This window comes from Candidatus Accumulibacter phosphatis (assembly GCF_000024165.1).
Lineage (GTDB): Bacteria > Pseudomonadota > Gammaproteobacteria > Burkholderiales > Rhodocyclaceae > Accumulibacter > Accumulibacter phosphatis.
In genome coordinates this window covers 1-57,671 of sequence record NC_013194.1, presented here as the reverse complement: position 1 = coordinate 57,671, position 57,671 = coordinate 1, and the positions used below count along the sequence as shown (strand labels likewise).

Annotated in this window: 49 protein-coding genes, 2 tRNA genes, 1 pseudogene and 1 riboswitch (1 of these 53 running past the window's edge); of the genes and pseudogenes, 16 read left to right on the top strand and 36 right to left on the bottom strand. The window is 62.8% G+C overall.

All coding sequences use genetic code 11. The annotated features are described in order from the left end of the window. The 4 genes in view from CAP2UW1_RS25880 to rsmB are tightly spaced (at most 2 nt apart) and all read right to left on the bottom strand, a layout consistent with a single transcriptional unit that may run on beyond the window. A protein-coding gene (locus CAP2UW1_RS25880) for a sigma-54-dependent transcriptional regulator (protein ID WP_012806881.1) crosses the window boundary here: on the bottom strand, nt 1-903 show its 5' portion. The gene continues 354 nt to the left of window position 1, outside the view; only the first 903 of its 1,257 coding nucleotides appear in the window; it begins with the start codon at nt 901-903; its stop codon lies beyond the left edge, outside the window. Between the two features lie 2 nt (nt 904-905). Continuing rightward, nucleotides 906-3,059, bottom strand: a complete 2,154-nt coding sequence (locus CAP2UW1_RS00255) for a sensor histidine kinase (RefSeq protein WP_012806880.1) — start codon at nt 3,057-3,059, stop codon at nt 906-908. Continuing rightward, nucleotides 3,056-3,691 (bottom strand): DUF4390 domain-containing protein, encoded by a 636-nt coding sequence (locus tag CAP2UW1_RS00250; RefSeq protein ID WP_049778493.1) that lies wholly within the window; start codon nt 3,689-3,691, stop codon nt 3,056-3,058. The genes CAP2UW1_RS00255 and CAP2UW1_RS00250 overlap by 4 nt, the downstream gene beginning before the upstream one ends. Next, a complete protein-coding gene (gene rsmB, locus CAP2UW1_RS00245) occupies nt 3,651-4,979 on the bottom strand; it encodes a 16S rRNA (cytosine(967)-C(5))-methyltransferase RsmB (protein ID WP_012806878.1) in 1,329 nt (442 codons plus the stop codon). Before rsmB ends, CAP2UW1_RS00250 begins: the two co-directional genes overlap by 41 nt. A 123-nt stretch (nt 4,980-5,102) precedes the next feature. Here rsmB and CAP2UW1_RS00240 point away from each other — a divergent pair, with 123 nt between their 5' ends. Together CAP2UW1_RS00240 and CAP2UW1_RS00235 are read left to right on the top strand one after the other, a co-directional pair. Next, a complete protein-coding gene (locus CAP2UW1_RS00240) occupies nt 5,103-6,011 on the top strand; it encodes a cation diffusion facilitator family transporter (protein WP_012806877.1) in 909 nt (302 codons plus the stop codon). Nucleotides 6,012-6,063: 52 nt separating this feature from the next. Beyond that, complete coding sequence (locus CAP2UW1_RS00235) at nt 6,064-6,963, top strand: S1/P1 nuclease (RefSeq protein ID WP_291911569.1); 900 nt, start codon at nt 6,064-6,066, stop codon at nt 6,961-6,963. Between the two features lie 42 nt (nt 6,964-7,005). Here CAP2UW1_RS00235 and htpX read toward each other — a convergent pair whose 3' ends face one another. The 3 genes from htpX to def all read right to left on the bottom strand — a co-directional run bounded on the left by htpX (nt 7,006) and on the right by def (nt 9,353). Then, entirely contained in the window at nt 7,006-7,854 is an 849-nt protein-coding gene (gene htpX / locus CAP2UW1_RS00230) for a zinc metalloprotease HtpX (protein WP_012806875.1), read from the bottom strand. Nucleotides 7,855-7,926: 72 nt separating this feature from the next. Then, nucleotides 7,927-8,853 carry a methionyl-tRNA formyltransferase gene (gene fmt / locus CAP2UW1_RS00225; protein WP_012806874.1) on the bottom strand — a complete coding sequence of 309 codons (927 nt, stop codon included), beginning with the start codon at nt 8,851-8,853 and terminating at the stop codon, nt 7,927-7,929. Further along, nucleotides 8,850-9,353, bottom strand: a complete 504-nt coding sequence (gene def, locus CAP2UW1_RS00220; RefSeq protein WP_012806873.1) for a peptide deformylase — start codon at nt 9,351-9,353, stop codon at nt 8,850-8,852. The genes fmt and def overlap by 4 nt, the downstream gene beginning before the upstream one ends. A 177-nt stretch (nt 9,354-9,530) precedes the next feature. Between def and CAP2UW1_RS00215 the strand changes: the two genes are divergently transcribed. The 4 genes from CAP2UW1_RS00215 to CAP2UW1_RS00200 all read left to right on the top strand — a co-directional run bounded on the left by CAP2UW1_RS00215 (nt 9,531) and on the right by CAP2UW1_RS00200 (nt 14,847). Beyond that, nucleotides 9,531-10,550 carry a LysM peptidoglycan-binding domain-containing protein gene (locus tag CAP2UW1_RS00215; protein WP_012806872.1) on the top strand — a complete coding sequence of 340 codons (1,020 nt, stop codon included), beginning with the start codon at nt 9,531-9,533 and terminating at the stop codon, nt 10,548-10,550. Nucleotides 10,551-10,552: 2 nt separating this feature from the next. Next, nucleotides 10,553-11,644 (top strand): DNA-processing protein DprA, encoded by a 1,092-nt coding sequence (gene dprA / locus CAP2UW1_RS00210; protein ID WP_012806871.1) that lies wholly within the window; start codon nt 10,553-10,555, stop codon nt 11,642-11,644. Between the two features lie 12 nt (nt 11,645-11,656). Next, complete coding sequence (locus CAP2UW1_RS00205; protein WP_012806870.1) at nt 11,657-12,106, top strand: DUF494 family protein; 450 nt, start codon at nt 11,657-11,659, stop codon at nt 12,104-12,106. A 143-nt stretch (nt 12,107-12,249) separates the two neighbouring features. Then, complete coding sequence (locus CAP2UW1_RS00200) at nt 12,250-14,847, top strand: DNA topoisomerase III (protein ID WP_012806869.1); 2,598 nt, start codon at nt 12,250-12,252, stop codon at nt 14,845-14,847. A gap of 82 nt (nt 14,848-14,929) precedes the next feature. Here the strand turns inward: CAP2UW1_RS00200 and CAP2UW1_RS00195 are convergent, their stop codons facing one another. Further along, entirely contained in the window at nt 14,930-15,841 is a 912-nt protein-coding gene (locus CAP2UW1_RS00195; protein WP_012806868.1) for a hydrogen peroxide-inducible genes activator, read from the bottom strand. A 113-nt stretch (nt 15,842-15,954) separates the two neighbouring features. Then, nucleotides 15,955-16,671: a pseudouridine synthase gene (locus tag CAP2UW1_RS00190; protein ID WP_012806867.1), complete on the bottom strand. Its 717-nt coding sequence runs from the start codon at nt 16,669-16,671 to the stop codon at nt 15,955-15,957. A 171-nt stretch (nt 16,672-16,842) separates the two neighbouring features. On the opposite strand from CAP2UW1_RS00190, the gene CAP2UW1_RS00185 reads away from it, so the two are divergent. Further along, nucleotides 16,843-17,175 carry a DUF1840 domain-containing protein gene (locus tag CAP2UW1_RS00185; RefSeq protein WP_012806866.1) on the top strand — a complete coding sequence of 111 codons (333 nt, stop codon included), beginning with the start codon at nt 16,843-16,845 and terminating at the stop codon, nt 17,173-17,175. A gap of 1 nt (nt 17,176) precedes the next feature. After that, a complete protein-coding gene (locus CAP2UW1_RS00180; RefSeq protein WP_012806865.1) occupies nt 17,177-17,986 on the top strand; it encodes an N-acetylmuramoyl-L-alanine amidase in 810 nt (269 codons plus the stop codon). On the opposite strand, the gene CAP2UW1_RS00175 is transcribed toward CAP2UW1_RS00180, so the two are convergent. The 18 genes from CAP2UW1_RS00175 to CAP2UW1_RS00090 form a co-directional block, all read right to left on the bottom strand. Continuing rightward, on the bottom strand, nt 17,963-19,114 hold the full coding sequence (locus tag CAP2UW1_RS00175) for a ComEC/Rec2 family competence protein (RefSeq protein WP_012806864.1): 1,152 nt from the start codon (nt 19,112-19,114) through the stop codon (nt 17,963-17,965). The genes CAP2UW1_RS00180 and CAP2UW1_RS00175 overlap by 24 nt on opposite strands. A 20-nt stretch (nt 19,115-19,134) precedes the next feature. Then, nucleotides 19,135-21,996: a hypothetical protein gene (locus tag CAP2UW1_RS00170; RefSeq protein ID WP_012806863.1), complete on the bottom strand. Its 2,862-nt coding sequence runs from the start codon at nt 21,994-21,996 to the stop codon at nt 19,135-19,137. Nucleotides 21,997-22,057: 61 nt separating this feature from the next. Beyond that, on the bottom strand, nt 22,058-23,974 hold the full coding sequence (thiC, locus tag CAP2UW1_RS00165; protein WP_012806862.1) for a phosphomethylpyrimidine synthase ThiC: 1,917 nt from the start codon (nt 23,972-23,974) through the stop codon (nt 22,058-22,060). A gap of 96 nt (nt 23,975-24,070) precedes the next feature. Further along, nucleotides 24,071-24,170, bottom strand: a riboswitch (TPP riboswitch). Nucleotides 24,171-24,413: 243 nt separating this feature from the next. Next, nucleotides 24,414-25,097 carry a YMGG-like glycine zipper-containing protein gene (locus tag CAP2UW1_RS23410; protein WP_012806861.1) on the bottom strand — a complete coding sequence of 228 codons (684 nt, stop codon included), beginning with the start codon at nt 25,095-25,097 and terminating at the stop codon, nt 24,414-24,416. Nucleotides 25,098-25,121: 24 nt separating this feature from the next. Further along, the gene (locus CAP2UW1_RS00155) at nt 25,122-28,115 is read right to left on the bottom strand and encodes a caspase family protein (protein WP_012806860.1); all 2,994 of its coding nucleotides are present in this window, start codon (nt 28,113-28,115) and stop codon (nt 25,122-25,124) included. 22 nt (nt 28,116-28,137) lie between these two features. Then, entirely contained in the window at nt 28,138-28,734 is a 597-nt protein-coding gene (locus CAP2UW1_RS00150) for an OmpA family protein (protein ID WP_012806859.1), read from the bottom strand. A gap of 3 nt (nt 28,735-28,737) precedes the next feature. Further along, the gene (locus tag CAP2UW1_RS23405) at nt 28,738-29,232 is read right to left on the bottom strand and encodes a FecR domain-containing protein (RefSeq protein ID WP_012806858.1); all 495 of its coding nucleotides are present in this window, start codon (nt 29,230-29,232) and stop codon (nt 28,738-28,740) included. A gap of 324 nt (nt 29,233-29,556) precedes the next feature. Further along, entirely contained in the window at nt 29,557-29,829 is a 273-nt protein-coding gene (locus CAP2UW1_RS00140; RefSeq protein WP_291911541.1) for a hypothetical protein, read from the bottom strand. 66 nt (nt 29,830-29,895) lie between these two features. Next, entirely contained in the window at nt 29,896-30,504 is a 609-nt protein-coding gene (locus CAP2UW1_RS23400; RefSeq protein ID WP_012806856.1) for an OmpA family protein, read from the bottom strand. An 8-nt stretch (nt 30,505-30,512) separates the two neighbouring features. Continuing rightward, nucleotides 30,513-30,818 (bottom strand): hypothetical protein, encoded by a 306-nt coding sequence (locus CAP2UW1_RS00130; protein WP_012806855.1) that lies wholly within the window; start codon nt 30,816-30,818, stop codon nt 30,513-30,515. Further along, nucleotides 30,805-31,116 (bottom strand): hypothetical protein, encoded by a 312-nt coding sequence (locus tag CAP2UW1_RS25150; protein ID WP_012806854.1) that lies wholly within the window; start codon nt 31,114-31,116, stop codon nt 30,805-30,807. The genes CAP2UW1_RS00130 and CAP2UW1_RS25150 overlap by 14 nt, the downstream gene beginning before the upstream one ends. Next, complete coding sequence (locus CAP2UW1_RS00120) at nt 31,113-32,039, bottom strand: hypothetical protein (protein ID WP_041567617.1); 927 nt, start codon at nt 32,037-32,039, stop codon at nt 31,113-31,115. Before CAP2UW1_RS00120 ends, CAP2UW1_RS25150 begins: the two co-directional genes overlap by 4 nt. A 21-nt stretch (nt 32,040-32,060) precedes the next feature. Beyond that, on the bottom strand, nt 32,061-32,387 hold the full coding sequence (locus CAP2UW1_RS00115; protein ID WP_012806852.1) for a hypothetical protein: 327 nt from the start codon (nt 32,385-32,387) through the stop codon (nt 32,061-32,063). Between the two features lie 38 nt (nt 32,388-32,425). Further along, a complete protein-coding gene (locus tag CAP2UW1_RS25145) occupies nt 32,426-32,701 on the bottom strand; it encodes a hypothetical protein (RefSeq protein ID WP_012806851.1) in 276 nt (91 codons plus the stop codon). Nucleotides 32,702-32,939: 238 nt separating this feature from the next. Continuing rightward, nucleotides 32,940-34,499, bottom strand: a complete 1,560-nt coding sequence (locus CAP2UW1_RS00110; RefSeq protein WP_012806850.1) for a DUF4384 domain-containing protein — start codon at nt 34,497-34,499, stop codon at nt 32,940-32,942. Between the two features lie 624 nt (nt 34,500-35,123). Next, nucleotides 35,124-35,199: transfer RNA gene (locus CAP2UW1_RS00100), tRNA-Glu, on the bottom strand. A gap of 25 nt (nt 35,200-35,224) precedes the next feature. Continuing rightward, nucleotides 35,225-35,300 (bottom strand) — tRNA-Ala (locus tag CAP2UW1_RS00095). An 81-nt stretch (nt 35,301-35,381) separates the two neighbouring features. Then, the gene (locus tag CAP2UW1_RS00090) at nt 35,382-37,679 is read right to left on the bottom strand and encodes an NADP-dependent malic enzyme (protein WP_012806849.1); all 2,298 of its coding nucleotides are present in this window, start codon (nt 37,677-37,679) and stop codon (nt 35,382-35,384) included. Nucleotides 37,680-37,927: 248 nt separating this feature from the next. On the opposite strand from CAP2UW1_RS00090, the gene fusA reads away from it, so the two are divergent. Together fusA and plsB are read left to right on the top strand one after the other, a co-directional pair. Next, nucleotides 37,928-39,976: an elongation factor G gene (fusA, locus tag CAP2UW1_RS00085; protein ID WP_012806848.1), complete on the top strand. Its 2,049-nt coding sequence runs from the start codon at nt 37,928-37,930 to the stop codon at nt 39,974-39,976. A gap of 32 nt (nt 39,977-40,008) precedes the next feature. Then, nucleotides 40,009-42,480, top strand: coding sequence for a glycerol-3-phosphate 1-O-acyltransferase PlsB (gene plsB, locus CAP2UW1_RS00080; RefSeq protein WP_012806847.1), 2,472 nt, complete (start codon nt 40,009-40,011; stop codon nt 42,478-42,480). A 53-nt stretch (nt 42,481-42,533) separates the two neighbouring features. Here plsB and CAP2UW1_RS00075 read toward each other — a convergent pair whose 3' ends face one another. After that, on the bottom strand, nt 42,534-43,217 hold the full coding sequence (locus CAP2UW1_RS00075; protein WP_012806846.1) for a transglycosylase SLT domain-containing protein: 684 nt from the start codon (nt 43,215-43,217) through the stop codon (nt 42,534-42,536). A 444-nt stretch (nt 43,218-43,661) separates the two neighbouring features. On the opposite strand from CAP2UW1_RS00075, the gene CAP2UW1_RS00070 reads away from it, so the two are divergent. The 3 genes from CAP2UW1_RS00070 to CAP2UW1_RS00060 are packed head-to-tail and all read left to right on the top strand — an operon-like array spanning nt 43,662 to nt 46,593. Then, nucleotides 43,662-44,423 (top strand): TerC family protein, encoded by a 762-nt coding sequence (locus tag CAP2UW1_RS00070; RefSeq protein WP_012806845.1) that lies wholly within the window; start codon nt 43,662-43,664, stop codon nt 44,421-44,423. After that, nucleotides 44,424-45,215, top strand: a complete 792-nt coding sequence (gene aroD / locus CAP2UW1_RS00065; RefSeq protein WP_012806844.1) for a type I 3-dehydroquinate dehydratase — start codon at nt 44,424-44,426, stop codon at nt 45,213-45,215. A 49-nt stretch (nt 45,216-45,264) separates the two neighbouring features. After that, a complete protein-coding gene (locus tag CAP2UW1_RS00060) occupies nt 45,265-46,593 on the top strand; it encodes a hemolysin family protein (RefSeq protein ID WP_012806843.1) in 1,329 nt (442 codons plus the stop codon). A 56-nt stretch (nt 46,594-46,649) separates the two neighbouring features. On the opposite strand, the gene CAP2UW1_RS00055 is transcribed toward CAP2UW1_RS00060, so the two are convergent. The 4 genes from CAP2UW1_RS00055 to CAP2UW1_RS00040 are packed head-to-tail and all read right to left on the bottom strand — an operon-like array spanning nt 46,650 to nt 49,363. Then, entirely contained in the window at nt 46,650-47,006 is a 357-nt protein-coding gene (locus CAP2UW1_RS00055; RefSeq protein WP_012806842.1) for a DUF2784 domain-containing protein, read from the bottom strand. A 7-nt stretch (nt 47,007-47,013) separates the two neighbouring features. After that, entirely contained in the window at nt 47,014-47,418 is a 405-nt protein-coding gene (locus CAP2UW1_RS00050; protein ID WP_012806841.1) for an RNA-binding S4 domain-containing protein, read from the bottom strand. 2 nt (nt 47,419-47,420) lie between these two features. After that, on the bottom strand, nt 47,421-47,987 hold the full coding sequence (locus CAP2UW1_RS00045; RefSeq protein WP_012806840.1) for a response regulator transcription factor: 567 nt from the start codon (nt 47,985-47,987) through the stop codon (nt 47,421-47,423). A gap of 5 nt (nt 47,988-47,992) precedes the next feature. Further along, nucleotides 47,993-49,363, bottom strand: coding sequence for an ATP-binding protein (locus tag CAP2UW1_RS00040; RefSeq protein WP_012806839.1), 1,371 nt, complete (start codon nt 49,361-49,363; stop codon nt 47,993-47,995). Between the two features lie 254 nt (nt 49,364-49,617). Here CAP2UW1_RS00040 and queC point away from each other — a divergent pair, with 254 nt between their 5' ends. Together queC and CAP2UW1_RS25140 are read left to right on the top strand one after the other, a co-directional pair. Further along, a complete protein-coding gene (gene queC / locus CAP2UW1_RS00035; protein ID WP_012806838.1) occupies nt 49,618-50,319 on the top strand; it encodes a 7-cyano-7-deazaguanine synthase QueC in 702 nt (233 codons plus the stop codon). Nucleotides 50,320-50,342: 23 nt separating this feature from the next. Then, nucleotides 50,343-50,471, top strand: a pseudogene (locus CAP2UW1_RS25140) (IS3 family transposase); the annotation flags it as partial. Between the two features lie 32 nt (nt 50,472-50,503). Here the strand turns inward: CAP2UW1_RS25140 and CAP2UW1_RS00030 are convergent. Then, entirely contained in the window at nt 50,504-51,208 is a 705-nt protein-coding gene (locus CAP2UW1_RS00030; RefSeq protein ID WP_199931531.1) for a BUD32 family EKC/KEOPS complex subunit, read from the bottom strand. Between the two features lie 99 nt (nt 51,209-51,307). Here CAP2UW1_RS00030 and pyrF point away from each other — a divergent pair, with 99 nt between their 5' ends. Further along, nucleotides 51,308-52,129, top strand: a complete 822-nt coding sequence (pyrF, locus tag CAP2UW1_RS00025; protein WP_012806836.1) for an orotidine-5'-phosphate decarboxylase — start codon at nt 51,308-51,310, stop codon at nt 52,127-52,129. A 12-nt stretch (nt 52,130-52,141) separates the two neighbouring features. On the opposite strand, the gene gyrB is transcribed toward pyrF, so the two are convergent. The 3 genes from gyrB to dnaA form a co-directional block, all read right to left on the bottom strand. Then, a complete protein-coding gene (gene gyrB, locus CAP2UW1_RS00020; protein WP_012806835.1) occupies nt 52,142-54,610 on the bottom strand; it encodes a DNA topoisomerase (ATP-hydrolyzing) subunit B in 2,469 nt (822 codons plus the stop codon). A gap of 62 nt (nt 54,611-54,672) precedes the next feature. Further along, on the bottom strand, nt 54,673-55,803 hold the full coding sequence (dnaN, locus tag CAP2UW1_RS00015; protein ID WP_012806834.1) for a DNA polymerase III subunit beta: 1,131 nt from the start codon (nt 55,801-55,803) through the stop codon (nt 54,673-54,675). A 208-nt stretch (nt 55,804-56,011) separates the two neighbouring features. Next, nucleotides 56,012-57,433 carry a chromosomal replication initiator protein DnaA gene (gene dnaA / locus CAP2UW1_RS00010; RefSeq protein WP_012806833.1) on the bottom strand — a complete coding sequence of 474 codons (1,422 nt, stop codon included), beginning with the start codon at nt 57,431-57,433 and terminating at the stop codon, nt 56,012-56,014. Nucleotides 57,434-57,671: the final 238 nt, after the last annotated feature.

Genomic DNA, 57,671 nt, shown 5'->3' with positions numbered 1-57,671 from the left:
CGCGCCACTGGAAAAGTGACGCAAGGGCACTTCGCCGCGTTCGGCGAGATCGGCGAGCAACAGGGTGGCGATTTCGGGGACGTCGTCCGCGTGTCCCGAAATCTGCGGCAGTGCCACCCAGACTTCGCCGAGGCGGTTGACCAGCAGCGGGTCCCAGCCAGAGTCAACGAGTGCCGACAGCGAGCGGCTCGAAGCCGCCACCAGTTGCAGATTCTGCCGCTCGAGCCGTTCGATGGCGAAAACGAGATTCATCTGCTGCAGCTTGCCGAACTGTGCCAGATCGGCGATGAAGACGATGCCGCCGCCGGCGTTCTGCAACATTTCCTGTGTCAGCGGCGTGCTCAGCGTCGACAGGTCGAGCCAGGGGGTACGGTGCGTCTGCAGGGTACGCGCGCAGATTTCCGCGATGCTCCCCGAGGCGCTCTTCAGGAGGAGCACCGACGTCTTCGCCGCCGCCTGTTCGAGGCGCCGCTTGAGGTCCTTGAGCAAGGGCGAGCGCGTGAAGGCGTCCAGCGTCAGCGGCCGCTTCTGGAGAACCGCCTCGTGCTTGAGCGCTTTCTTGACGGTGGCGAGCAGTTTCTGCAGGGCGATCGGCTTTTCGAGGAAGTCGGTCGCGCCGATGCGTGTCGCTTCGACCGCCGAGTCGATCGTGCCGTGCCCGGACATCATCACCACCGGCATCGTCAGGAGCCCGCCCGCCGACCATTCCTTGAGCAAGGAAATCCCGTCGGTATCCGGCATCCAGATGTCGAGCAAGACGAGATCCGGCCGTTTCTCGGCGCGCATGCGGCGCGCGACGGCGGCATTTTCCGCCAGCCAGACGGAGTGACCTTCGTCGGCAAGGATCTCGGACAGCAACTCGCGGATGCCCATTTCGTCGTCGACAATCAATACTTGCGCCATGCTCAGGCCTCGGAAGATAGTTTGCTGGGGTGGCGGCGAGCGCTCGGCTGGGAGACGAGCGGCAGCATGATGCTGACCTCGGCGCCGACCCGCTGGCGGTTGTTGATCCGGATGCGGCCGTGATGTTCATCGACGATCTTCTTGACGATCGCCAGGCCGAGGCCGGTACCACGCGCCTTGGTGGTGACGTAGGGTTCGCAGACCCGGGCAAGGATTTCGGGCGGGAAACCCGGCCCGTGATCGGTGACGACCATCTCGGCCATGCTGTCAGTGCATTGTGTGCTGATCCCGATGCATGGCGATTCAAGCGCTTCCTGCGCGTCTTCGGCATTGCGCAACAGATTGTGGATGATCTGCCGCAATTGCGTGACATCACCCCAGACCAGCGGTAACCGGGGGGCGAGCTTCAGCTTGATCGTCGCCCGCGAGGTTTCGTACAGGCCGAGCACTTCCGAGATCAGCGCGTTGAGGTCCACCGCGGCGAGCTCCGGTGCCGGCAGACGGGCATAGTCGCTGAAGTCATTGACCATCCGTTTCATCGCCTGCACCTGGGTGATGATCGTCTGCGTGGAGCGCGCCAGCATCTGGGCGTCGGCGCCGGCCAGCCGGTCGGCCAGTTTCATCTGCAGTCTCTCGGCGGAGAGCTGGATCGGTGTCAGAGGATTCTTGATCTCGTGAGCCAGGCGGCGCGCCACTTCACCCCAGGCGGCACTACGCTGAGCGGCAATCAGCCGGGTCACGTCGTCGAAAACAACGACGTAGCCGCCATGCGAACCGGCGGGCAGTTGCGTGCCGCGCAGGAGAAGAATCTGCGGCAGGCCGCCGGAATGATCGAGTTCGATCTGTTCCTGCCACTCGCTGCTGGCATGGGTGTCAAAGGCACTGCGGATGGCCTGGCCAAGCGTTTCCTGCCGCGGCCAGGCATCAACCGGGTGGCCGAGCAGATCGCTGAAGTCGTCGTCCAGAATCGTCAGCGCTCCTTCGTTGAAGGTACGCAGCACGAAACGGTGGTCGAAGACGAGCACGCCAGCCGAAAGATTGGCGAGAATCGATTCGAGATAGGCGCGCGCCGCTTCGAGCTCGGCGCGATGACGTTCGTTGTCGCGCCGAGCTTCATCGAGCTGGCTGGTCATCTGCTTGAACGAGCGGGTCAGAACGCCGAGCTCGTCACGACTATAGACAGCCTGACGCGGGGTGTAGTCGCCCGCCGCCACGGCTTGTGTGCCCTCGGCAAGGATAGACAGCGGCGCCGACAGGCGGCGAGCCAGCACGAAAGCCAGGGCAATGGCCGTGAACAAGGCCAGGAGTACCGTCAGCGTCAACGTCATCGCGTAGATGCGCGTCAATCCCTCACGGCCGAGCGAGAGTTCCTGATAGTCGGCATAGACCGCCTGCACGCTGTCGGCGTTCTGGGCGAGGCTGGTGGGCACCGGATCGGTAAGCTGCAGGATTCGCGTCTCGATGCCGAGGCCCGGCGGTGTTACGGCGACCAGGACACGCAGTGTCAGGTCTTTCTCGCTGTGGCTCTCGATCACCGCAAGTCGGCGCTCGGCAAGTGCCCGGCGCAATTGTTCGGGTGCCGGCTGTGCCGGCAACAGGGTGGCCAGTTCACCCGTCGCCGTCGCCACGAGCGTACCTGTCGTCGAGAAGAGTGCCGCCGATTGAACGCCGTGCTGTTCGCGCAAGCGGTTGAGTTCGAGCCGTCGCTGCGCTTCCGAGCGGTCCGCAAGTTCCAGCGCCATCGATTGTCCTTTGGCGGCCAGATCCGCCAACAGCGAATCGAGCGCACTGCGGCCTAGATTGAGGCCCGCTTCGAGGGCCTTCTCGACGCGCACGTCAAACCAGGTGTCGATACTCTTGGTGACGAACTGGACCGACACGGCGTAAATCAGTACGCCGGGCACGACGGCCATCAGGCCGAACATCAGCATCAGCCGCAGCTTGAGCCGCGAACCGAAGACTCTGGCCCGGTGTTCACCCCAGAGGATGCGCAGCTGCCAGGCAATCAGCGCCAGCAACGACAGGGCGACGATTGCATTCAGACCCAGCAGCCAGGGGTAATGACGCGCAAAGAGCGCCGTGTTGGCGCTCGCCGACGCCAACAGGAAGAGAAGAATGCCGCCAAACGAAGCGGCGGCGACGATCAGACTCTTCACTTGCTCTCACCGGTGGCAGGCGCAAGCGTGGCCGCTACGCCGAGGGAGGATACATCGCCGGGCGTAAGGTTCCAGCGAGCCCACTCGGATGTCAGATTCCAGTCACGATTGGCGAGTGCGTTCACCTGGAACGTCTTGGGCATTTGTGTGAGGTCGAGACGCATGCGTAGGGCGAGCTGATAGGTCTGGCCGGCGGCGAGCGAACCCTTGTCGAGGACCGGCCAGTTGCGCAGTCGTGTGAGGATGCGCAGCGCCTCGTCGAGCGTGGCGAAGCTCTGGTGCAAGGCGCCGCTCGACAAACGGTACTGGCGAGTCAGCGCGTGGTAGGAGAGCTGGTACGACTGACTCCGGCCGACAACCTGTTCGTCCAGCCAGTACCAGCGGGAGCGGCTGAGTTCGAAGTCGACCACGAAATAGAGCGCGACGCCCTTAGCGACGACTTCTTCGAGCCGGGCGTTCAGATTGATGGTGAAATCAGCCGACAGGACATAACCCTCGTCGCCGGCCGACAGCTGCGGGTTGCGGATGCTGATGTCGGCTGCCTGCGTGCTCGATGAGGCAATCAGAATAAACAGGCCGACAAGGAACGAACTAAGGAGCTTTCCGCAACAGCGCATAATAGAATCCGTCATGTTCCTCCCGCGGTAGAAGTCTCTCCTCCACGAGTCGCCGGGCCGTCGGCTGGCGAACCAGGAAGGCATCGATCTGTCCTTCGTTCTCTTCCGGGAATACCGAGCAGGTGGCGTAGAGCAGGCGGCCTCCCGGCTTCAGCAGCGGCCAGAGTTGGTCGAGAAGGTCAGCCTGCAGGAGAGCAAAGCGCCTGATGTCGCTCTCCCGGCGCAGGTACTTGATATCGGGATGGCGACGCACGACGCCCGAGGCAGAGCAGGGCACATCCGCGAGGATGGCATCAAAAGGCAGGCCATCCCACCAGTCGCCCGAGGCGCGGCAGTCGGCAACCCCGACCTTGGCGACGAGACCGAGGCGGCGCAGGTTGTCTTCGATGCGCCGGGTGCGCGTGGCGTCGATATCGAGTGCCAGCAGGTCGATATCGGCCGCTTCCAGCAGATGTGCGGCTTTCCCCCCAGGCGCGGCGCAGGCGTCCAGGATGCGCTCGCCGGCAACGGGCAGGAGCAGTTGGGCAGCGCGCTGCGCGCCGGCATCCTGGATAGACACCAGCCCATCGGCAAAGCCCGGCAGGGCATCGACGGTTACCGGCTTGGCCAGGAGCAGCGCGTTCGCCGCCACCTGCCTGGCAGACGATCCGGCCTCCAGCAGACGTGCCGCGTAGGCCTCGCTGGTGGCGCGACGCCGGTTGACACGCAGGGTCATCGGCGGCGGGCCGTTGCCAGCGGCGACGATCTCCTGCCAATGCTCGGGATAGGCGCGGCGCAAACGCGCCAGCCACCAGGCGGGGTGTTGTTGTACCGCCTCGTCGTCGCCGGCCATGGCGGCCGCCAGCGACTCGCGCTGGCGCAGGTAACTGCGCAGCAGTCCATTGACTAATCCCTTGAAAACGCCACCGGTCATTTCGCCGGCGGCGGCAACGGCCTGATCCACGACCATGTAGGCCGCCTCGGGACGGGTATGCAGCCGAAAGAGTGCGGCCAGCAGCAGGGCTTCGGTTTCCGTGTGCGATAGCGGTTTCGTGAGCAGGCGAGCGAGAATGAACTCGCCGCAACCGTAGCGGCGCAGCGTCCCATAGGCCACATCCTGCGCTGCGGCGCGGGCAGCCGGCGCTGCGGCGCTCAGAGGCCTCAAGGCTTGTGTCAGGCTTTGCCCGGCCCGCACGGCGGCAATCACCCGAGCCGCGAGCAGCAGGCTCAGCCCCAGGGAATCCGCCGGCAGACGCGACGGCGGCGGCCCCGGCTTGCGCCGAGGCGGGCCCTTGACGACGGCCGCAGGTTTGCGAACGCGCACGGCGCGGGTAGACGGAGAAGAAGGCGTAAGGGACGAAGGCAAGGTCGGGATTCGCTGCTATCGAGTGTGTGGCGAGTTTAGCACGATGCCCTTTCGTGGCGAGATCGTCACGGGCGGGCGATAATGCGGCGCATGACCTCTTCCTCGCTCAAACCCTTCGCATGGCTGTCCATCGGTGCCGCACTGGCGACGATCGCGCTCAAGGGGCTCGCCTGGATGATGACCGGGTCGGTTGGCCTGCTCTCCGATGCGCTCGAATCGCTGGTCAATCTGGCTGGTGGAGCAATGGCCCTGGCGATGCTGTCGATCGCCGAGCGGCCCGAGGACGAAGGGCATGCGTTCGGCCACGGCAAGGCGGAGTATTTTTCCAGCGGCTTCGAGGGGCTGTTGATTCTGTTCGCTGCGTTGGCGATCGCCTTTGCCGCGATCGAACGCCTGCTCTACCCGAAGCCACTCGAACAGCTTGGACTGGGCCTGGTGGTGTCGACGCTCGCCTCGCTGATCAATCTCGTCGTCGGCAGCGTTCTGCTGCGTGCCGGCAAACGCCACCGGTCGATCACCCTCGAGGCCGACGCGCACCATCTGCTCACCGACGTGTGGACGTCGGTGGGAGTGATCGTCGGCCTGACTGCCGTCGCGCTCACTGGTTGGCTATGGCTCGATCCGACGCTCGCCTTGCTGGTTGCCACCAACATCGTGTGGACCGGCTGGCGCCTGCTGCAGCGCTCAGCCGTTGGCCTGATGGACGGCAGCCTGCCGCCGGAGGAACACGCGCTGGTGCTCGCTATCCTCGAACGTTATCGCGCGCTGGGCATCGAGTTCCACGCGGTGCGGACGCGCGAGTCCGGTACTCGCCGCTTCATCTCGCTGCATGTCCTGGTACCCGGCAGCTGGACGATTTCCCGCGGTCACCAGCTCGTCGAAGAACTGGAGCGGGAGGTTCGTCAGACGCTTTCCCACGCCTCCGTGTTTACTCATCTCGAGCCCCTGGAAGATCCGGTCTCACAGGAAGACATCGCTCTTGACCGCTAGACCTTGCAGACGCACTTGGCGCCTTCGCTTCGGCGCGTGCCTCCTGCTACTGGTGGCAGCGCCGGCCCTGGCCTGGAACGCCGCGGGTCATCGGATCAGCGCGATGATTGCCTGGGAGTCGATGGATGCCGGGACGAAGTCCGCGGTTGGGCAACTCCTGCGCCAGCACCCGGACTACGAACGCTGGCAAGCGCGCGCCCATGGCGGCGATCCGGAGCTGACCGCCTTCCTTGAGGCCTCGACCTGGCCCGACGACATTCGCAAGGACAGGCGTTTCTACACCACCGGACGCGAGGAGCCCACGGCAACGCTACCCGGTTTTCCCGACATGGAGCGGCGACTGCACTGGCACTACGTGGATCGCCCGGTGAATCCGGGCGCCGGCACCGGGCCTGCGGCTGGCGTCATCGACCGCCAGCTGGCGGTGCTGGCGCGCATCGTTGGCGACCGGCAGGCGACAATGGCTGAGCGGGCTTACGCCCTTCCGTGGCTGATTCATCTGGTCGGCGACGCGCACCAGCCGCTGCACGCGGCGAGCCGCTACGGTCCGGATGGACAAAGCGACAATGGCGGGAATCTGGTCAGCATCGTGAACCCTTTCGCCGCACGCTACACGTCGATGAGTCTGCATCGCTACTGGGATGACTTGCCGGGCCCTCCGTGGCTGCGCGACGGTCGGCTCGCCAGCGCGGCGAGGTCGCTGGCCGCACTTCACCGGCCGCCGACCTCACCAGGAACTCCCGAGCAGTGGCTTGACGAAAGCTGGCGGCTTGCCCGCGAGCGTGTCTATCCGCCCGGGGATGACGCCGTGCCGACGATCAGCGCCACCTTCCATGAGGACGCGCTGGCGATCGCCGGTCGCCGCGTCGCCGAGGCGGGTTATCGGCTCGCCGATCTCCTGCAGCGGTTGTTGCACAGCGGGCCGCGGCGAGAGGACCGAAACGACCGCTAGCGGCCAGGATTGGTTTCACGTGGAACATCCGCCGCCGCGCCTTTAGCCGCGCCCCATCGCGCGCAGTCGCGCAACGCGCTCCGCGGTGGCCGGGTGAGTACTGAACAATCCGGCAATTCCACCACCGGAGAGCGGGTTCATGATCATCATCTGGGCTGTCTCCGGGTGCGCTTCGGCAGGAGCCATCGGGATACCGCGAGCGTAGGCATCGATCTTCGCCAGAGCGTCGGCCAGAGCGTTCGGGTCGCCGCAGATCTCGGCGCCGCCGCGGTCTGCCTCGAACTCGCGTGCCCGCGAGATGGCCATCTGGATCAGCGAAGCCGCCAGTGGCGCCAGCAGCGCCACCAGGATCCCAGCCAGCGGATTGCTCGGCCGACCCTCGGAGTCGCGCCCGCCAAAAAACACCGCGAAGTTGGCGAGCGCCGAAATCGCGCCAGCCATGGTTGCCGAGATCGTCGAAATCAGGATGTCACGATGGCGGACATGCGCCAGTTCGTGTGCCATGACGCCCCGAATCTCGCGTGCCGACAGGAGCTGAAGGATGCCGCTCGTCGCCGCTACCGCCGCGTTGTCGGGATTGCGACCAGTGGCGAAAGCATTGGGCTGCCCTTCGTCGATCAGATACACCCTGGGCATCGGCAGGCCGGCGCGCTGGGCGAGTTCCCGAACCATTCCGTAGAACTGCGGCGCCGAGCTTGCGTCGACCTCGCGCGCGTTGTACATCTTGAGCACCATCTTGTCCGAGAACCAGTAGGCGAAGACGTTCATCGCCCCGCCAAAGAGCAAGGCCAGCAACATCCCGGATTTGCCGCCGACAAACCCGCCGATGACGCCGAAGAGGGCCACGATCGCGGCCATCAGAATGGAAGTTTTCAGCCAGTTAGCGAACATCTCGGAGACCTCCATGAGCGCAGGACGAGTAGCCTGCCAGTGAGGCGCTAGATGGGGTAGCGACGAGCGATTTCAAGAACCCGACAAGGCGCAGCAAGCTCCCGGCGAGAGCGCCGTGCCGGCCAGATACTGGGCGGCCGACAGGCGTCTGCCGCCAGCCTTCTGCAACTCGCCGAGGCGCAACGCCTGCTCGCCGCAGGCGACCACGACACCGTCGCGTTCAACCCTGAGGACCATGCCCGGCCGCCCGTCGCCAGCCACCGCCTCAGCCCGCCAGACCTTGAGCGGAACGTCGTCGAGGCAGCAAGTGGAACCCGGAAAGGGGTTGAAGGCCCTCACCTGACGGGCCAGTTGCCAAGCCGGGCGGTGCCAGTCGAGACTGGCCTCCGCCTTGTCGATCTTGGCCGCGTAGGTGATGCCCACTTCCGGTTGCGGGCTGGCTGGCAACGGCAGGCGCGCCAGGACATCGACGACCAAACGGGCGCCCAGCAGTGCCAGCGTCTCGTGCAGCGAGGCAGCGGTATCGGTGTCGCTGATGGGCACGCTCGCCGACAGGAGAACGGGACCACTGTCGAGCCCGGCCTCCATCTGCATGATGGACACGCCCGTCTCCTGATCACCGGCAAGGATCGCCCGTTGGATCGGCGCAGCGCCACGCCAGCGCGGCAGCAGGGAAGCATGAATATTGATACAGCCGTGGGACGGCATGTCGAGTACGGCCTGCGGCAGGATGAGGCCATAGGCGGCGACGACCATCGCCTCGGCGCCCGCAGCGCGGATTCTCTGCTGCACAAGGGCATCTCTCAGTGTCGGCGGTTGAAATACCTCGAGCCCCGCCGCGTTGGCCAGTTCCTTGACCGGCGAGGCTCGCAGAGCCATCCCGCGCCCGGAGGGCCGATCCGGCTGCGTCAGCACCAGCACCACCTGGTGGCCAGCAGCCAGGATCTGCCGCAGGGCCAGCGCGGCGAACTCCGGCGTACCCGCGAAGACCAGCCTCATGCGGTGATTCGCGCCTGCTTGGCGAGCTTGTTCCTGATGCGCAACTGCTTCAACTGCGAAAGATGTTCCACGAAAACGCGACCCTGCAGGTGGTCTATCTCGTGCTGCAGGCAAACAGCCAACAGGCCCGTGGCGTCGACCGTCTGCTCGGCTCCGTCCAGGTCCTGGTAGCGGACAACGACGTGTTCGGCGCGCTCGACCTTGTCGTATACCCCGGGCACCGACAGGCAGCCTTCCTCGCACACCTGCAGTCCATCCTGTTGCAGAATCTCGGGGTTGATCAAGGTCAACAGCTGGTCCCTGGTTTCCGAAGCATCGACGACAATGACGCGCGCGTGCACATCCACCTGTGTCGCCGCCAAGCCGATCCCGGGAGCTTCGTACATCGTTTCGGCCATGTCACGCGCCAGACGGCGAATGCCGTCGTCAATCTTGTCGACGCGCGCGGCGACCTTTCTCAGGCGCGGGTCGGGAAAGCGGAGGATCGGTAGTAGCGACATAAAAAGCTTGATCGAAGAAATAACTGCGTGCAGAATCTAACGTAGTGTCTTGAGATACCGGCGCCCCTTGCACGACACGCTCGATGACGTCGGCAACAAGCCCGCCCAACACGGCAGACAGAAACCTGTACCGGGGGTTCCCCCCGGGTGTGCGACCGCTCGTACGAGGATAACACGATGACCCGCATTATGTTCGCGTTCATTCTGGCCATGGCCAGTGCTGCTCTCAGCAGTGTCAGCGCCCAGGAGCTGCAGCTCGCCGCCGGCGCGCCGGAGCGCCATGTCGTGCTACCGGGCGACACCCTTTGGGCCATTTCCGGGAAATTCCTCAAGGAACCTTGGCGCTGGCCGGAAATCTGGCGGATGAATCGCGAAGAGATCAGGAACCCGCATCGCATCTTTCCGGGTGATGTCATAGTTCTCGAACGCGATGCACGGGGCGATCCGCGCCTGCGTCTGCAACGCGCCCGGCTGGTACCGCAAGTCTATTCGGAAGCCATCGAGGAAAGCATCCCGGCTATTCCTCCGAACGTCATCCGGCCCTTCCTCTCAGATCCATTGATTGTCGAAGCGAACGCCCTGGACAGCGCGGCGCGCATCATCGCCACCCAGCAGGATCGCGTATTCATTGGTAACGGTGATCTGGCCTACGTGGTCAACGCCGATCCGGACAAGGTGGCGTGGCAGATCTATCGGAGCGGCAAGCCACTCAATGATCCTGAAACCAACGAGGTTCTCGGCTACGAAGCCTATTACCTGGGCACCGCGCGACAGCTCGAACCCGGCAATCCCGCCACCTTCCAGGTTATCAGCATGAAGGAGGAGATTGGTCGTGGTGATCGCCTGCTGCCGGCCATCCGTCCGCCGCTCGTCGCCTATGTCCCACACAAGCCCGACTTTTCCGTCGACGGCCGCGTGATTTCCGTCTATGGCGGCGTCGACGCCGCCGGACGCGGGTCGATTGTCTCGATCAATCGCGGCGCGGCGGACGGCATAGAGATCGGCCATGTCCTGGCTCTCCAGCGCAACCGTACGGCGGTCGCGCGCGAGGAGAACGACCGCAAGGAAACGGTCCAGATTCCCGTGCTGCGCGTCGGCCTGCTCTTCGTCTTCCGAACCTTTCAGCGCATTTCTTACGGCCTGATCGTGCAGTCCGAAGGCACTGTCGAAGTCAACGACTTCGCCCGTACTCCCTAGCCATGGATGCGGCCGAATCGTCGGCCGGCTGGCTGCGACTGACGCTGGTTCCCGGTGTTGGCGGCGAATCGCAACGCAAGCTGCTGAAGGCCTTCGGGCTGCCCGAGGCAATCTTCACAGCCGGTCGCAGCGCGCTCGGCGATGTCATCGGCGACCGGACAGCAAGGCTTCTGCTCGACACCGACAATCGTGCGGCGGTCGACCGGGCTCTCGCTTGGGCAAACGGTACCAATCAGCATCTGGTCTGCCTGGCCGACCCCGAGTATCCGCAAGCGCTGCTGCAGATACCCGACCCGCCAACGCTGTTGTACGTCCGCGGTCGCCTCTCCCTGCTCAATCAGCCTGCGCTGGCCGTCGTTGGCAGCCGGAACCCCACACCACAGGGCCGTGGCAACGCCGAGCGCTTCGCCGCGGCCTTCGCCGAAGCAGGCCTCGGCGTCGTCAGCGGTCTCGCTCTCGGAATCGATGCGGCCGCTCATCGCGGCGCGCTGAACGCGACCGGCAACACGATCGCTTTCATCGGTACCGGCATCGATCGCATCTACCCCGCGGCGAACCAACAACTCGCCTTCGACATCGCCGCCCGGGGGGCCATCGCCTCGGAGTTCCCGCTGGCCACGCCACCCGCCGCAGCCAACTTCCCGCGTCGGAACCGGTTGATTTCCGGCATCTCCCGTGGCGTGCTGGTGGTCGAGGCGACGACCGAGAGTGGCTCCCTGATTACTGCTCGCCTTGCCGCCGAGCAAGGGCGAGAAGTCTTCGCCATTCCGGGATCGATTCACTCGCCGCAGTCGCGCGGCTGTCACAGGCTGATCAAGCAGGGGGCCAAGCTGGCCGAGGCGGTAGCCGATGTTATCGAGGAAATCGGCTGGGCCAGCGCTCCTGCCGACAGACCCGCCAGCGCCACGGCAGACGCTGCGGAAGCTGGTAGCCTGCTGCTTGCCATGGGTTTTGATCCGTGCAGCCTCGACGAACTGACGCAGCGCAGTGGCTTGACGGCCGACGCGGTTTCGGTGATTCTCCTGCATCTGGAGCTGGATGGTCAGGTCGCCTGTTTGCCCGGCGGCCACTATCAACGGATTTCCCAAGCCTGAGAGCCCTTTCTGATGATCGACATCCTGGTTTACCTCTTCGCGAACTACCACGACTTCAGTGCTCGCCCCAAGACCCGAACCCTCAGACGAAGGTTGAGCGCCGTCGGCTTCAACGACGAGGCGATCGGCGTCGCACTTCGCTGGCTGGACGGCCTCAAGGGCGCACCGCTGCTCGACTGGCCCGACGGCCATCGGGCGATGCGCATCTACGTGCCCGAAGAACAGCGCAAACTCGGCGCCGATTGCCTCGGCTTCATCGCCTTCCTTGAAGCGAGCGGGTTGCTGAGCCCGGGCATGCGCGAACTGGTCGTCGAACGTGCGATGATGCTCGACGACGATCCTGTCCCCATTGGCAAGTTCAAGATCATCGTCCTGATGGTTCTGTGGAGCCGCGAACAGGACCTCGAGCCCCTGATTGTCGAGGAGCTTCTCGACGCCGGCGACGCCCACCCGCTGCACTAGCGGTCCTTGCGCACCATAGCCTGTTGCGCCGTGCTTGCTTGCCAAGCACGGCGGTGTGCTCTTATCATGGTTCGCGGGCCGGTGCCGTCTGACCATCCCGCAAACACCACATTCCCCACTCTCCCGGGCTGATTAAGGTTCCCATGAGCAAGAAACTGATCATCACCGAGAAACCTTCCGTCGCCGCCGACGTCGCGCGCGCGCTCGGCGGCTTTGTCCGGCACGACGACTACTATGAGGGTGACGAGTACGTCCTTTCCTCGGCGATTGGTCACCTGCTGGAGCTCGCCTGTCCCGAAGAGTACGAGGTCAAACGCGGCAAGTGGTCGTTCGCACACCTGCCGGTGATTCCGCCTCACTTTGCGTTGCAGCCGATTGCGAAAACCGAGTCGCGTCTCAAACTGCTCGTCCGCCTGATCAAGCGCAAGGATGTTGCCGGCCTGATCAATGCCTGTGACGCCGGGCGCGAAGGCGAGTTGATCTTCAACTACATCAACCAGCACGCCGGGAACGCGAAGCCGGTTGAACGACTCTGGCTCCAGTCGATGACCCCCCAGGCGATCCGGGAAGGTTTCTCCCGTCTGCGCAGCGGCACCGAGATGCAGGGTCTGGGCGACGCCGCAGTCTGTCGCTCCGAATCGGACTGGCTCGTCGGCATCAACGGAACACGTGCGATGACCGCCTTCAATTCAAAGACCGGCGGCTTCCATCTGACTACCGTTGGTCGCGTGCAGACGCCAACCTTGGCATTGATGGTCGACCGCGAAGACCGCATACGCAAGTTCGTGGCTCGCGCTTACTGGGAACTCGACGGTGTTTTCGCCTGCGCCGCGGGCGACTACCGTGGGCGCTGGTTCGATGAGAACTTCAAGGGCAAGGACGATGACGAACATGCGCGTGCCGACCGGCTGTGGGATGAGAGCCGCGCGCTGGCCTTGCAGAACAAATGTGCCGACCAGGACGGCGACGTTAGTGAGGAGTCCAAGGCATCGACGCAATTGTCGCCGCTGTTGTTCGACCTGACCAGTCTGCAACGCGAAGCGAACGGCCGTTTCGGCTTCTCTGCGAAGGCGACCCTCGGACTTGCCCAGGCACTGTACGAAAAGCACAAGATCCTGACCTATCCGCGTACTGACTCGCGCGCGCTTCCCGAGGACTATCGCCAGACGGTGCTCAGCACCTTATCGATGCTGACCGGCGAGGGTGTCGGAAAAGGCCACGACGAGCAGACGCTGGCTCGCTACGCGCCTTTCGCCGGCAGGATACTCGCCAGCAACTGGGTCGTGCCCAACAAGCGCATCTTCAACAACGCCAAGGTCTCCGACCACTTCGCGATCATCCCGACGCTACAAGCGCCAAAGCACCTCTCGGAACCGGAAATGAAGCTCTACGACATGGTCGTCAAGCGCTTCCTCGCCGTCTTCCATCCGGCAGCGGAGTACCTGATCACCACGCGCATCACGCGCGTCGCCGGCGAACCTTTCAAGACCGAGGGCAAGGTGCTGGTTAACCCGGGTTGGCTGGCCGTGTACGGGCGTGAAGGGCAAGAGGGCGAGGAGGGCAATCTGGTTGCGGTGCAAGCGGGCGAACGGGTGCATGCCAGCGAGATGCTGCTCAGCGCACATCAGACGCGGCCACCGGCTCGCTACTCCGAGGCCAGTTTGCTGACGGCCATGGAGGGGGCCGGCAAGGCCATGGACGATGAGGAGCTACGGGCGGCCATGGCGGGGCGCGGTCTGGGCACCCCTGCCACACGCGCCCAGATCATTGAGAACCTGCTCGCTGAGCAGTACCTGCAGCGGGAGGGTCGCGAGTTGCAACCGACGGCCAAGGCTTTCTCCCTGATGACGCTGCTCAACGGACTGGGGATTCCAGAGCTGACCGCCCCCGAACTGACCGGCGAATGGGAGTGGAAGCTCGCGCGCATGGAACGAGGCGAGCTGGCACGAACAGCGTTCATGAAGGAAATCGCAGCCATGACGCAAAGAATCGTGGACCGTGCGAAAAGCTACGATAGCGACACCATTCCCGGCGACTTCGGCGAGCTATCGACGCCTTGCCCCAAGTGCGGCGCCTTGATCAAGGAAACCTACAAGAAATTCCAGTGCCAGGCCTGTGACTTCTCCCTCTGGAAGATAGTCGCCGGCCGCCAGTTCGAGGCCAGCGAGATCGAAGAGCTGTTGACCCGTCGCCGAATCGGCCCACTCAGTGGTTTCCGCAACAAGATGGGCCGTCCCTTCAACGCCATCATCCAACTCAACGCCGACAACTCCCCGGAATTCGACTTCGGGCAAGGTAGCGCCGGCGCCGATGGTCCTGCCGAAGAGGTCGACTTCTCGCAGAGCGAAACGCTGGGCCCTTGCCCAAAATGCGGGGCCTCGGTCTTCGAGCACGGGATGGCCTATGTCTGCGAGCGATCACAAGGCAGCGCCAAGACCTGCGACTTCCGTTCAGGCAAGGTGATTCTGCAACAAACCGTGGAAGCCGAGCAAATGCAGAAGCTTCTCAGCAGCGGTCGGACTGACCTCCTCAGAAACTTTGTGTCCGCCCGCACACGTCGCAAGTTCTCGGCCTACCTCGTACGCGGTGCCGATGGCAAGGTCGGCTTCGAGTTCGAGAAACGCGAGCCCAGAACCCCGGCAAAAAAAAGCCGGGCCACGCCGACCAGCGAGCCAAGCGACGCCGCGACGCCGACCAGTGGTACGACCACCCGGAGCCGCAAGAAAGCCTCGTCGAGCTGACGCCGGTTGTCGGATCGTTGCCGCCTGTTCCACGTGGAACAGATTCCCCGCCATTGCTTCGACAAAAACTACTCTCGCCCAGTTACGCCGCCAACACGCCCGGGGGCGGCGCATCAAGAATCGCCGCCCGCAACACGTCGATCGCCTCGGGCCGCGGGAAGGTCGCCCGCCAGGCGATCACCACCTGGCGCACCGGCGCTGGCGGACTGAAGCGCCGAGACTGCAACAGCGAGTCGTCCTGCGGCCACGAAGCCGCTGCCGACGCGGGCACTACCGAGATGCCGGCACCGCTGGCCACCATGTAGCGAACCGTCTCCAGTGAGCTTCCTTCCAGAGCGCCCTCGGTACCTCCGGGCGCCGACAACTGCGGGCAGGCCTGTACCACCTGATCCCGGAAGCAGTTCCCATTGCCCAGCAGGAGAAGATTGTGGGCCGCCATCTGTTCGACATCGATCAGGCTCTGTTGCGCCAACGGATGCCCGCTCGGCATGACCACGCAGAACGGTTCCTCATAGACCACGCGCGAGACGATGCCCGGCTCGCCGAAAGGCAGCGCCACCACGATCACGTCCAGGTCGCCACGCCGCAACTGAGCTGCCAGACTGACTGTGAAGTTCTCCTGGAGGAACAGCGGCATCCTCGGTGCGCGCGCGTGCAGGGCCGGAATCAGCTGCGGCAACAGGTACGGCGCTATGGTGTAGATGACACCCAGGCGCAGCGGGCCCTGTAGCGGATCCTTGCCCTGCACCACGATCTCCTTGAGCCTGTCCGCTTCCTCGAGCACCCGCTCCGCTTGCCCCGCGATCTGCTCGCCGATCATCGTCAGGCGCACGTCAGCCGACGACCGTTCAAAGAGGACGACACCGTACCTCTGCTCGACCTTCTTGAGCGCAACCGACAACGTCGGCTGGCTGACGTGGCACCTCTCGGCCGCCCGACCGAAATGCCTTTCCCTCGCCAGGGTCACGATGTAGCGCAGTTCAGTCAGCGTCACGACTGCCCATCCCGAATTCAAAACCCTGCATCCGCGCCGGCGATCGGTGGCAGCACCGTCGATCAACACTCACTCCGCTCACCAGCAACCCTCCCTCGAAACAAACCCTTTACCTACCCCGGCAGCGAGCGCGGCGCCAGCAGTGCCAGATCCGCTGCTTCCAGCCATGTCCATCGGCCGGCGGCAAGCGTCGCCGGGAGCGCCAGGCCACCGATCGCCACCCGATGTAGCGCCTCGACCCGGTTACCGGCAGCCGCCACCATTCTCTTGACGAGATGGTACTTGCCCAGCGTCACCGTCAACCGCAGACTTCGCTCGCCCTGGCGATCACAGGCCGCCGCCATGATTGCCTGCGATTCATCGTGCAGCACCACCCCGCTCAGAAGCGCTGCTACTTGCCCATCGTCCACCGCATGCCGGGTGCTCACCTCATAGACTTTCGGCACCATCCGCCGCGGTGAAGTGCAGGCGTGAATGAATGCACCATCGTCGGTCAGAAGCAGCAGACCGGTCGTATCCGCGTCCAGCCGGCCAACCGCTTGGACACCACGCCGAACGAGAGGGATCGGCAACAGCGAAAACACGCTCGGATAGTGGATCGGCCGCCGCGAGCACTCATGGCCCGCGGGCTTGTTCAGTGCCAGATAGACGAATCGCCGGTAAGCCCACGGCTGCCCATCCACTGCAAAGCTCAGACCCTCGGGCTCGAACTGCGCCAGCGGATCGTTGCACACCCGTCCCTCAACGCTGACGCGCCCCGTGCACACCAGCCCCCGGCACTCGGCGCGACTGCCAAAGCCCTGCGATCTGAGCAAACGTTCAAGTTCCATCAACTTGCACCACCACTGCAGGGGAACTACCCAAGGAAAGTCGACCGGCATGGGCCGCCCGCCTGGCTTCGCCGGTCCCGCGAGGACCGCACTGGAAAGCGCCTATTGTTCTCCTTTGTCGGAGCGCCCACAATAGCTACTCTTACCACCCACCTCAAGGAGACGGGATCCATGCTGGTCAAATTCACTTCGAGCACGTCCGGACAGATCATGATGTTCGCCCCCGTCGCCCGTCAACTCCTCGAAATTGTCGGCAAGGACTGCAATGCGCGTGGCGTGATCACCACCGAGCAGTTACCCGACGCGATCCATCGACTACGTGAAGCCAGCGCCGACGCCAAGAATCCCGACCACGCAGAGGCTGTTTCCCCTGATGAGAACGAGGACGCGAAGGAGAGCGTCCACGTCGGCCTCGGCCAGCGGGCCTACCCCTTGATCGAGCTTCTCGAGTGGACGCGCAAGGAGGACGGATACGTCCTCTGGGAGGCTTCCGGCGACTTCTGAGTTGGCAAGAACTCAGCCGACCGCCACTTCGGCCAGCCAATGGCTGAACGTCATCAGCATCCTTACGCTTCTCTGCCTGTCGGCGGCTACGCCGAGAGCCGCTGAAGTGGCGCTTGATGTCGGCCACACCCTCAGCCAGCCCGGTGCCACCAGCGCCCGCGGCCGCCCTGAGTTCGCTTTCAACGCCGCGCTCGCCCGACGTTTGGCCGCGGAGCTGCAGGCACGAGGCCTTGCCGTCAGGCCGATCAATTTCGATGGTGCCATCGACAGTCTGGTTACCCGGCCCCTACAGGCGGCAGGCGCCGATTTCTTCCTGTCGATCCATCATGATTCGGTCCACGCCGACCTGCTCCAGGAGTGGCGATGGCAGGGGAAAGTGCAGACTTACACCGACCAGTACGCCGGATTCGCCCTGTTCGTGTCACACGACAACCCTGATCTCCACACCAGCCTGAGCTGCGCGTCGGCGATCGGCGCGCGCCTGCGACGCACCGGCTTCCTTGCCGCAACCCATCACGCCGAACCTCTCGCCGGCAAGCCTCGCCAGCCTGCCGACGCAGCCAACGCCGTCTACTACTACGACAATCTCGTGGTGCTCTACCGCACGACCCTGCCTGCGGTGCTGTTTGAAGCCGGCGTGATCAAGCACCGCGCCGAAGAGTTGGCCCTTCTGGACCCTCAGCGCCAGACACGCATGGCCGATGCTATCGCCACCGGCATCGCCGCCTGCCTGTACCCATGCGCGACCGCTCGCCGCGATTCGCCTGCTGCCGGCGGCGCGTCGGCTTCACAGTGCAATGACCATCGGTGACCCGCTGCCGTCGTTGAACACAGCCTTGTAGCCGAACTGCTCCTGGCGTTCCTGCCACACGCGGTTGTGCTCGCTCAGGTAGTTGAAGTAGAGCGTCGGCGACGGGTGCGAGGATCTGCCGATGACTCGCCCAACCGCCTCCTCGTCAGGATGACCGAACTGCTGACCATTGGTGCTGAACAGGAAGCGCGGGCTTTCGATCAGTGACATCAGTTCGTCGGTGGTGTTGGCCTTGCTACCATGATGCGCCACCTTGACAGCATCGACGCGCAGACGCGCTAGCCCACGCGCTTGCAGGAGGCGCTTCACCGACGCACATATCGCGTCCGGGTGCGCATCGGCAAGAAACAGGCAGCTTCGGGACTTGCCGCCCGGCATCTCATTCCCGGAAGCCGCCATCCCAGCGTTGCCGGCGTACTCCGCCAGGAAGGCGATGCTCGATCCATTGGCGGCCGCGTCGTCCGGCCGTGACTGTTTCTCGATCAGACTATCGAGTTGCGCCGAGCTTCCAAGCAGCCCCTTGCCCGGAAGGTACTTCTTCTGCTGGCCCAGCAAGGCCCAGGCCGCCTCGAGGTCGCCCGGATCGAGGGCATCGCCGAGATCCTTGCGCCACGCCTCCCGCATCCGCTCGAGCTTGGCAAGCGTCGGTGACAGCAGCGTCAACTTCAAGCCTCCCGGCAGCACATGCTCGGGTAAGGCACCAGCGTCGCCTACGACCACAGCCTGACCCTTGAAGGCCCCATTCCAACAACCCTCGTCGAGTCGCTTGGCAAGCAGCGCACTGAAGAACTCGCCCTGCCTGCCCCCCAACAGTCCGTGTGCCTGCTCGAGGTGGCGCCAGCCATTGAACCACACGTCCTTGACGACGAACGGCCAGGGACGCGGGTTGGCAAAAAGCTTGATCAGACCCTCGATGTGGTCGGTATCGACGTGCGACAGAACCATCAGTTCGAAACGCCGGTCGCCCTTCGGCAAACGCTCGATCCGTCCACGCAGCGCCTCGTACGCACCAACCGGCCCGCTGTCGATCAAGATCCGGCGCGTCCGCCGGACGTCGCCGTACTCGACCAGCAGGCAGTCACCGTGCAGCGCCGCCAGCATCTCGATACGCATGAATTCACCCGCCATTCGAGCACTCCTCGTCTGTTCTACAGCCGCCAGTCGGCATCGCCGAAAGCTACCACGCACAACGCCATCGGCACGCTCTCCCGCATCGCTTCGCGCTTCGCGTCGCGGATGATCTCGCCCAACCGTTGTTCGCCGCCGGCACCCAGCAGTCGCGCGACGATCTTCTCGCCGACGATGACCGCATGCCGGCCAAAGACCGTCGCTATCGTCGATACCACCGCGGCCGCTCCGGCCTGACGGAAATAGCGCACGTGGCTGGCGTAGTCCTCAGCCGTGCTGGACGTGTCGCACCCGAGCAGAAAAACCAGCGGTGCAGGCGCTCCGGGCGCGCGCACGTACTCGGCAGGCAGACGCAGCGTGGACAGGAAACTGCCACCGATTTCAAGCCGCACATCCTGCTTTCGGCCTTCGTTGTGGGGAAAAGCCAGCAACAGCCCCGGGCCACCGGCAACCTGCTGTTTCCACTCAGCCCAGTCCTCGGCCACCCCCACCTCACCACCCAATGCTCCTTTCATCGTCTCGAGCAGCGCCTGCACTTCCTCGGCGCTCACTTCCCGGCTGTAACCGAGCAGCGCGCCGGTGCGCACATCAAGACGGTTGCGCTGGGCTGTCGGCTCCGCCTGAATCACCAGTTCGGCGCCATCGGGCTTGCCGAGAACAGCGCTGTAGAAGTGTCGTTCGATCACCTTCTTCAAGCCCCAGAAGCCCATCGGGCAAACGTGACGCGCCGGTGCGCCCGCGCCCTCGCAGTTCGCCGGGCAGCGACCATCCCGGAGAGCTTGCAGATGCTGCCGGCAAACCTGCGCGTCGGCATCCGGTGGCGGCAGGTCGTAGAAGAACTCGATCGGCACGAGCGCATCACTGCGCGTACTGACCACCTGGATATGGGTGACCGCATCGCTGCCGACATCCAGCCCACCCGCCGTCAACTGTTGCAATTGGTCGAGGTACAGTTTCGAATAGACATCGGCGCCGATCCTCGCCAACTGGACGAGAAGGGCAGGGTTATCTCCCTGGTCGAGGCCTTCCTCGTGATCGGCAACCTTGCTCGCCACCGCCGAGATCAGGTCGTTGATGCTGCGCACAGGTTCTTCGATCGACGAAAGGTCCGTGGCCCAGGCGCGCTGTCCGGCGACTCCGGTCAATCGCGGCTGCTCTGCCGCCGTATGATTGAAAACGAGAGCCATGTCGAAACGACGCCTCGCCCCAAGATCGGACCAGTCCTGGCGAAGCCTGCTCTCATCTTCGAGACGGATGCCTCCGCGCAGCCCGGCCAACAGCTCCGCCCGCTCAACCACCCGTGTGCATAGCATAACGGTCTGCAGAACCCGCCCCCGGTGCAACACCGTCAGGCGCGCGGCAAAGTCCCCTGGCGCGCGCGGGGTGAATACAAACTGCGCCTCGCTGCTGTCACCGTCACGCGGCAACAGGATTTCACCGAGCAACGGGGTCGCAAACTGCTGCGGTTCGTGCAGAACCAACTGCAGGCGATGCGTAGACCGATCCCGTTCCAGCTTGTCCTCCGGAAAAGCGCTGGGTGCCGCGCTGACGCCAGCCTTGCGGGGACCAATCAGTACCCGCACTCGCACCGGTTCGCCAACTACATAACCGCGTCGCTCGGCGACAAAGCGGTCTCTGATCCGGCGAAAGCTCTTCTGCTGAACGTAGCGGGAGTTCGGTATCTGCGCCTCGGCAGCTCGCAGTTGGGCGGCAAGGTCTGACAAAGAGCCAGCACCGACCGGCACGCCGCGTACCGTCCCCAGTTCCCCTCCACCCGAGCGGCCACCGCGGGCCCTTGGCGCGAACTCCTTCTCGGCCACGCCGAGCTGCTGCGCCGATTCTGCCGCAAGGTCGAGCCTCATCTCAGGCGGCAGGCAACGCAATCGATGCGACAGCGCGTCCAGCGATCGCTCCGGCCTGGCCAGAGCGAGAAGATCCTGATTCAGCAGAGGCAACACTTTGCCCCCGAAGGCCGAGCACAAAGCAAGGTCGATCGGCTGGTTCGCCGCCAAGCCGGCAGCAAACTTACCGACACACGCAACCAACTCCCTGACTTCGCTTACCGCGCCGACGACCGCAACGCCTTCCGCGGCTAGCCTGGATACGAGACTGCGCAACAGCGGCGCCGCTTCCGCGGGTGAATCCTGAGCAAAACCGCAGACGATCACCACGCAGCAGCGCAAGCGAATGTCTCTGGTCAACACCCGCGCCAGCGCCTGACCAAGGCTCGCCCCGACAACCAGTACTTCCACCTCGGCATCGGAGCGCTCCACCGTCACGAAGCGGTATGGCGACCCGGCCGGCAGACCACCGCCCAGCGCCACCGCCAGCTCTGGCGCCAGAGGGTCGTCGACCAGTGACGCGACAGTGAAGGGCCAACGCCAATTGGTTCGACCGTCAGCAGCAAACATGTCCGCAACGAAGACGCTCGCCAGGCCAGCCCCCGGCGACGCCAGCGCTTGCGCGAAGGACAGCGTTCGCCCCGGCTGTCGCTTGCCATCATGCACTGCCAGACGCGGCCCGCCTGCCAGGCCGGGCCTTCGCCACTTCGCCACCTGAGCGAGGTAGTCGCCCCAAGCCATCAGCAGAACCGGGGCCGGCGGCCACTTCGCCAGCCCACCGCCTCGCCCCATGCGTCGCGGTGGCGCCCGCCAGTTGAGCAGACCATCTCCCGCTGCATCAAGCGCTACAAATCGTGAGCTCAGATCTCGAGTAGCCGCCACCAGGCTCGGCGTTTCACCCTCTCGTGCCCGTGCATCAACCGCTGACGCCAGCTCCCTCGCCCTACCGGAGGCAGCGAGGACACCAAGGGCGGCAAGAGCGACCACAAACTCCTCGTCGTCAAGTTCGCAACTCCACTCCGCGAGATCCTGCCGGTCCATGTTCCCCTCCCTATCCATGGCTCGCTACAGCTAGCCCAGTAGCAGCGGACCGCCCAGCCCCTCAGAGCTTGTGATAGACCTCCGCACCCGCCTTGACGAACTCGACCGCCTTCACCTCCATCCCTCTGGTCAGCGCTTCACTCGCCGTAAGCCCTTGCGCCACGGCGAAGTCCCGCACTTCCTGGGTGATCTTCATCGAGCAGAAATGCGGCCCGCACATCGAGCAGAAATGCGCCACCTTTGCCGAATCCTTGGGCAAGGTTTCGTCATGAAACTCGCGTGCTTTTTCGGGATCGAGGCCCAGGTTGAATTGGTCCTCCCAGCGAAACTCGAAACGCGCTTTCGACAAAGCATTGTCGCGAATCTGCGCACCCGAGTGACCTTTTGCCAGATCTGCCGCATGCGCCGCCAGCTTGTAGGTAATGATCCCCTCTTTCACGTCGTCCTTGTCCGGCAGACCAAGGTGCTCCTTCGGTGTCACGTAGCAGAGCATCGCTGTGCCGAACCACCCGATCATCGCAGCGCCGATACCACTGGTGATGTGGTCGTAGCCGGGAGCAATATCGGTCGTCAGCGGCCCCAGGGTGTAGAACGGTGCCTCTCTGCACGAATCGAGCTGCAGATCCATGTTCTCCTTGATCATGTGCATCGGCACGTGGCCCGGTCCCTCGATCATCACTTGAACGTCATGCCGCCAGGCGACCTCGGTCAGCTCGCCGAGCGTCTTCAACTCGCCAAGCTGGGCTTCGTCGTTGGCATCGTAGATGGAGCCGGGGCGCAAGCCGTCGCCGAGGCTGAAAGCAACGTCGTAAGCCTTCATGATCTCGCAGATCTCCTCGAAGTGCGTGTACAGGAAGCTTTCCTTGTGGTGGGCCAGGCACCACTTGGCCATGATCGAACCACCGCGCGAAACGATGCCCGTCAGACGTTTGGCCGTCAGTGGCACGTAACGCAGCAGCACGCCGGCGTGAATCGTGAAGTAGTCGACGCCTTGCTCAGCCTGCTCGATCAAGGTGTCGCGGAAAATCTCCCACGTCAGGTCTTCGGCCTTCCCGTCAACCTTCTCAAGCGCCTGATAGATGGGCACGGTCCCTATCGGCACCGGGCTGTTGCGAATGATCCACTCGCGCGTCTCATGGATGTTCTTGCCCGTTGACAGGTCCATGACCGTGTCGCCACCCCAGCGGATCGCCCAGGTCATCTTCTCGACTTCCTCCTGAATGCTCGAACCGAGGGCCGAATTCCCGATGTTGGCGTTGATCTTGGTCAGGAAGTTGCGGCCGATGATCATCGGCTCGCTTTCCGGATGGTTGATGTTGCACGGAATGATCGCCCGGCCGCGCGCAACTTCAGAACGAACGAAGTCCGGGACGACTTCCTCCGGGAGGCTGGCCCCGAAACTCTGCCCGCGATGCTGACGACAGAGAATCTCCGCCAGGCGCGCACCCTGCGGGCCGGAGGCGCGCAGCTGCTCGACATAGGTGCGCCGGTTGTTGTTCTCGCGAATGGCGACATACTCCATCTCGGGCGTGATGATGCCACGCCGGGCGTAGTGCATCTGGCTGACGTTGGCACCCGCCCTGGCCCGTTGTGGTCTCCGCTGCAGTCCGGGGAAGCGCATTTCATCGAGAGCGCGATCGGCCGCGCGGACGCGTCCAAAATCGGAACTCAGATCGGCGAGCGGCTCGCTGTCGCCTCGTTCGGCGATCCACCGCGCGCGCAGCGCCGGCAGCCCCTGCCGGATGTCAATCTTCGCCAGCGGATCCGAATACGGTCCCGAACAGTCGTAAACATAGATCGGCGGGTTCTTCTCACCCCCAAAAGCTGTGTCCGTGTCCGACTGGGAGATTTCGCGCATCGGTACCCGGATGTCCGGGCGGCTACCGGTGACGTAAACCTTGCGCGAATTGGGCAGCGGCTTGATGGCTGCTTGATCTACGTGGGCATCGGTAGCAATGAATTTGTCGTTAGCGTTCATGGTGTTTCCTTGCGAAGGGGTGTGGCAAAAGCACGGCTGACAGGGGGAGCGTGCAAGGGCCTGGTGAGGCAGGACGGAGTCGGAACACAGCACATCACCAGATGCGCTCCGCTTCCCTACGACGGCATGACCCGTACAGGTTCGAAGGGACTCTCTCAGCCAGCCGGACAGCGGCGCGGCACCCCCAACGTGCCCAATCAAGTTACTGGAAAGTCAGGCCATTAGCAAGAAAGTTGATGGGGACCGCGCCGTCCGTCTGGCGCCGCCGTATCGGTAAACGATTGTCGGCCCCGCGCCCCACCCATCGCCGCAAAGACCAAGCCATGACCCCATCCGCGCAGTCCGGCGAATCATCGCGGCGACGGGGTCGGGGTCGGTAAACGGCACTGGCCGGGCGGAAGCCGCCCGGCCAGTCCTTGCTCACCTTCCGATCACCCGCTCAATTGGCCATAGCGATCATGAAGCCATCGTCCAGGACCGAGACCTTGTACGAGTTCTCCTTGTAGGTCTGGTTGTTGGCGACAAGGCTCGTCTTGACCGTGTACTTCTTCCCCTTGGCCGACGCCGGCAGCTTGAACTTGGAGTCCGTCTGATAGCGGCCCGCGCCGTCCACGGCGGCCACACGCTCACTCTTCTCCTCGACCAGCTTGTTGTTCTCGTCGTAGATCGCGTACTTCTGGGTCACCTCCGGAGCTTTGTCGCCATAGCCGATGAGGTCCGTATTCGACGTTACCTGCACTTCCCGCTGCCCGTCCTTCTCCGGCACACCGGGCTTGACAACCGTATCGAACTTCGCCGGTTTGACGTCGTCCTTGGGAACGACCTGACCCTTCTTCTTCTTGTACTCGGCATTGACGTCGTTCGCACTGGCAATCTTCTTCGATTCGAAGTACCAGCCGATCAGGAAGCCCACCGCCGCCCCTGCTGCCGCGCCAACCAGACAACCCTTGCCGCCGTTCACGGCCGCGCCGACGGCACATCCGGCTGCCGCACCGATGAGTGCACCGGTTGCTCGGTCGTCCATCCTTGTCGAACCATCCGGATTCGTCGCGCAGGCCGTCACAAGAATTACGCTCGCCAGCGCTGCGGCGCTACGACGCAAGGTGAAACGACTGTTCGTCATGCTGTACTCCCCCTGTCAAGAAAACTATTGCCCCCTAACGGCAATCGGCTCATCAATACCGACCGTGAAGATCACCGGTCGCTGTTCCTTCTTCGTCAACTCCATCACTCGATCGGTAACGTAGCTCTGCAGAGTCGACGGCCGAATCAGGCCATCCTTCCTGAAGTCTGCGCCACCGCGAATTCCCTCGATGATGGCCTTGGTAAACGCCCCGTTGCCCCAGGCCGGGTCTTCCTGCGAGAGTTCCTTGCCGGTCGACGAGGCGAACACGATCACCCCGCGTTCCTCATTGATCTCGTTGAGGGCCTTGGTCAGGTCCGGATTCGTTGACTGCCCCGGACGGGCGTTGATCCCGGAATGGCAGGTGTCGATGAAAAATGCCGCACGACCCTTCAGGCCAAGCAGAGTACGAGAGATCTCCTCACCCGGCACCCACCGCTTCGGCGCGTTCTTTTGCTTCCACGCGTCGAACTCCTGCGTACTCTTGAACTCCGAGCGCGACGGCAGCACGTCGGGATCACCGGGAATGAAGTAGTAGGCTGACCCGACCCGGTCGCCATGACCAGCCATGAAGACCACTCCGGCATCCTTCTCGCCAACGGATTCCCTCAACCAGCGCAATCCTTCGAGGATCTTCTCCCGGCTCGCCTGCTCGTTGATCAACAAGCGCGGCTGAGCCGTCCCATAGAGCTGGCCGGCCTGACGCACCATGTGGTGATTGAAGTCACGCGCGTCCTTCTCGGCAAGATCCAGCTTCCACTCCTCCGGGTACTTGCTGACACCGATGATCAAGAGGTAGAGGGTTTCAAAACGCGTTTCCGCAACCTTGCCGGATGGCGCCGCGCTACGCCGGATATTGATCACCACCGGTTCCGACTTGCCGTACTTGTTGGCGGCGAACAGCCTGATCTGACTATCGACCGGCGGTACCGCCACCTGAACTTCCTGGGCTTCCCCGCGGGCGCTCCGCAACGCCCTGTTGTCCAGCGAGCGCACAAGTTTGTCATTGACGCGCACCTTGACTTCGCTCACGGGTGCGTCGCTCGGGCTACGCAGCACGAAACGCACAGGAACCGTGCTGGCGGAGCTCTCGATCTGGCTTTCGGTCTGCAGGTCGATCACCGGCGGCAGCACCGTCGCCACGGCGGTCTTCTCTACGGCTACCGCTGGTCGCGGTGGCAGCGAACCCGCACCCTTGCTTGCCCCGGCCGTAGCGGGCAAGGCGGGCGGTTCCGTCGCCGCCAGGGCGGCAGCAGCGGCCTGTGCCTGACGGATGGCTTCGCCCTCGTCGCCCGTTTGGATGATGCTTTGTATGATCTCCGGACGATAAAATCGGTCGCGGAAACGACCCACCGAGAAGAAATCCGACGCCTGGTTCATGGCTCTGTTCAGGTGCCAGCCCACCAGGTCTTCGCCGTCCAGCGAGGTGTCGTAGAAGCCAGCAGGCGACCAGATGATCCAACGTTTGCCATCGACATGGACAAACAAGGAAAGCTGCTCTCGGCCGTCCTGCATGCGATACCAGCGAACCGTCCCGTCCCCGAGTGCGGCCAAAACCCATCGGCCGTCGCCACTGATGTTGGTCGCCCATACCGCTGCCGGCGTTCTCTGCTCCCAAACCTGACTGCCCTCGCTATCGAAAGCGCGCAGATACCATTCCGTGCCAAGGACGAAGCGCTGCTTGTCCGGGGAAAGCGCCACGCTCCTCGAAACCTCCCCGGGACGAAGCTGCAGCTGGCGCGAACCCAGCTTCGGCGTCGTCGAATTCTTCCAGTTGCTCGGGCCACCACCCCAACCAGGCTGTCGCGGTGGCTCGACCTTCGCCTCTGACCCGGGGCGACGCAGATCACCCTTCACCAGATCGAAGACGAGGCTCTCGCCACCAGGAATGGTCGGGAACGAGACCAGCTGTGCGTCCACTGAAACCTTGAAACGGTCTCCGGCATCACGAAAGTCGCCGGTCTGCGGCCGGGCGAGAAGCCGACGATTTCCCGCAGCATCAAAGCTGGCCCACGAGGGCTCGGCGGTCGCCACGATAACTCCATCCCGAAGAGGCGCCAGTGCCGTCACGATGTTGGTGAAGCCAGCGAGTTCGCGCGCCGGGCCCCGACCAGCATCGCCAAAAGCGAAGACGGCAAAGCGCTCGTTCGCCCTGGCTGTTCCGGCACCGATCAGCACCCGCCCATCACCGGTCCAGGCAACGCGGCCGAGGTTACCTTCCTTACTCGACGGCGTTGCGTACACCGGTGTCAGCGAAGCGGCGTCGAGCACGTCGATGTGCCCGGCATCCTGGTAGCCGACGGCTATCAGGCTCCCATCCGGAGAAAACGCGACCGAGTAGGGGCGACCCGACGCCAACTGCTTGCGCGCTGTCCGGACCAGCCCTTTCTTGTCTACGCGATAGAGGCGGACGCTACCGTCGAGACTGCACGTCACCAGCCGCCCGTCAGTCGAAAAATCCGCCCCATAGATCGCCTCGTTGTACTCGGGGTCGCTACCGACGAATCCGAGGTTGCGCTGAAACACCCGCAAACCGGATTGCCGTAGACCAACCGCTACCAACTGGCTGTCCTTCGACCACGCCAACTGCGTCAGCGGAGCTTCGAGCCCGGACAGAGTGCTTTTCGCGGGCAGCCGGCCGGAAGCGCGATCAAACAGGTAAAGGGAATGCGTCTTGCCGTCGAACGCTGCGTTGCCGCCCAAGGCGATCTGCTTGCCATCTGGCGATAGCGCCGCAGCGTAGATTGCCCCCACACCTTCGGGGCCAATGGGCGGACGCAGCACGGACAGCAACTTACCGGTTGCGGCGTCCCAAAGACGGGCCGTCTTGTCCTCGGAGGCGGTCAGGACCCAGCGTCCCTGGGCATCGGTGCTCACACGCGTAACCAGGGACTGGTGGCCCCCAGTCTCTATCCGCAGGATCGGCTCGACGGACACCTGCCCCTGTGCCTCCCCACCGACAAGCTGACCGACGACCAAGCCGAACAACACCAGCGCGTGCAACACTCTGGTGATCATGCCGCGTCCCTCACCAAAAGCATCAACGGACGAGAATCTCGACCCGACGGTTGCGCGGTTCAGGCGTCTCGTCCGGCGTGTTGACCAGCGGCTCGCGTTCACCACGACCCGCCGTCTGTATCGCCTCGTCTGCGATGCCTTGTTGCAGCAGCTTCTTCCTGAACGAGTCTGCCCGCCGTAGCGCCAGGCGATCGTTATCGGCGACCATCCCCACGCGATCGGTGTGACCGACAATGACGATATCAGGGACCGGCCGCGCCTTGATCTCCGCCAGAATGGCCACGAGTTCAGTCTTCGAGGCGGCCGTCAGTTCGTCACTACCCTCGAGGAAATACAGCGTAAAGCGGACTAGCGGTGGCGGCGAAGCGTCGATCGCCGCTCCGTAGCGCTTCCTGACTTCCTGCTCGTCGGTTCTTCCCGCTTCCAGGCCGCCACCCATGGTCGACCTGGCGGTCTGGTAAGGCTGATCCAGCTTGAGTGCGTTGCCACCTTCCGCAGGTTTGATGGTAAGCGCCCCCGGGGCCTGCCCACTGCCGTCGGGAAGCAGCACATAAGTGTCGCGATGCGCGCACGCGGTGGTCATCAAAGACAGTGCGAGTGTGATTGCTAGCCTTTTCATGCCCTATTCCCCAACGCTGACAACGTAATTCTTCGCCGTTCCCGTGACCTCGGCTTTCGGAGTTACCATCCGCATGGCTTCTGGCGCCTGCTTGGCGATGTTGCCTGCCTGCACGGAGACGGTCCCTCGTTTGATGTAGGCATCGAAGGCGCCCATGTACGTCGTCGAATCGTAAGCATAGCGTTGCAGCAGCACCTCCGCATCCGGGCCAAGCGAAAGGGTCGAGTTGTCATTGAACATGATGCCGACCGAGCCGTTTCCGCCAGTCTGGATGACATCCTTCTCCTTCAACCGCGCACCGACGATACCCGGGTAGCGCTGCCCGTCGCGCTCAATGCTGACAACACCGCGGGAAACCTTGACCTGGGCGCCCCAGATGGGGGCCCCTGGCGCGCCAGGTTCGGCTGCTCGGGCCGTCCCCGTATGCAGCAAGAACAGGCAAAAAACGCCCTTGGCTACGGTGACGGGAATTGTGTTGTGCATTCCTGTTCTGAACATGACAGATTTCCACAAAGGCGTTGGTCGGAAAAGCGTATCGCGTTCAGGCGCTCAACGGGGACGTGCTAGAAGATCGTCGCTCGGCAACAACCGATCTGCGACAGCCACTGCTTGCCTTCCTCCGGTCCCTCGCACCCTATGTCCTCGGCTGTGGTGCTGCGCCTCTTGGCGGCCGAAGTGCCACCGACTCGCCGCCAAGCCGGAATCTTAGCCCTTCCCTCGCCTCTTGTGTTGTACTTGATGCCGATGCTGTCCTTCTCGGCTCACAAAACCAAAGGCTACCGCTGACGAGCATCCGTCAGCGGTAGCCTCAGGACCGGAAACTTACTTGCCGCCGATGACGCCGGCTTCGTTGGCTGCGGTGTTGCCCTTGCCGATTGCGACAGCGGCGGCGTTCTTTTGCTCAGCCTTGATCTTGGTGTTGCCTTGAACCTTCGTATCGCCCTTGATGGCGCCGGCCGTGTTCTTCGCCGTATTGTCCTTGCCGATCGCGACAGCAGCAACATTTTCCTGCTTGGCGTCGATTTCGGTCTTGCCCTTGACTTCGGTCTTCTGGGCGAAAGCAGGGGAGGCGGCAAAGGCGGCGGCGATGATCAAGGTGCTGATGGTGCGCATAAGGTTTCTCCTGGATAGAAATAATGATGACGATAACGATGTCTGCCGTCAGCCGGCGACAACCTTGAACACAACGCGACGATTCCGTGAGTCGCGCGGGTCGAGGTCCTTGAGCGGATCGGTTGAACCCTTGCCAACCGGCACCAGGCGTCTCCGTTCAACCGCTCCCTTGTCAGAAATGAACTTCACCACAGAGTTTGCACGATCACGCGATAGTGCCATGTTCCTATCGGCATTGCCCTCCGCGTCGGTATGCCCTTCGACAATGATGCAGCGATCGGGCGTCAGCGACAGAATCTTTGCTATCTCGATGAGGGTGTTACCAGACGCTGGCGTTATGTTCGCACTGCCCGGACGAAACTGGATGGGAAACTGGACAGCCGTCGCCCTCACATCCGGTGGCAGGGCTGCACAGTCCAGAGCACCGCCGGCGGCAGCCGGCGCCGCGCTGGCCGGCGCTTGCGCCGAGTCGCCATCGAAGACGATAGCCCGCGTCCGCTTCTTCTTTGGAGCCTCGGACGGCTCTGTCATCGCCCGCCGTAGTTCATCGAGACTGGACGTCTCATCGTCAGCGGCCGCGGCGGGAAGCACGGTTGCACCACCGGTCAGGGTCACGAAAGCAGCCACCAGGGCCACTCGATACAGGTTCGTTTTCATGGGCTCTCTCACTTGCACACGTTGATAACTTCTTTGGTCGTCACGACGATGTCCTTCGGCGCCCTCTGCCCGGGCTGAACCGTCCCGACGTTGACGTCGCACGTCCCGGCCTTCTTGCTTCCGATATTGACTACCCGCTTCTGCAAGGCCGGATCGTTAGGGTTACCGCCTTTTTGCCAAGCCTTCGCCATGGCATTATTAACCTTGGTCTGCGAAGACGCATTGAGGTTCTGCACGGCAGAGGCGACGCCGGTCGTCGCACAGAAGATGGCGGCGACAAGGTACTGCGCCAGTATGGGTTTACTTGCATTCATCGCTGACAATCGCTCCTATGTTTGTACACGCTTTCTTGTTCCTTCCGCTGACAACCGTTGTGACGTTCGAGGTCGAAACGTTGATGCGTGTGTTTCCCTTCTTGTCACCCTGGACAACGCCAACCCGGTTCTTGGCGACCACGTTGCTACCGACTGCGACAGCCGTCGTGTTGTTCGACGAGGCATTGATCTCGGTATTTCCCTGAATGCGCGTCGTCTTCTGCGCCAGACACGACAGGGGTATCCCTGCCCCGACAAGAAAAACAGCGCACCATCCCATCGAGAAACGTTTACTCATGGCAACTCCCCTGCCTTGACCCGCAACGGTAGCTGCACTGGCGGTCGGCCGCGTACGAATGCCTCGCGCATACCAGCCAGCGAGCTTTCGGAAACCCCAAGCCTGGCGGCCGAAAACGCTCCGGCATCCGGAGTGAATACCAGATACGCCTGCATTTCGTTGATCACAAGCTCCTCGTTTTCCACCGAGTAACGCATACCCGCGAGAAATTTCCTGAAAGCCTCTCTTTGCGACTCCGTCAGTCCGCTCGCCCAAAAACCCCTGCAGTACTTGTTATAGGCCGCGTTGGTGTGAAACTCGGCGTGCGAGAGTTCATGCAGCAGAATCGCGTAGCGGGCCTGACTCGTCAGCGCAGGCTCGTTCCCCCGCCGGTCCTGGACCTGTGGGATCGACAGGATGATCGAATGCGGCTTCTGCGCCTGGTAGAACCCGCGCCACTCCTTGATCAGGCCTTGTTGCAGGAGAAAATCGCGCAGCGCATACTCCTCTGGAAACAGCTCAACCTTGTCGCGGTCGGCGAGGTTGAAGAACTGGACAAGATCGGAAATGCGCAGATCATGACCGGCAGCAAAGTTCGCAAAGGTGCGGTGTGCATTGCCGATGTATCGTGAGAGCTCTTGCGAGGTCAGCACACGTGGATAGGCCTCCGTGTACTGCTGTTCAGTCAACTGCGTGACCCGGTTGAACGTCCGACCCAACAGTTCGAGTCCCGGCATGTCGAGAATCATCACCTCGCTGTTGGGCGTATAACGCCAGACGACAGGTACATCGGTCTTGGCGTAGAAGATCGTCTTCAGGTCGCCCTCTTTCACCTCGAAAGCACCGACGAACGCGCTTCCCAGCAAGCCCGCCGCTAGTCCAAGCACCAGCACCACGCGATTCACGAATTGAGGCAAACGCACGAGTTCCTCCAGTTCAACCAAAACACCGTTGGGCCGGCCTTGTCATCGGGTTTTCTCGGTGACGGTCACACCCTCACCCTTCTTTCCCCACCGGATGGAATAAACCTTCCTTGTCTTCTTTGAAACGTACTCCGTGACTCCCCGAGCAATCGGTACGCCGTCAATACTCAGAGCGTCGTTGATGATCACCACGCCTTCAACGTCAGCATCGGGACTGATAACGCCCTTCTCGTTAGCCACGGTGTTCCCGGACTTGGAGACGGACGACCCCGCCCCGGTCTTCACGCTGACACCAGGAAGATCGATTGACACTTGCGCAGCGGTCAGTTGCGAGAAACCAAACAAGAAAACTGCTGCAGGAAACCTCATTGGTGACTCTCCTCAAGGCTGCGCCGACGCGGCATCATCTAATCATTGCGCTGCCGGTACGCGTTGGCGCGCGCAGCGTTCCTCGACGCCGACTCTTCTGCCGGCGAGCCGTAGTAAGGGGCAGCATTCTGTCCGGAAGGGACCACGACAACGGCCGGGGTTGGCGCGTCATCGCCAAGAAAGACGCGATTCTCAGTGGCCCGCCTCTTGTTGTGCGCGGCGCTATTGGCAGCCGGTGAGCCGGTAGCGGACCAGTCATTTCCACCGACGCCGTTGTTAACCCCATTGATGATAACGACGTTCGGACTGTTCATGTCGCCGTCACCCTTCCAGCGTTCGACTGTCGCACGCTGTCGAGCGTCGCGAGCGCCCTGCGATGCGACACCGCCTCCGGGCGCCGAACCACCACTCCCTCCGACAATGATCTCAGCAACTGCAGGCTGGCTCGATACGACAAGGAAACAGCCAAGGATCGCTGCGGGGACCAGTCCCAAGAGACGGGGCAGATCCTGCGGCAAAGAAGGAAGTTGGGTCGCCATGTCATTCGCTACGCTACTGACTGACCGTGATATCAACCATGCTGACCACCGCACTTGGATTGTTCTGCTTGTACTGGCCGATAACCTCGTCCACCGATTTGACGGGCAGAGGGGATAGATCGCGCGCACCACGCAAGGATCCTGGGATCACCAACTCACGGTCTGAGCCAATACAAGCGACCCGCTCGGGTCCTGGCCGGTCGAACCTGATCTTGAAGCCGCCAGACGGTATCCTTACGCCAGCACCGGCGGGGACTGACGAATCGGAGCGAAACTGATTCGGGAATATCCGCGCGGTAGTCGCTGATACATCCTGGTAGTAGCAATACGCCGTACCCTGCGTATTCATCGACAACGTCAGGTTGAGAAAATCGCCGACACGGTACGCCGGCTTGCTCCCCCGATCGGTGTCAAGTTTCATCTTGAAGATCGGGTTGGGCGCATTCATCGGTCCAGCTGCGGGTGTCGCAACCACTTGCGTCACCGCTGGCGGCCGGCTGGCCGGGCTCACACCGGGAACATAGTTCGACTTCGGACCTCCGGCCGCCGGAAGCGCAGCAATTTGATTTTGCAGGTTGTCAAGCAGGCTGGCATAAAGATCAAAGTTTATCGTACCGTCAGCAATCAAACCACTCGCCGCCTGGTACTCGGAGATCGAAGTCTTTAGCGTCGCGTTCATTGCACCATTGAGCGGACCGTCATAACGTCCCATCCCGGCGAGCTTGCGCTGCACGAAAAGGATTCGATCATTCTCCTTGGCATTGTCGAACCACTCCCGCGCCTGCTCGCGAATCAGCGGATTGGTCAGATCCGTGTCCAGGCACTTCCAGTATGGCACTTGGGTAAACTTGCCCAGCGTTTCGATGAGACCCAGTTCGACGAGCGTCCTGGTCGCCGCGCCGACGCCTTCACTACGGCTGACGTCAATGTTGAAGCTCAAGCCGACCTTACCAATTTTGCCGCCACCCTCACCCGATATACCACCCTTCATGAGAACCAGCGTGTTCGAGGTACTCGTGATCGGAATGATCTTGCGCGTGGCGGCATCGCCGATACTCAGGTCCATGCTGATCAAGTCGTAGGCGTCATCCTTCGACACCCCGAGGTCAAGGAACGGCAGCGAAAATCCGACACCCTTGTTCTTGCGGACGCTGTTGTCGTCCATCTGAGTGATCGAGCCGCGAATGTAATAGTCAGGCATGAGGCGATTCTGATCGCCACGCGCCGCGAACAGCGCTCCCAAGTCATCGGCCCCGGAATGGAAGTCAATGAAATCAAACGCGTTACTCTTGACGGTCATCTTGGAGACGGCAGTGATCAACATCTCCTTGGTACCCGTCTTCACCTTGCCCGTTTCATCGGGGATGCCGGTTGAGGTGATGGCGATGCCTTGCTTGCCGTAGGCGTACAAGAGCTCATCCATGCAGCGCAACGACTGAGTAAAGTTGGTGATGGTCTTGATTGCTGGTGTCTTCGGCGCTGCGGCCGACTGCACCTCGGCGCCAATGTCGTTACCCCAGCCCGGGATCGGCAACAGCGACAGAGCGATCAACGACAAACCGAATTTTTTCATTCTGACCCTTCGTACCAAGTGAGCCCTACGTTCCCCGCCTCGCGATGCCGAGACGCCTCAACCCGCATCGCAAGTATAGCTCGCCGACCGAGCCCGCTTGCAAGTTGTTGCGAACGACAGCCGACCAGCCGTAAGAGCAGAGACGAATCCTGATCGCCGACAAGGTCGCCAAGCAGTTCGCTCACCAGGCTGAGTCTCTCCCAATTCGCCGTTACCCACCCGTTATCTGGCGAGACGGCATGCCCCACATGACAACTACACTAACGTCCGGCCGCAGTAGTGGTTGACCTGAGCTGCCCCGCTGTGAGAACCATGACCGGCATCTTGTACTGCGCTTCTCCACGGAAGTCGGCGACAGGAGCACCATGGCATCTTGCACGACGCTCGTCTGAATTCTCGTGAAGAATGTCGCAGTTCCGACGACGAAGGGGAGTGTGGCGAAGAAGGAAGTGGCAATCGCCGCGTCGTGACCGACCTGAGCGCACACCTGGCACGCAAGTCCACCGAACTTACGGGACACCAGCGAAAACTGTTCGGGCGAAGTTCACCCGAGTCGCTCGACGCTCACAAACTGATTGGTAGCGGCTACCAGCACGTCGTCGCGGCAAACAAAGCATAGCTGCTTGGCGTCCCCACGGGGATTCGAACCCCGGTACCTACCGTGAAAGGGTAGTGTCCTAGGCCTCTAGACGATGGGGACCCCGAACCGGTTTCTTTCGACTTGCTGGTGGAGGTACGCGGGATCGAACCGCGGACCTCTTGCATGCCATGCAAGCGCTCTCCCAGCTGAGCTATACCCCCTCGAAAGAAGCTCGGATTATAGGGTTCCCACCTATCCATGTAAACTCTGAAGCAGGAGTCTTGCCGAGGGCGCGGCAGCGCCTACTTAGTGGCCGCGTCCACCACCACCAGCGCAGTCATGTCGACGACGCGGCGAACCGTAGACGTCGGCGAGAGCACATGCACCGGGCGCGCCGCGCCGAGCAGGATCGGGCCGACAGCCATGCCATCCCCGCCGGTCATCTTCAGCAGGTGGTGGGAGATGTTGGCGGCGTCCAGATTCGGCATCACCAGCACATTGGCCTCACCGACAAGCGGCGATTCGGGGTCCGCCTGCCTGCGGATCGCCTGTGAAAGCGCACTGTCGCCATGCATTTCGCCGTCAATCGCCAACTCTGGGGCTCTTGCACGAATGATGGCCACGGCCTCGGCCATCTTGCGAGCGGAAGGCGTCTGCGACGATCCAAAGTTCGAATGCGACAGGAGCGCCACTTTCGGCTTGATCTTGAAGCGACGAACGGCATCCGCGGCCATCAGCGCTATCTCGACGAGTTGATTGGTGTCCGGGTCGGCGTTGACGTGCGTGTCGCAGAGAAAAAGGGCGCGTCCGGGCAGCAGCAGGTGGGTCATCGCCGCCATGGTGTTGCACCCCGGGGCCTTACCGATGATCTCGTCGACCTGCCGCAAATGATGCCCGAAACGGCCGGACAGACCACAGATCATCCCGTCGGCGTAACCCAGCCGGAGCAGCATCGCGGCGATGATCGTGTTGTTGTTGCGCAGGCGCGTCTTGGCGATGTCGATCGTCACACCCTGGCGCTTGCGCAACTGGTGGTAAGCCGTCCAGCATTCCTTGTAGCGACCGTCGCTATTCGGATCGACGAGTTCGAAATCCTTGCCGACACGCAGCTTCGAGCCAATCCTCTCGAGCCGCGACGCAATCACGTCAGGACGCCCGATCAGTATCGGCCGCGTCAGGCCCTCGTCGAGAATCGTCTGCGCGGCGCGCAACATCCGCTCCTCCTCACCGTCGGGATAGACGATGCGCGTCTTCCGCCCGCGCTTGGCGGCCGAGAAAACCGCGCGCATGCCAACGCCGGTGCGGTAGACGAACTCCCTGAGCTTCTCCCGATAGGCGGTCAGATCGCCGAGCGGTCGGGTTGCAATGCCTGACAGCATCGCGGCCTCGGCGACGGCGGGCGCGATGGTGGTGATCAAGCGCGGGTCGAAAGGCTTCGGAATAAGGTATTCCGGACCGAACGACAACTCCTGGCCCGGGTACGCCATGGCCACTTCATCACTCACTTCCTGGTGCGCCATCGCCGCCAGCGCCTTGACGCAGGCCATCTTCATCTGTTCGTTGATACCGGTGGCGCCGACATCGAGCGCACCGCGGAAGATGAACGGGAAGCACAGGACATTGTTGACCTGGTTGGGATAGTCCGAACGACCGGTGGCCATGATCACGTCGGGACGGACCTCGCGGGCGAGTTCCGGCATGATTTCCGGCGTCGGATTGGCGAGCGCGAAAACGATCGGCTGTTCGGCCATGGTGGCGAGCATCTCGGGCTGGAGGATGCCGGCCGCCGACAGCCCGAGGAAGACGTCGGCACCGACGAGCGCCTCCGCCAGCGTTCGGACGCCGGTTTCCCGGGCATAGCGCGCCTTGGTCGGCTCCATGTCGGCATCACGGCCGACGTAGATCACGCCCTTCGAGTCGCAAACGACGATGTTCTCGCGCCGAAAGCCCAGGTCACACCACAGGTTGAGGCAGGAAATGGCAGCCGCGCCCGCACCCGAGCAGACGACCGTCACGTCGCCGATCGGCTTGCCGGTGACCTTGAGCGCGTTCAGGATGGCGGCCGCGGAGATGATCGCCGTGCCGTGCTGGTCGTCATGAAAGACCGGGATCGACATCCGCTCCTTGAGCTTCGCCTCGATGTAGAAGCATTCCGGGGCCTTGATGTCTTCCAGATTGATGCCACCAAGCGTCGGCTCCATCGCCGCGATCATGTCGATCAGCCGATCCGGGTCGCTCTCGGCCAGTTCTATGTCGAAGACATCAATCCCGGCGAACTTCTTGAACAGACAGCCCTTGCCTTCCATCACCGGTTTCGCGGCTAGCGGGCCGATGTTGCCAAGTCCCAGCACGGCCGTACCGTTGGTGATGACGCCGACGAGATTGGCTCGCGAGCTGTAGAGGCTGACCGACCCGGGGTCATCGACGATCGCATGGCACGCGTAGGCAACGCCCGGCGAATAGGCAAGCGCGAGGTCGAGCTGGTTGCTCAGAGCCTTGGTTGGCTGGACAGAGATCTTGCCGGCAGTCGGGTAACGGTGGTACTCAAGAGCGGCCTCGCGAAGATCGGCCTGACGTTGATCGGGTTGGTCGTTTTCCATGCTGCCTCCTGACACGGTGTTCATCGACGTAAAAGCGCGTCACTCTAGCCGAGTCACGCCGTTTACACAAAACTGATGGCTTTTGGATAGCGCCCCAGGAGCCGCCCAGCCACCCGCGCGAGGCAAAAAAACGACAAGCAAGCGATTCAGCCTTGGCCGGAGTAAAATGGCGGGAGCGCGCCCAGCCACCATGCCACGTGGCTATCCCTGCCGCTGCGGCGTGCACTCGACTTCATGGGAGATGATGAATGGGCCAGACCGCCACCAGTAACCTTCGCACCGTCGCTCTCGTCGGCCACGGTGCTTCCGGCAAGACGACGCTTGCCGAAAGCCTGCTCGCCGCAGCCGGCGCCATCGCCAGCCGCGGTGCCGTCGAGAAGGGCAATACCGTTTGCGACTTTGACCCGCAGGAGAAGGAATTCGGCCACTCACTGAGTTCGGCACTGGCGAGTTTTTCGTGGCAGGGTGTGCTGGTTCATCTGATCGATACGCCCGGCTTCCCCGATTTCGCCGGTCAGGCGATCGGCGCGCTGGCTGCAGCGGACACGGCGCTGGTGGTGATCAATGCCCAGAACGGCATCGAACTATCGAGTGAGCGCATGATGAAGCTGGCCGAGGCTCGCGGCGTCTGCCGGATGATCGTGATCAACAAGATCGATGCCGACAACGTCAATCTGCCGGCGCTGGTCGGCGAGATCCGCGAACGCTTCGGTCGGGAATGCATGTTGCTGGACCTGCCGGCCAAACACGGCAGCGAAGTCGTCGAACTGCTCGGCCACGACGCCGGCGAGAGCGACTTCGAATCGGTGGCGGCGGCACACCGGGCGCTGATCGATCAGATCGTCGAGGAGGACGAGGATCTGCTGGCGCGCTACCTGGAAGAAGGTGTCGACCCGAGCCCCGATGAACTGCACGTCCCCTTCGAGAAGGCGCTGCGCGCCGGCCACCTGATTCCGATTCTCTTCGTGTCGGCCAAGACCGGCGCCGGCATCCCGCAGTTGCTCGACGTCCTGGCCAGGCTGGCGCCCAATCCGCACGAAGGCAATCCGCCGCCCTTTTATCGGGGCGAGCCCGGCGGGCCGGCAGAAGCCTTCGCGGCCGTTCCCGATCCGCACAAGCATGTACTGGCGCACGTCTTCAAGGTGGTCAGCGACCCCTTCATCGGCAAGGTCGGGGTGTTCCGCGTCCATCAGGGGACGATCAGAAAGGATTCGCAGCTCTTCGTCGGTGACGGCAAGCGCCCGTTCAAGGTCGGTCACATCTACCGCTTGCAGGGCAAGGAATACGTCGAAGTCGAGTCGCTGGCACCGGGCGACCTCGGCGCCATCGCCAAGGTAGACGAGATCGAGTTCGACTGTGTGCTGCACGATTCCCACGACGAAGATCAGATCCACCTCAAACCACTCGAGTTTCCGCAGCCGATGCAGGGCCTGGCGGTCCAGGCCCGGCGCAAGGCCGACGAACAGCGCCTGTTCGAGATCCTGCGCAAGCTCGAAGTGGAGGACCCGTGCTTCAGGCTCGAACGCCATCCGACAACCAACGAGACGGTGATCCGTGGTCTCGGCGAGATGCACCTGCGGGCGAAACTGAACCGGCTGTCGCAGCAGTACAAGCTGGAACTGGATACGAAGCCACCACAGATTGCCTATCGTGAAGCCATCACGGGTTCGGCCGAAGGACACTGCCGGCACAAGAAGCAAAGTGGCGGCGCAGGACAGTTCGGCGAAGTGGCCCTGCGCGTCGAACCCCTCGAACGCGGCGCCGGCTTCGAATTCGTCGATATCGTCAAGGGCGGCGTCATCCCGGGAGTCTTCATGGCGGCGGTCGAGAAGGGCGTTCGTCAGGCGCTGGCCGACGGCGTGGTCGCCGGATTCCCGGTCGAGGATCTGCGCGTCACCGTTCACGACGGCAAGTCGCACCCGGTCGATGGCAAGGACATCGCCTTCTTCACGGCGGCCCGCAAGGCCACCGTCGAAGCGATTCGCGGCGCCAAGCCGATCATCCTCGAACCGGTCGTCGACATCGAAATACTGGCGCCGGAGGCAATGACCGGTGACCTGACCGGCGATCTTTCCAGCAAGCGCGGCCATCTGACCGGTACGCAACCGCGTGGCCCTGGAGTAATGGCAATCACCGGCGAGGTGCCGCTGGCCGAACTCGATGGCTACCAGTCGCGTCTGAAATCGCTGACCGGCGGCCAGGGGTCATACAGCATTGCCTTCTCGCACTACGCGCAGGTACCACCGGCGACGCAGCAGCACCTGGCTTCCCAGCACAAGGTCGTCGAGGAGGAGTAAGGGCGCGTACGCCGGCGACGGAGCGGCAGGGCTTGGCCGAGTTCTTCAAGGTTTCCGACTGGTTCATCCCGCTGGCGCGCCGCCTACTGTATTTGTGGGTGCGCACCACCGTCTTTCCGGCAAGCGTTCAGGAACTTGGCCTCGACCCGGGCAAACCGGTCTGTTACGTCCTTCAGGACCGGCATCTCTCGAACCTGCTGGTTCTCTTCGAGGAGTCGAGGCAGGCCGGGTTGCCGCGCGCGGAGGCGCCGATGGCGATCGGCGGACAGCGCTTGCCGCGCTCCTTCTTCTTTCTCAACCGTGACCGCCGCCTGGCCGGCAGGGCACGCGACGGCGGCGCTCACTCCCCCTTGCTGGCGAGCCTGCTCGGCCAGGCGGTCGCCGACCCGCAAGTCGACGTGCAACTGGTGCCTGTCCTCATTCTCTGGGGACGCAGTCCGGACCAGCAGGATTCGATTCTCAAGGCGTTGTTCTCGGAAACCTGGCGACCGCCGGGCGCCTGGCGGCAGTTGCTGGCCATCCTGCTGCACGGCCGGCACGTACTGGTCCGCTACAACGCCCCGATCTCGCTGCGCGAACTGCTGCAGGGAGGGCTGGCCGAGGAGCCGGCGCTACGCAAGCTGTCGCGGGTACTGCGAGTCCATTTCCGCCGCCAGCGGCAGATGGCCATCGGGCCCGACCTCTCACACCGCAACACGCAGGTTAACGCCGTGCTCGCCGGTGAGCAGGTGCGCCTGGCGATCGCCAGCGAGGCAGCGACTCAGGGTATCTCGCCTGCCGAAGCAAGGGCGCGCGCCGCCCGCTTCGCGCTCGAGATCTCTTCCGACTATTCCTACGGTGTCGTGCGCGCGCTCGAACTGTTCCTCAACTGGTTGTGGACGCGCCTGTACGACGGTATCGAGTTGCACAATTTCGACGTCGTGAGTCGCATCGCAGCTGGCCACGAGATCGTCTACGTCCCGTGTCACCGCAGCCATATCGATTACCTGCTGCTCTCGTACATCATCCACCGCCAGGGACTCACGCCGCCACACATCGCTGCTGGCGCCAACCTCAACCTGCCGCTGGTCGGTTCGCTGTTGCGTCGTGGCGGTGCCTTCTTCCTGCGCCGCAGCTTCAAGGGAGAGCCGCTCTACGCGGCGGTTTTCCACGAATACCTGCACCTGATGCTGGCGCGCGGCTTCCCGATCGAGTACTTCATCGAAGGCGGGCGCAGCCGCAGCGGCAGGATGCTGGCGCCAAAAGCCGGCATCCTCGGCATGACAGTGCAAAGCTTCATCCGCGAGCATGTGCGGCCGCTGGTCTTCCTGCCAGTGTACATCGGTTACGAGAAGGTGATGGAGGGACGCACGTATCTCGATGAACTCGCTGGCCAGCCCAAGCAGCGCGAATCGCTATGGGGACTCTTCATGAGCGTGCGCAGCATCAAGCGAGTGTTCGGCAAGGTGCATGTCAACTTCGGCGCACCGCTGGCGCTGGCCGGCTTTCTCGATGTGCAGCAGCCGGGGTGGCGCGACGAACCCGCCGAAACGTTGTCGCACTGGTCACGCCGCGCCACGCGACACGCGGCAGCCGAACTTGCCAAGCGGATCAACGAGGCGGCCGTGCTCAACCCGGTCAATCTGGTCGCGCTCTCGCTGCTGGCCACGCCGAAGCACACCGCCGACGAGCACGCCCTGCAACGGATGATCGAACACTACCAGGCCCTCAGCAGTCTGGCGCCCTACGCGCCCACCACGATCGGCTGCGCGCTCGATCCGCAACAGGTCGTCGGCTACGCCGAGCGGCTGACGCTCGTCGAGCGTTTCCGCGATCCGCTCGGCGATCTGATTCGCGCGCCCCGGGAGCAGGCGCCACTGCTCGCCTACTTCCGCAACAACGTCCTGCACCTCTTTGCCCTGCCGGCGGTGATCGCCTGCCTGGTGAGCCATAACCGCGACCTCGACGCCGCGCGCGTCGCCCAGGCAGTGGCTGGCATCTGCTCCCTGATGCGGGCGGAACTGTTTCTGCGCTGGTCGGGCGACGAGCTTGCCGCAGCCAGCGAAGCCATCATTCGCGTGCTCCTCGCCCGCGCCCTGCTGCGTCACCCGGAAGCAGAAGGCCGGCTGGCCGCCCCCGAACCGATCAGCCAGGAGTTCGTCGAACTGCGCCTGCTCGGCGAAACCATTCGACCGCTGCTCGAACGTCACTTTCTCACCCTGGCGCTCCTCGAGCGGCATGGTTCGGGCCACCTGACTCGCCCGGCGCTGGAGGACAACTGCCATCGGCTGGCACAGCGGCTATCCCTGCTCTACGAGTTCAATACGCCCGAGTTTCCCGAGAAGGTGACCTTCGCGGCGTTCATCGGCAATCTGATCGAAGGCGAATTCCTGCACGAGACCGAGGACGGCCTACTGCACTTCGACGAGCGGCTGTTGACACCGCTGGCGCATTCGGAGCTCGTCCTCTCGGTCGAAGCCAGGCAAGCCATCCGACGGATGGCGCGCGCCGGCGTGGCGGCCTAGCCCCCCCGGCTTGGCGACGAATCGCGGCGAATCGCGACAAATGGCAACGCCGCTTAGACGCGTGCGCCCGGACCGCGCCTGGCGGCCTGCTCAAGGCGCTGCTTCTCGGCGAGCACCTTGTTCGCGTAACCCGTCTCCGGATCGTCGGGCGCGCCACCGTAGTGTTGCAGGCCAGCCGTCAGGCCGCCGCGCCAGCGGATTGCCTCTTCCAGGACATGCACGCCGACCTGGATGTTGGTCACCGGGTCGAGGAAAGGCTGCTCGCCTGCCCCTTGCGGCACTTTGTCCATGTGATAGCCCGGAATCACCTGCATCAGGCCCTTGGCGCCAAAAGCGCTTTCCGCGAACGGGTTGAAGCGCGACTCGATACCGATGATGGCGATGATCAGTAGCGGGTCGACGCGACGCTCGCGACCAACTGTCTGCGCGGCCTCGAAGACCGGAACCAGCGCTTCCGGGGCGACCCGGTAGCGACGCGAAACGAAGTCGAGAACGCGTTGCAGGTGTGGCGGCAGCGCCTCGGGAGCGGCCTTGACCGGCTCCGCCTCGGCCGCTTCGCTGACCGTTGCCACCTCGGCGGCCTGCTGCGCGTCGGTATCGCTACGGCCGCCGAAAAGAGGCTTGACCGCTCCCAGCAGGAGCATCAGGCCAACGATCATCATGCTGTGTTGAATAAAGCTCAAAGTGGCGTCCGTACGACGCCCGGTAATACTCTTTAGCGAGATAGTTGCGGACATGCTCTCTCCTTCACTTTGGTCGTCGCGCCAAGAAAAGACGGCACGACGATGGACGGTTACAGGCGGGTGCAAAGCCTCGAATACGCGGGAGGTACCTACCCTGAGGCCGGAACTCTGTGCGGTCTGGAAACCCACAGGCAGAGCGGCGAGAGTGCAGCAGAATAGCCGGGATTGGCTCGGTTGCTGCACGAGAAACTGCAGTGTATTGATTAATTTGAATTTCGTCAACCCGCCCCGACTGGCCAGGCCGCCAAGCGAAGCTCGCGGGCGCGCCGAACATGCCTTTCGCATTCTCCGGACACGCCCCGCCGGCGCACTCGGCGCCCTCCATCGCCCCGGCCCGAGCCCCTGCCTACGCGGTCGCAAATCGCCGGCGACGGTGCTCAAGGCTCCTTATAATGGCGCTTTGCCGCCCTCGGCGCGGACCCTACTCAGGATAACTGCATGGACGTCATGTCGCTGCTGGCCAGCCCTCAGGCCTGGCTGGCTTTCGCTACCCTTACCGCCCTCGAACTGGTACTCGGGATCGACAACATCATCTTCATTTCGATACTTGTCGATCGCCTGCCGCCAGCGACGCGCGAGAAGGCGCGCAAGCTTGGCCTGTTCCTGGCGATGTTCCTGCGCATCGCGCTGCTCTTGCTGTTGTCGGTAATCGTCGGCGCGACCGCGCCGCTCTTCAGCGCGTTCGGGCAGGCAATCTCGCCGCGCGATCTGATCCTGATTGGCGGCGGGGTCTTTCTGATCTGGAAGAGCACGCAGGAAATCCACCAACTGCTCGAAGGCCAAGAAGGGCACGCATCGACCGCGGTGCGCGCGACCTTCTCGGCGATCATCCTGCAGATCATCGTCATCGACATCGTCTTTTCGCTGGATTCAATCATTACCGCGGTCGGCATGGTCGACGAGGTCGCGGTGATGATCGCGGCTGTCGTCGCCTCGGTTGGCCTGATGATGCTGTTTGCCGCCGCCATCGGGCGCTTCGTTTCCGGACATCCGACGATAAAGATGCTGGCCCTCTCGTTCCTGATGGTCGTCGGTGTGGCACTGGTCGCCGAGGGCTTCGGCCACAAGGTGCCGAAGGGCTACATCTACTTTGCCATGGCCTTCTCGGTCACCGTCGAGATGCTCAACATCCGCCTGCGCCGCAAGTCGGTACCGCCAGTGCATCTGCACCAACCGTACACTCGCCGGGAGTCCGACTGAATGGGTGACTTGGGCATGAGCAAGGGCATCGACGTTCGCGGCCAACCGCTTGCCGGGGGAAAGGAGCCGCTGATCTGTACGCCGCTGGTCGCCCGCGATGAACCGTCCATTCTGCGCGAGGTGGCCGTCGTCTGCGCGAAGTGCCCCGACCTGATCGAATGGCGCGTCGATTTCTTCGCCGGCATCGCCGACAGCGCGCGCGTCGTCGCGCTGGCGAGGGAGATCAGGAAGCAGGCCGGCAGCGTGCCGATCATTTTCACGCGCCGCTCGACGCGCGAGGGCGGCGAGCCGATCGGGATAGAGGAAGAGCAGGTTCTGTCGCTCTACCGGGCCGTGTGCGAGACAGGCTGCGTCGATTTTGTAGACTACGAGATCAACAACGAGCCGCAGCATTTCCAGGCCGCACGGCAGGCTGCGCACCACTCTGGAGCCCAATTGATCGCCTCCTTTCATGACTTCCAGCAGACGCCGCCAGCCGCCGAGATCGTCGCCAAGCTGGTGACGATGGAGGAGGCTGGTGCCGACATCGCCAAGGTGGCGGTCACCCCGCGCGCCATCGACGACGTGCTGACGTTGCTCGGCGCGACACTCGCCGGCAGCCGGCAGCTCAGGCTGCCGATCATCAGCGTGTCGATGGGCCCCTACGGCTCGCTGAGCCGCCTCTTCGGCTGGACCTTCGGCTCGTCGGTGACCTTCGCGGTCGGCGACAAGGCGTCGGCTCCGGGTCAGGTAGCGATCGAGGACCTGCGCATCGTTCTCGACATCCTACGGCGCTCGCTGGCGGGAAAATGACTGCCGATCAAGCGCTGCATGTTGCCGGCGCCCCCTGGACAAGGCTTCCATGGACATCGTCTTACTTCTCTTTCTGATCCTGCTCAACGGCGTTCTCGCCATGTCGGAGATCGCCGTCGTTTCCTCGCGCCAATCGCGCCTGCAGAAGCTGGCTGACGACGGCAACCGGGGGGCGCGCTCGGCGTTGGCGCTTAGCCACGAGCCTTCGATCTTCCTGTCCACCGTCCAGGTCGGCATCACGACGGTAGGCATTCTCAACGGTGCCATCGGGGAAACCGCGCTGGCGGTACCGCTGGCCGAACGGCTGGCGGCATGGCCGCTCCTCGCGCCGCACGCGGAAGGCATCTCCCTGACGGTGGTCGTCGCCGGGTTGACCTATTTCTCGGTAGTCGTCGGCGAACTGGTACCCAAACGCCTCGGCCTGTTGTCACCGGAGCGCGTCGCCTCGGTGATCGCGCCACCGATGAACCTGCTCGCTCGGCTCGCGCGCCCACTGGTCTGGCTGTTGTCGTCGTCGTCGAACCTGTTCCTGCGCCTGCTGGGAGCGCGACGCACCCAGGAGTCTTCGGTAACCGACGACGAGATCAAGGTTCTGATGGGCCAGGGCGCCCAGTCGGGAGTGTTCCACGCCAGCGAGCAGGCCATCGTCGCCAATGTCCTGCGGCTGGACGAGCAGCGTATCAGTGCGATCATGACCCACCGCAAGGACATCTACCTGCTCGACCTGAACGAGAGTGAGGAGGAAATTCGCGAGCGCCTGGCCGAAAGCCCGTACAAACGTGTCGTCGTCTGTCGGGACGGCCCCGACCAGATCGTCGGCGTCCTGCGCACCAGCGATCTTCTCAAGGGGGCTCTCGCCGGCGAGCCTCTGTCGATCGAGCCCTTTGTGCGACCGGCTCTCTACGTGCCGGCCGGCGTAACGACGACGCAGTTGCTGGAAACCTTCCGCAGGGCTCGCCAACAATGCGCGCTGATGGTCGACGAATACGGCGAACTACAGGGCCTGGTGACACTCAGCGACGTGCTGACAGCGATAGTCGGCGACCTGCCGACCTCGGAGACGCCCGAGGAACAGGATATCGTCATCCGCGAGGATGGCTCGTGGCTGGTCGATGGCAGCGTCCCGGTTGAACGCGTCAAAGGGTTTCTCACGATCAGTGGCGACTGGCCCGGGGAGGACGAGAACGCGTTCAACACCCTGGGCGGCTTCATCATGTATGCCCTCGGACGCATACCGTCGGCGTCGGATCACTTCGAGTTGGCGGACTGGCGTTTCGAGGTGGTCGACATGGACGGCAATCGCGTAGACAAGGTCCTCATCGCCAAACGGGAACACGGTTCGGAAACAGCGGCGTCGGCACACGTTTCCGCCCGCTGATCCGGGTCAGCACGTCTGCATCGCCCTCGTCCACTTCCCGGGGACCACCATACCGGTCAGCGGCGACGAAGGAGACACCCGTACACTGCCACATTGACGACGATCACCACAGCCGCCAGGCCGTACTGGATCTCGCGCGTCAGCCCGACCGGGTAAAGGATCGGCAAGAGATAGTGGTCGATGAAGCTGCCCGCATAACCAGCCTCGCCAGCAGCCTGCCGGAAGCGGTTCTCGAGCGGCGTCAGCGGGCAGATCCAGCCACTCAGTTCTATGGCGGCGCCCCAGCAAGCGGCGGGCAGGTGCACCCATGCCAGCCTTGGCCAGCGCCGCGCCAGGACGCCGCCAAGAACGACGAACGCGATGAACAGGAAGTGCAGCACGACGATGCCGTCGGCCAGGAGGCGGTTGACCATGCTGACCTCAGAACCCTTCGTTGAAACCGCGGATCTGCCGTCTGGCCTTCTTGGTCGGCCGGCCGCGCAGGTCGCTGCCGGGCACTGGCGCGAGCAAGCGTGTTTCCCGCTGCGTGGCGCGCCGCTCGCTGCTGGCGCGCGTCTCTTCGTAAAGTTGCTGCGCTTCGACTGCCGGGCGCCGCTGTTCATTGAGGCCGCGGACGACGACGCTCCAGATGGTGTCGCCGATGGCGATCTCGAGGCTGTCGCCGCAACGCAGGTCGCGCGCGGGCTTGACGGGATGGCCAGCGAGCCTGACGTGGCCGGCGGCGATCGCCTGTGCCGCCAGCGAGCGCGTCTTGTAGAAGCGTGCCGTCCACAGCCATTTGTCGATCCGTATGTACTCAATGGCCGGGTGCCCGGAAGTCGTCATCGTCACTCTCTGCTGGGCCGTTTGCCGAGTTTTCGCTGCAGCGTCCGGCGGTGCATTTTCAGGGCCCGGGCGGTCGCCGAGACATTCCCCTGGTGCTCGCCCAGGATCCGCTGGATGTGTTCCCATTCGAGGCGGTCGATGGACAGCGGTGAGTCGGCAACCGCCATCGCCGCGTCGCCCTCGCTGCTCTTGTTGAGTGCCGCGACGATTTCGTCCGCGTCGCACGGTTTGGCGAGGTAATGGACGGCACCGAGCTTGATCGCCTCGATCGCCGTGGCGATGCTCGCGTAACCCGTCAGCATGACGATGCGCGTGTTGGGGTCGAGTTCCATCAGCTTGTCGATCAGCCGCAGACCGGATTCCCCGGGCATCTTGAGGTCGACCACCGCATATTCGGGAGCCTGCGCCTGGGCTTTCACGAGCGCCGCTTCGACACTGGCGGCGACGCTCACCGCGTAGCCGCGACGCTCGAGAGCGCGCGCGAGGACGCGTCGGAACGCGTCGTCGTCATCGACCAGCAGTAGCGTCGAACGTTCGTCGTCAGGCTGTTTCAGGTTTCGCTCAGGCATCGGCTTCAGGCTTTCAGTCGGGACATTGGCAGGGTGACGCGAGTACAGGCACCCCCACGCCGGTCGGTGCGGTTGAAGAGTTCGACCTTGCCGCCGAAGCGCTCGACGGTCGCGTTGGAAAGAAACAGGCCGATACCGATGCCGCCGGGCCGCTCCGGGGTGATGGCCTTGGTACTGAAGTACATGTCGCCAAGACGCTCCGCGGCGTCGACGTTGAGCCCCGGGCCGCAGTCGAGAATTTCGATGCGGCAGGTTTCGCCATCCCAGTTGGCGGCGAAACGGAGTGCTTCCTGGCTGGCGCCGTTGGCATCGGCGGCATTGTCGAGCAGGTTGAGGATGGCCTGTTCGAGAGTGCGGTCGGCGGCGATCAGGGGTGCCGGCTGTGTGCCTTGCAGCGCGACGCTGAGCAGGGCGTGCGGGCGGATGATCTGCCATTCGTCGAGCAGGCGATGCAGGTAGGCGTCGAGCGTCATCGAGCGCAAGCTCTCGTCGCGGCTCTGCCCGGTCGAGGCCAGGATCTGCGAAATCGTCTGCTTGCAGCGATCGACCTGTTCGCGCAGCAGCGTCAAGTCTTCCCGGATCTCGGGGTCGTTCTCATGGCTCAGTTGCAGCTCGCGGATGACGATTGCCATCGTCCCCAGCGGCGTTCCCAACTGGTGGGCAGCTCCGGCCGCGAGCGTGCCGAGTGCGAGGATCTGTTCGTTGCGCAAGGTGGCCTCGCGGGCCGCGGCCAGTTGGCGCTCGCGGTCCTTGAGGGCGGCGGCCATGCGGGTCAGGAAGAAAACGACGACGCCGACGCTGATCACGAAGTTGAGCCACATGCCGAGAACGTGCAGGGCAAAGCTGTTGCTGTGCCCCGCGTGTTCACCGCCAGCGGTGGCGCGTGCGAGCAGGGCGTCGAGTTCTGCCAGATCGCCTCGCGGTGACGGCAGCGGCAGGTTCCAGAAGATCAGCGAGGTGTACGCAGCCAGGGTGATTGCGGCCATCGCCCAGGCGTGCCGGGCCGGCAGCATCGCGGCGGCAAGCGTTGGCGGCAGCAGGAACAGCGAGACGAAGGGATTCGCCGACCCGCCTGCGAAGTAGAGCAGCAGGCCGAGGATCCCGGCGTCGAATGCGAGGTGGAGGAGGATTTCGTTCTCGCTGACCGGTGCCCCCTTGTCGAGTCGCCACTGGGTGATCAGATTGACCGCGGCAAGCAGCGCAATGAGCGCGCTCATCGGCACTACCTCGAGCGGGATACCGAGCCAGGTGACCGCCAGAACCAGCACGATCGCCTGCATCAGCACTTCGATCCGGCGCAGCATTACCAGGCGCACCAGCGGGTTGGCTGTGCCTGTGAGAAAAAACGGAGGCTGGCGGTGATTGGCTGGAGGCATTTGTCGATGCAGTACCGGGCGGCACTCGTGGGCGAATTCTACGCCCTGGGCGCGGCGCTGGTTCGCGTGCGGCAATCTGTCGCATCTCGCCGCGGGGGATCGAAAGGCCGCGCGAGGGCACGAATCTCGGCGTTGCTGGCGCCCCTGCGGGTGCGTACTTGTGGCGTCGGCGCTGGTCGGCAAGCGCGGGATTCGGCACCCCGCGTGCGCAAAGCCGACCCAGATCTGCCGGAAAGCAGTATATTCGCCAGCCGATGGACAACAAACCTACTTCCTCTGGCGGCAAACCGGCCGTCGTGCTTCTTTCCGGTGGGCTCGACTCGGCCACGACGCTGGCCATCGCGCGCGCCGACGGTTTCGCCTGCCATTGTCTGTCGATCGATTACGGCCAGCGTCATCGCGCCGAACTGGCGGCCGCGGCACTGCTGGCCGAGGCGCTGGGCGCGCGTGAGCATCGTCAGCTGCGCCTGACGCTGGAGGTCTTCGGCGGCTCGGCATTGACCGACGAGCGGATCGCCGTTCCCGTTGATGGTGTGCACTCGGGGATTCCGATCACCTACGTGCCGGCGCGCAACACCGTCATGCTCTCGCTGGCGCTGGCCTGGGCCGAGGTGCTGGGCAGCCGCGACATCTTTGTCGGCGTCAACGCCGTGGACTACTCGGGATATCCCGACTGTCGGCCCGAGTACATCGCGGCCTACGAGAAAATGGCCAACCTGGCTACCCGGGCTGCGGTGCAAGGCGCCAGCCTGACGATCCATGCGCCGCTGATGGGTCTGGGCAAGGCGGAGATCATCCAGCGCGGAATCACCCTCGGCGTGGATTACGGCCTCACCGTTTCGTGCTATCAGGCCGATCGGGATGGGCGAGCCTGCGGGGTGTGCGATTCGTGTCGATTGCGCCGCGCCGGCTTCAGCGCTGCCGGCATGGCGGACCCCACGCGCTACGCTGGTTGACGAACCGGCCACCGGTGGCCATGGCCTTTTGCGGCGTGCTTGCTCGCCCCCGGAAAGGTGTAGTCATCAGCATCGATGGACGAGGACGGGTGTTCGACAACATCCTCGTCGAGCGGCTTTGGCGGAACGTCAAGCATGCGGACGTGTATCTGAATCGAGTCTTGTCTTGACTTCGGGGGCCACTTTACACTCTGGCTTCGCGCCTCTTCCGATGCGCGTCGACCACGCTCGTTAGATCAACCCACTCGCTTTCGCCTTCTATGCCCTGCAGACGTTTGAGGTTGCGAGCACGTTCGTACTTGCGTAGCGGTCGGTCAACGATCCTGGCATCGGAGATGTCGATCAAACCAAACTCGTGATCCGGCGTGTACACCACGTTGCCAAGATGCAACGAACGGAAATACACGCCGCTGTCGTGTAGGCTGACGACGAAACGAGTGAACGCCTCTTTGAGCTCTTGCTCGATGCCTGCATCGAGCGCTTCCCGCCGGATCTCGCGCAGCGTCCTGCCGGGCAGCGGTTGGTAGCGAACGGCATCGCGCTCGATCGATGGAATCCGGAATAGATCCAGGATCTCCGGAACCCGGATGCCCAGTCTACGCAGAGACGCCGCATTGTCGGCAAAGCGTTTTGCATAGGGATACCATGCCGCGGATGACAGCCACCGCTTGCGCCTGAACAACTTGACTATCGTTCCGTCAGCCAGCAGCAACACTTTGTCGCCATAACTGTCGGCCTCAAGTACGCTCGCCCCGGAACGCATGTTCACGAAGGCATCGTTGTCGAGTTTTTTCACGCTGTCGCCCCGTCGAGAAAGCACCGAGTTTACCTTGTCACCGCACTGGGCGGCACAACCCGGCAGCCGCCTTGGTGTCAGCCTTCGCGCCATCCGCAGCAGGGCAGCGGAGCGGCATCATGCCGCGAACCACACCGGTAACCGAAATAGCTCTTAGAATGCTGCCTTTTCGCTCCTCTTCTACTTCCGTCGATGAACTTCATACATGCCCTGCGCGCCGCCTGGCGTGGTCGAAACAGCCTTCTTTGCGTGGGCCTTGATCCTGACCCCGCGCGCTTCCCTGCTCACCTGCAGCAATCGCCGAATGCCATTCTTGACTTCTGCCGCACCATCGTCGATGCCACCGCTGATCTTGTCTGCTGCTTCAAGCCACAGATCGCGTACTTCGCCGCGCACCGCGCCGAGGACCAACTGGAAGCACTGATCGATCACATCCACCAACGGCACCCAGCGACACCGGTGATTCTCGATGCCAAGCGTGGTGACATAGGCAGCACGGCCGAACAGTACGCCATCGAGGCTTTCGAACGTTTCAAGGCGGATGCGATCACGGTCAATCCCTACCTCGGACGCGACTCTGTCGAGCCCTATCTGGCTTACCAAGACAAGGGCATCATCCTGCTTTGCCGCACATCGAACCCGGGCGGCAATGACCTACAGTTTCTCGATGTCGGTGGGGAGAAGCTTTACGAACGGGTTGCTCGCCTGGTTAACGAGGAATGGAACCAGAACGGCCAATGCGCTTTGGTCGTTGGTGCCACCTATCCCAATGAAATCGCTCGTGTTCGCGGCTTGACCGGCGAGATGCCGCTGCTCGTACCGGGTATCGGCGCCCAGGGTGGCGACATCGAAAGCACCGTGCGCGCCGGATGCACGTCCGCCGGCTACGGCCTGATGATCAATTCTTCGCGCGCCATCCTCTACGCCGGTAGTGGCGAGGACTACGCAGACGCTGCACGCCGTGTCGCCCTCGCGACACGAGCGGACATCAACCGATATCGACCACTCGTCTGACAGGGTGCCGCGTCAGACGTCGATGTTGCGGGCGGCCAGGGCGTTGGTTTCGATGAAATTGCGGCGCGGCTCGACCAGCTCACCCATCAGGGTCGTAAAGATCTCGTCGGCACCGATCGCGTCTTCGATTTGTACCTTCAGAAGACGCCGCACCTTTGGGTCCATCGTGGTCTCCCAGAGTTGCTCCGGGTTCATCTCGCCGAGACCCTTGTAGCGCTGCTTGCTGACGCTGCGCTCCACTTCGCTGAGCAACCACTGCATCGTTTCGGCGAAGCTGCTGACCGCCTGTTTCTTCTCGGCACGCACGACGACACCGCCCGGACCAAACAGACCCGCCAGCATCTCCGCCGTCTTGCGGAGTTGAGCATAGTCGCCGCTGACCAGAAGATCGTCATCAATAACCCCCAGCTTGAGATTTCCATGCAGTATCTTCTCAAGCCTCAGCTGCCAGCGCTCCTGTGCGGTATCGAAGCGCGCCACGATATTGATGTCGAGCTTGCTGCCCACCGCTTTCATCAAGGCGTCGGCGCTTGCCATCGCCGACGCTTCATCGGCCAGGTCAATCGCCAGATTGGCGTCGATCAGCGCATGCAGAACTTCCGGATTGATCAGGTGCGAGAGGCGATTGATCACCGCCTCGGCCAGGAGGTACTGGCGAGCCAGTTGTTCCAGCGTCGACCCGGAGATCTCCGGCGCACCCGCAACGGGAATCAGCACTGCACCCTCGAGGGCCAGCGTCAAGAGGAACTGCTTGAGCGCCTGATCGTCCTTGATGTAGCGCTCGGTCTTTCCGTGCTTGACCTTGTAGAGCGGTGGCTGAGCGATATAGATGTGACCGCTTTCGACCAACTCCGGCATCTGGCGATAGAAGAAAGTCAGCAGCAGGGTACGTATGTGCGCACCATCGACATCGGCATCGGTCATGATGATCAGTCGGTGGTAGCGCAGCTTCTCCGGCTTGTATTCATCCTTGCCGATGCCGGTCCCCAGCGCGGTGATCAGCGTTGCGATCTCCTGCGAGGAAATCAGCTTGTCGAAACGTGCTTTCTCGACATTCAGAATCTTGCCCTTGAGCGGTAGAATTGCCTGAAACTTGCGGTCCCGACCCTGCTTCGCCGAGCCGCCCGCCGAGTCACCCTCGACCAGATAGAGTTCGCAAAGCGCCGGATCCTTTTCCTGGCAATCGGCAAGCTTGCCGGGCAGCCCGACACCGTCGAGCAGACCCTTCCGACGCGTCATCTCTCTCGCCTTGCGCGCTGCATCCCGGGCACGCGCCGCTTCGATGATCTTGCCGGTAATTACCTTGGCATCGACTGGACGCTCCTGAAGATACTCGCTGAGTTTCGCCGCGACGACCTCTTCAACCGCCGGACGGGCCTCCGACGAGACCAGCTTCATCTTGGTCTGCGAAGCAAACTTCGGGTCCGGCATCTTCACTGACAGCACGCAGGCCAGACCTTCGCGCATATCATCACCAGTAATATCGACTTTCGCCTTCTTGGCGATTTCGTTTTCTTCGATGTAGCGGTTGATTACCCGCGTCATCGCCGCACGCAGGCCGGTCATGTGAGTTCCACCGTCGGCTTGCGGAATGTTGTTCGTGAAGCACAGCACCTGCTCGGCATAGCTGTCGTTCCACTGCATCGCCACTTCGACGCTGATCACCCCATTACCCCCCGCCGAGTCGCCGCTGGCATAAAAGATATTCGGGTGAAGAACCGACTTGGTTCGGTTTATGTACTCGACAAAACCTCTGACACCCCCGAGGAAGGCGAAATCCTCCTCCTTGCCGGTGCGCTGGTCGTTGAGGCGGATCTTGACTCCATTGTTCAGGAACGAGAGTTCGCGCAGGCGCTTGGCGATGATCTCGTAGTGGAACTCGATCTGGCCAAATATTTCCTCGTCGGCCATGAAGTGCAGCTCCGTCCCACGCTTCTCGGTTGCTGCGACGACCCGCAGCGGCGAGACCTCGACACCCTTCTGCACTTCGAGCAAGCGGTCTACGACGGTGCCTCTGTTGAACTCCAGCAAGTACTTCTTGCCTTCGCGGCGAATGATCAGGCGCAACCACCTGGACAGCGCGTTGACGCACGACACGCCAACACCATGCAGACCACCCGACACCTTGTACGAATTTTGATTGAACTTGCCGCCGGCGTGCAGCACGCACATCACTATCTCGGCGGCAGATCGCCGTGGTTCGTGCTTGTCGTCGAACTTGATGCCAGTCGGTATGCCACGACCGTTGTCGGTCACGGAGATCGAATTGTCGGCGTGAATGGTGATGACTATCTCGTCACAGTGGCCGGCCAGGGCTTCGTCGATGGCATTATCGACGACTTCGAAAACCATGTGGTGCAAGCCCGTGCCGTCCGACGTGTCGCCGATGTACATTCCAGGACGCTTGCGAACCGCCTCCAGACCCTCGAGTTGCTGAATGCTCGACTCGTCGTAGGCGGACTCTTCGTTCTCTTCAATCATTGTCAATCCAGTGTGTATTTCCTGTTGAATCCGTGTCGCCGACGCGCCACCCCAAGTCACTTCTAGATGCGCATCGGCATGACCACATACTTGAATCGGTCATTGCCGGGGATCGTCAGCAGGGCGCTTGAATTCGCGTCGTTGAATCCCCACTCGATAGTGTCGTCCACCGTGTTGTTCAGGACATCCAGCAGATAGGCAACGTTGAAGCCGACGTCGAGCGGTTCACCGTTGTACTCGACTTCGATCTCCTCCTGCGCTTCTTCCTGCTCGGCATTCGCCGCCATGATCTTCAGGCTGCCTGCCGAAAGGATCAGGCGAACGCCGCGAAACTTCTCGTTGGTCAGAATCGCGGCGCGGATCATCGACTGCAACAGCAGGCCGCGACTGACAGACACAACATTTCTGAGGGTTGCCGGAATCACCCTCTCGTAATCGGGAAACCGCCCGTCGATCAGCTTGGATACCAGACTGACATGCCCGAACTGGAAGCGAATCTGAGTCGCCAGCATTTCAATCGACAGCGGCTCGTCGGTGTCGGTGAGCAATCGACTGAGTTCGAGGACCGTCTTGCGAGGGACAATCAGTTCCTGGCGGGCCGCGCCCGGCTCGCGTGGAGCTTGCGCTGCGTCATCGAGAGGCATGCTTGAATAGGCAAGCCGGTGGCCGTCAGTTGCAACCGCCCGTAGTTCGCTTCCGTCAACGATCAGCAACAGCCCATTGAGATAGTAGCGCACGTCCTGAGCGGCCATCGAATACTGCGTCTGCGCAAGCAGGTGGCGGAACTGCTTCTGCGACACCGTGAACTTCTTGGTCTCTCCTTCGGACAGTGCCATGCAGGGAAAGTCGTCAGCCGGCAGCGTCTGCAGGCTGAAACGACTCTTGCCTGCCGTCAGCTGCAGTCGTTTATCGTCGAGAATAAGGCTGACATCGGCACTCTCCGGCAAGGAACGAAGGATTTCCTGCAGCTTCCGCGCGCCCACCGTCACCGCCCCATCGCCCTCACCGACAGCTCCCGTGCTCCAGGTTGTAATCTGAATCTCGATGTCCGTCGCGAGAAGCGTCAGTACGTCCCCTCTCTTCTCGAGCAGCACATTGGAAAGAATCGGCAGTGTGTGACGCCTCTCGACGATTCCCGAAACTGCTTGCAGGGGTCCCAGCAGAGTGTCACGCCGTGTTTTGATAAGAAGCATATCTATAGATCCTATAAAGACAATTGTCGGGACAAATCTGTTGATATTGGCAATTTCTCTTTACACTTCAATGAATTACATTCAATGTTCGGTCTGTACAAGAGCGGTATGGCGCTGTGGATAGAAACTGACAACTTGTCCACAACACCCTTCTGCCGACCTTCTCCACCAGTTGTCCAGCCCTTTCCCACGGACTTCTACACGCTGTTCAGCCCTTCAGTACCTGTAGCAGAACATGCACGTCGTGGTTCAGCTCGTTGTCCTTGGCACGCAGATCGTCGATGGTTCGTACTGCGTGCAGCACGGTGGTATGGTCACGCCCGCCAAACGCCTCACCGATCGACGGATAGCTCTGCGAGGTCAGATTCTTGGTCAGCCACATGGCGATTTGCCGGGGTCGAACGATGACCCGTGTTCGCTTCTTGGAGAACAGGTCGGCAACCTTGATCTTGAAGTAATCTGCTACCGTCTTCTGGATGTTGTCCACGGTGATCTGCCGATTCACGGAGCCAATTACGTCCTTGAGTGCCTCTTTGGCCAGGTCCAGAGCAATCTCTCGGCCATGAAAAGCCGAGTACGCGAGAACCTTCTTGAGAGCGCCTTCCAGCTCGCGAACGTTCGAACGTAGATGCTTGGCCACATAGAAAGCCACCTCGTCGTCGAGAAGCACGCCTTCGAGTTCCGCCTTCTTCTTGAGGATCGCCACCCGCATTTCGGTTTCCGGAGGTTCGATCTGCACCGTCAGCCCCCAGTCGAAGCGGGTGACCAGACGATCCTCAAGCCCGGATATGTTCTTCGGATAGGTATCGGAACTTATCACCAGTTGTTTCTTGGCTTCGCTCAAGGCATTGAAAACGAAAAAAAACTCTTCCTGTGTTCGGTTCTTGCCATTGAAGAAATGCACATCGTCGAGGAGTAGCACATCGAGCGAGCGATAGTAGCGCTTGAAGACGTCAAAGGACTTCTGCTGATAGGCGCGGACCACATCGGAGTAGTAGTCCTCGGCGTGCACATACCGCACGATCCTGTCGGGGAAACACTCGAGGATGTGATTGCCGATGGCATGGATCAGGTGCGTCTTGCCGAGACCTGCCCCACCGTAGATGAACAACGGGTTATAGGTCGCTTCGCCAGGGCTGATCGCCACCTGTCGGGAAGCGGCGCGGGCCAGGTCGTTGGCCTTTCCCACGATAAGGTTTTCGAAAGTGAATGTGGGAATCAGCCGCGTCTTCTCGTAACTCGGTCTGTCGCGGTCCACCAGCGAGCCATTCTTCAGCAAGGACGTGTGCCGGTTAACCGCATTCACCTTGGCCGCCGTTTTCCCATCCCCGGATGGGCTGTCCTTGCTCGGTGAATCCGGAGCAAGGTCCTTTGGCGGTGCGGCGCGCCCACCCAGCGTCAACGTGATACCGACGGGCGCTGCAAAGTACTCGCTCCCCAACTCTTCAATCCGCGCCAGATAGCGTTCCTTCACCCATTTGAGGATGAAACCGTTTGGCGCCAGCAGGCGCAAGCCACGCGCAAAATCCTCCTCGCCTTCGAGACGAAGGGGCCGGATCCAGGTATTGAACTGCTGAGGGGGAAGTTCCTGTTCGAACTGGCTCAGACACGAGGACCAGAAACTACTCATCACGGGTCATGGGATGCAATCCTGAAGTGGCGTACTCGCAACGGCTCGCTAGCCAGAGTAAAATTTTTATTAAAATCAACGGCATAAAACATTGTCTCGACGACTCCAGCGCAATGAGCGACGCGTTGGAAAGGAAGAGCCATCGCCGGTCCAAAGGCAAGCCAGTGCCTTGTTGCGAGCGTTTCAAGAGCGAATTCTAACCCGTCGGCGGAAAGTTATCCACAGCGGCAGCAAAAAT

Coding starts and splice junctions, on each gene's coding strand:
- queC (WP_012806838.1), top strand. CDS start 49,618: ATGGACAACAAACCTACTTCCTCTGGCGGCAAACCGGCCGTCGTGCTT.
- CAP2UW1_RS00150 (WP_012806859.1), bottom strand. CDS start 28,734: ATGAAAAGGCTAGCAATCACACTCGCACTGTCTTTGATGACCACCGCG.
- CAP2UW1_RS00185 (WP_012806866.1), top strand. CDS start 16,843: ATGCTGGTCAAATTCACTTCGAGCACGTCCGGACAGATCATGATGTTC.
- CAP2UW1_RS00040 (WP_012806839.1), bottom strand. CDS start 49,363: ATGCCTCCAGCCAATCACCGCCAGCCTCCGTTTTTTCTCACAGGCACA.
- gyrB (WP_012806835.1), bottom strand. CDS start 54,610: ATGATTGAAGAGAACGAAGAGTCCGCCTACGACGAGTCGAGCATTCAG.
- dnaN (WP_012806834.1), bottom strand. CDS start 55,803: ATGCTTCTTATCAAAACACGGCGTGACACTCTGCTGGGACCCCTGCAA.
- CAP2UW1_RS25145 (WP_012806851.1), bottom strand. CDS start 32,701: ATGAACAGTCCGAACGTCGTTATCATCAATGGGGTTAACAACGGCGTC.
- CAP2UW1_RS00130 (WP_012806855.1), bottom strand. CDS start 30,818: ATGAATGCAAGTAAACCCATACTGGCGCAGTACCTTGTCGCCGCCATC.
- htpX (WP_012806875.1), bottom strand. CDS start 7,854: ATGTTCGCTAACTGGCTGAAAACTTCCATTCTGATGGCCGCGATCGTG.
- CAP2UW1_RS23410 (WP_012806861.1), bottom strand. CDS start 25,097: ATGACGAACAGTCGTTTCACCTTGCGTCGTAGCGCCGCAGCGCTGGCG.
- CAP2UW1_RS00205 (WP_012806870.1), top strand. CDS start 11,657: ATGATCGACATCCTGGTTTACCTCTTCGCGAACTACCACGACTTCAGT.
- CAP2UW1_RS25150 (WP_012806854.1), bottom strand. CDS start 31,116: ATGAGTAAACGTTTCTCGATGGGATGGTGCGCTGTTTTTCTTGTCGGG.
- CAP2UW1_RS00200 (WP_012806869.1), top strand. CDS start 12,250: ATGAGCAAGAAACTGATCATCACCGAGAAACCTTCCGTCGCCGCCGAC.
- CAP2UW1_RS00090 (WP_012806849.1), bottom strand. CDS start 37,679: ATGGAAAACGACCAACCCGATCAACGTCAGGCCGATCTTCGCGAGGCC.
- pyrF (WP_012806836.1), top strand. CDS start 51,308: ATGAACTTCATACATGCCCTGCGCGCCGCCTGGCGTGGTCGAAACAGC.
- dprA (WP_012806871.1), top strand. CDS start 10,553: ATGGATGCGGCCGAATCGTCGGCCGGCTGGCTGCGACTGACGCTGGTT.
- thiC (WP_012806862.1), bottom strand. CDS start 23,974: ATGAACGCTAACGACAAATTCATTGCTACCGATGCCCACGTAGATCAA.
- CAP2UW1_RS23405 (WP_012806858.1), bottom strand. CDS start 29,232: ATGTTCAGAACAGGAATGCACAACACAATTCCCGTCACCGTAGCCAAG.
- fmt (WP_012806874.1), bottom strand. CDS start 8,853: ATGAGGCTGGTCTTCGCGGGTACGCCGGAGTTCGCCGCGCTGGCCCTG.
- CAP2UW1_RS00030 (WP_199931531.1), bottom strand. CDS start 51,208: ATGGCGCGAAGGCTGACACCAAGGCGGCTGCCGGGTTGTGCCGCCCAG.
- CAP2UW1_RS00045 (WP_012806840.1), bottom strand. CDS start 47,987: ATGCCTGAGCGAAACCTGAAACAGCCTGACGACGAACGTTCGACGCTA.
- CAP2UW1_RS00050 (WP_012806841.1), bottom strand. CDS start 47,418: ATGACGACTTCCGGGCACCCGGCCATTGAGTACATACGGATCGACAAA.
- CAP2UW1_RS00075 (WP_012806846.1), bottom strand. CDS start 43,217: ATGTCCGCAACTATCTCGCTAAAGAGTATTACCGGGCGTCGTACGGAC.
- CAP2UW1_RS00215 (WP_012806872.1), top strand. CDS start 9,531: ATGACCCGCATTATGTTCGCGTTCATTCTGGCCATGGCCAGTGCTGCT.
- aroD (WP_012806844.1), top strand. CDS start 44,424: ATGGGTGACTTGGGCATGAGCAAGGGCATCGACGTTCGCGGCCAACCG.
- CAP2UW1_RS00060 (WP_012806843.1), top strand. CDS start 45,265: ATGGACATCGTCTTACTTCTCTTTCTGATCCTGCTCAACGGCGTTCTC.
- CAP2UW1_RS00070 (WP_012806845.1), top strand. CDS start 43,662: ATGGACGTCATGTCGCTGCTGGCCAGCCCTCAGGCCTGGCTGGCTTTC.
- CAP2UW1_RS00115 (WP_012806852.1), bottom strand. CDS start 32,387: ATGAGGTTTCCTGCAGCAGTTTTCTTGTTTGGTTTCTCGCAACTGACC.
- CAP2UW1_RS00170 (WP_012806863.1), bottom strand. CDS start 21,996: ATGGACCGGCAGGATCTCGCGGAGTGGAGTTGCGAACTTGACGACGAG.
- dnaA (WP_012806833.1), bottom strand. CDS start 57,433: ATGAGTAGTTTCTGGTCCTCGTGTCTGAGCCAGTTCGAACAGGAACTT.
- fusA (WP_012806848.1), top strand. CDS start 37,928: ATGGGCCAGACCGCCACCAGTAACCTTCGCACCGTCGCTCTCGTCGGC.
- CAP2UW1_RS00155 (WP_012806860.1), bottom strand. CDS start 28,115: ATGATCACCAGAGTGTTGCACGCGCTGGTGTTGTTCGGCTTGGTCGTC.
- CAP2UW1_RS23400 (WP_012806856.1), bottom strand. CDS start 30,504: ATGAAAACGAACCTGTATCGAGTGGCCCTGGTGGCTGCTTTCGTGACC.
- CAP2UW1_RS00175 (WP_012806864.1), bottom strand. CDS start 19,114: ATGGCGGGTGAATTCATGCGTATCGAGATGCTGGCGGCGCTGCACGGT.
- CAP2UW1_RS00055 (WP_012806842.1), bottom strand. CDS start 47,006: ATGGTCAACCGCCTCCTGGCCGACGGCATCGTCGTGCTGCACTTCCTG.
- CAP2UW1_RS00240 (WP_012806877.1), top strand. CDS start 5,103: ATGCGGCGCATGACCTCTTCCTCGCTCAAACCCTTCGCATGGCTGTCC.
- CAP2UW1_RS00250 (WP_049778493.1), bottom strand. CDS start 3,691: ATGACGGATTCTATTATGCGCTGTTGCGGAAAGCTCCTTAGTTCGTTC.
- CAP2UW1_RS00110 (WP_012806850.1), bottom strand. CDS start 34,499: ATGAAAAAATTCGGTTTGTCGTTGATCGCTCTGTCGCTGTTGCCGATC.
- def (WP_012806873.1), bottom strand. CDS start 9,353: ATGTCGCTACTACCGATCCTCCGCTTTCCCGACCCGCGCCTGAGAAAG.
- CAP2UW1_RS00190 (WP_012806867.1), bottom strand. CDS start 16,671: ATGGAACTTGAACGTTTGCTCAGATCGCAGGGCTTTGGCAGTCGCGCC.